Annotated in this window: 46 protein-coding genes and 5 pseudogenes; 22 read left to right on the plus strand and 29 right to left on the minus strand. The window is 39.3% G+C overall.

Annotated elements, in window-relative coordinates; translation table 11 throughout:
- Nucleotides 1–193: 193 nt before the first annotated feature.
- Both V7K56_RS24220 and V7K56_RS24225 read right to left on the minus strand, forming a co-directional pair.
- Complete coding sequence (locus tag V7K56_RS24220) at nucleotides 194–1498, minus strand: Tudor-knot domain-containing protein (RefSeq protein WP_334914372.1); 1305 nt, start codon at nucleotides 1496–1498, stop codon at nucleotides 194–196.
- A 234-nt stretch (nucleotides 1499–1732) separates the two neighbouring features.
- Nucleotides 1733–1873, minus strand: coding sequence for a hypothetical protein (locus V7K56_RS24225; protein WP_334914374.1), 141 nt, complete (start codon nucleotides 1871–1873; stop codon nucleotides 1733–1735).
- A gap of 544 nt (nucleotides 1874–2417) precedes the next feature.
- On the opposite strand from V7K56_RS24225, the gene V7K56_RS24230 reads away from it, so the two are divergent.
- Both V7K56_RS24230 and cls read left to right on the plus strand, forming a co-directional pair.
- Complete coding sequence (locus V7K56_RS24230; protein WP_334914376.1) at nucleotides 2418–3263, plus strand: endonuclease/exonuclease/phosphatase family protein; 846 nt, start codon at nucleotides 2418–2420, stop codon at nucleotides 3261–3263.
- A 1-nt stretch (nucleotide 3264) separates the two neighbouring features.
- A complete protein-coding gene (gene cls, locus V7K56_RS24235; protein ID WP_334914378.1) occupies nucleotides 3265–4707 on the plus strand; it encodes a cardiolipin synthase in 1443 nt (480 codons plus the stop codon).
- A 61-nt stretch (nucleotides 4708–4768) separates the two neighbouring features.
- Here the strand turns inward: cls and V7K56_RS24240 are convergent, their stop codons facing one another.
- The 4 genes from V7K56_RS24240 to purS form a co-directional block, all read right to left on the minus strand.
- Nucleotides 4769–5323 (minus strand): pyridoxamine 5'-phosphate oxidase family protein, encoded by a 555-nt coding sequence (locus V7K56_RS24240; RefSeq protein ID WP_334914380.1) that lies wholly within the window; start codon nucleotides 5321–5323, stop codon nucleotides 4769–4771.
- A 237-nt stretch (nucleotides 5324–5560) separates the two neighbouring features.
- On the minus strand, nucleotides 5561–6085 hold the full coding sequence (locus tag V7K56_RS24245; protein WP_334914382.1) for a DUF937 domain-containing protein: 525 nt from the start codon (nucleotides 6083–6085) through the stop codon (nucleotides 5561–5563).
- Between the two features lie 543 nt (nucleotides 6086–6628).
- Nucleotides 6629–7303, minus strand: coding sequence for a phosphoribosylformylglycinamidine synthase subunit PurQ (gene purQ / locus V7K56_RS24250; RefSeq protein WP_334914384.1), 675 nt, complete (start codon nucleotides 7301–7303; stop codon nucleotides 6629–6631).
- A 180-nt stretch (nucleotides 7304–7483) separates the two neighbouring features.
- Complete coding sequence (purS, locus tag V7K56_RS24255) at nucleotides 7484–7762, minus strand: phosphoribosylformylglycinamidine synthase subunit PurS (RefSeq protein WP_104908105.1); 279 nt, start codon at nucleotides 7760–7762, stop codon at nucleotides 7484–7486.
- Nucleotides 7763–7906: 144 nt separating this feature from the next.
- Here purS and V7K56_RS24260 point away from each other — a divergent pair, with 144 nt between their 5' ends.
- On the plus strand, nucleotides 7907–8311 hold the full coding sequence (locus V7K56_RS24260; RefSeq protein ID WP_334914386.1) for a Fur family transcriptional regulator: 405 nt from the start codon (nucleotides 7907–7909) through the stop codon (nucleotides 8309–8311).
- Between the two features lie 522 nt (nucleotides 8312–8833).
- Here V7K56_RS24260 and V7K56_RS24265 read toward each other — a convergent pair.
- The 6 genes from V7K56_RS24265 to V7K56_RS24285 all read right to left on the minus strand — a co-directional run bounded on the left by V7K56_RS24265 (nucleotide 8834) and on the right by V7K56_RS24285 (nucleotide 12669).
- Entirely contained in the window at nucleotides 8834–9259 is a 426-nt protein-coding gene (locus V7K56_RS24265; protein ID WP_334914388.1) for an XdhC family protein, read from the minus strand.
- A gap of 546 nt (nucleotides 9260–9805) precedes the next feature.
- Nucleotides 9806–10777: an IS630 family transposase gene (locus V7K56_RS24270; protein WP_334914448.1), complete on the minus strand. Its 972-nt coding sequence runs from the start codon at nucleotides 10775–10777 to the stop codon at nucleotides 9806–9808.
- A gap of 65 nt (nucleotides 10778–10842) precedes the next feature.
- Nucleotides 10843–11475 carry a molybdopterin cofactor-binding domain-containing protein gene (locus V7K56_RS24275; RefSeq protein ID WP_334914450.1) on the minus strand — a complete coding sequence of 211 codons (633 nt, stop codon included), beginning with the start codon at nucleotides 11473–11475 and terminating at the stop codon, nucleotides 10843–10845.
- Complete coding sequence (locus V7K56_RS37220) at nucleotides 11421–11660, minus strand: twin-arginine translocation signal domain-containing protein (RefSeq protein ID WP_442940160.1); 240 nt, start codon at nucleotides 11658–11660, stop codon at nucleotides 11421–11423. The genes V7K56_RS24275 and V7K56_RS37220 overlap by 55 nt, the downstream gene beginning before the upstream one ends.
- Before the next feature lie 14 nt (nucleotides 11661–11674).
- Nucleotides 11675–12145: a (2Fe-2S)-binding protein gene (locus V7K56_RS24280; protein ID WP_334914390.1), complete on the minus strand. Its 471-nt coding sequence runs from the start codon at nucleotides 12143–12145 to the stop codon at nucleotides 11675–11677.
- A 98-nt stretch (nucleotides 12146–12243) separates the two neighbouring features.
- Nucleotides 12244–12669 (minus strand): hypothetical protein, encoded by a 426-nt coding sequence (locus V7K56_RS24285; RefSeq protein WP_334914392.1) that lies wholly within the window; start codon nucleotides 12667–12669, stop codon nucleotides 12244–12246.
- 478 nt (nucleotides 12670–13147) lie between these two features.
- Here V7K56_RS24285 and V7K56_RS24290 point away from each other — a divergent pair.
- Nucleotides 13148–13780: pseudogene (locus V7K56_RS24290) on the plus strand (Rpn family recombination-promoting nuclease/putative transposase); the annotation flags it as partial.
- A 181-nt stretch (nucleotides 13781–13961) separates the two neighbouring features.
- On the opposite strand, the pseudogene V7K56_RS24295 reads toward V7K56_RS24290, so the two are convergent.
- The 4 genes and pseudogenes from V7K56_RS24295 to V7K56_RS24310 form a co-directional block, all read right to left on the minus strand.
- A pseudogene (locus V7K56_RS24295) lies at nucleotides 13962–14605 on the minus strand (IS6 family transposase); the annotation flags it as partial.
- A gap of 15 nt (nucleotides 14606–14620) precedes the next feature.
- Nucleotides 14621–15517 (minus strand): annotated as a pseudogene (locus V7K56_RS24300) (IS630 family transposase).
- Between the two features lie 1097 nt (nucleotides 15518–16614).
- Nucleotides 16615–17247, minus strand: a complete 633-nt coding sequence (locus V7K56_RS24305; RefSeq protein ID WP_334914394.1) for a hypothetical protein — start codon at nucleotides 17245–17247, stop codon at nucleotides 16615–16617.
- 336 nt (nucleotides 17248–17583) lie between these two features.
- Nucleotides 17584–17910 carry a YbjQ family protein gene (locus V7K56_RS24310; RefSeq protein ID WP_292867781.1) on the minus strand — a complete coding sequence of 109 codons (327 nt, stop codon included), beginning with the start codon at nucleotides 17908–17910 and terminating at the stop codon, nucleotides 17584–17586.
- Nucleotides 17911–18566: 656 nt separating this feature from the next.
- Between V7K56_RS24310 and V7K56_RS24315 the strand changes: the two genes are divergently transcribed.
- Entirely contained in the window at nucleotides 18567–19247 is a 681-nt protein-coding gene (locus V7K56_RS24315) for a tetratricopeptide repeat protein (protein ID WP_334914397.1), read from the plus strand.
- 2 nt (nucleotides 19248–19249) lie between these two features.
- Here V7K56_RS24315 and V7K56_RS24320 read toward each other — a convergent pair whose 3' ends face one another.
- Nucleotides 19250–20152: an ABC transporter ATP-binding protein gene (locus V7K56_RS24320; RefSeq protein ID WP_334914399.1), complete on the minus strand. Its 903-nt coding sequence runs from the start codon at nucleotides 20150–20152 to the stop codon at nucleotides 19250–19252.
- A gap of 167 nt (nucleotides 20153–20319) precedes the next feature.
- On the opposite strand from V7K56_RS24320, the pseudogene V7K56_RS24325 reads away from it, so the two are divergent.
- The 3 genes and pseudogenes from V7K56_RS24325 to V7K56_RS24335 form a co-directional block, all read left to right on the plus strand.
- Nucleotides 20320–20850: pseudogene (locus V7K56_RS24325) on the plus strand (PhoD-like phosphatase N-terminal domain-containing protein); the annotation flags it as partial.
- A gap of 61 nt (nucleotides 20851–20911) precedes the next feature.
- Nucleotides 20912–22198, plus strand: a complete 1287-nt coding sequence (locus V7K56_RS24330) for an AAA family ATPase (RefSeq protein WP_334914401.1) — start codon at nucleotides 20912–20914, stop codon at nucleotides 22196–22198.
- A gap of 8 nt (nucleotides 22199–22206) precedes the next feature.
- Entirely contained in the window at nucleotides 22207–22731 is a 525-nt protein-coding gene (locus tag V7K56_RS24335) for a hypothetical protein (protein WP_334914403.1), read from the plus strand.
- A 165-nt stretch (nucleotides 22732–22896) separates the two neighbouring features.
- Here V7K56_RS24335 and V7K56_RS24340 read toward each other — a convergent pair whose 3' ends face one another.
- Nucleotides 22897–23496 (minus strand): hypothetical protein, encoded by a 600-nt coding sequence (locus tag V7K56_RS24340; RefSeq protein WP_334914404.1) that lies wholly within the window; start codon nucleotides 23494–23496, stop codon nucleotides 22897–22899.
- Between the two features lie 213 nt (nucleotides 23497–23709).
- On the opposite strand from V7K56_RS24340, the gene dacB reads away from it, so the two are divergent.
- A complete protein-coding gene (dacB, locus tag V7K56_RS24345; RefSeq protein WP_334914406.1) occupies nucleotides 23710–25179 on the plus strand; it encodes a D-alanyl-D-alanine carboxypeptidase/D-alanyl-D-alanine endopeptidase in 1470 nt (489 codons plus the stop codon).
- A gap of 29 nt (nucleotides 25180–25208) precedes the next feature.
- Nucleotides 25209–26123 (plus strand): S66 peptidase family protein, encoded by a 915-nt coding sequence (locus tag V7K56_RS24350; protein WP_334914408.1) that lies wholly within the window; start codon nucleotides 25209–25211, stop codon nucleotides 26121–26123.
- Between the two features lie 293 nt (nucleotides 26124–26416).
- On the opposite strand, the gene V7K56_RS24355 is transcribed toward V7K56_RS24350, so the two are convergent.
- On the minus strand, nucleotides 26417–27463 hold the full coding sequence (locus V7K56_RS24355; protein ID WP_334914410.1) for a glycosyltransferase family 4 protein: 1047 nt from the start codon (nucleotides 27461–27463) through the stop codon (nucleotides 26417–26419).
- Nucleotides 27464–27583: 120 nt separating this feature from the next.
- Nucleotides 27584–27844, minus strand: a pseudogene (locus tag V7K56_RS24360) (SAM-dependent methyltransferase); the annotation flags it as partial.
- Nucleotides 27845–28298: 454 nt separating this feature from the next.
- On the opposite strand from V7K56_RS24360, the gene V7K56_RS24365 reads away from it, so the two are divergent.
- A complete protein-coding gene (locus V7K56_RS24365) occupies nucleotides 28299–29618 on the plus strand; it encodes an ABC transporter substrate-binding protein (protein ID WP_334914412.1) in 1320 nt (439 codons plus the stop codon).
- Nucleotides 29619–29693: 75 nt separating this feature from the next.
- Here the strand turns inward: V7K56_RS24365 and V7K56_RS24370 are convergent, their stop codons facing one another.
- Complete coding sequence (locus tag V7K56_RS24370) at nucleotides 29694–30317, minus strand: hypothetical protein (RefSeq protein WP_334914414.1); 624 nt, start codon at nucleotides 30315–30317, stop codon at nucleotides 29694–29696.
- 33 nt (nucleotides 30318–30350) lie between these two features.
- Complete coding sequence (locus tag V7K56_RS24375; protein ID WP_334914416.1) at nucleotides 30351–31088, minus strand: hypothetical protein; 738 nt, start codon at nucleotides 31086–31088, stop codon at nucleotides 30351–30353.
- 656 nt (nucleotides 31089–31744) lie between these two features.
- Between V7K56_RS24375 and V7K56_RS24380 the strand changes: the two genes are divergently transcribed.
- The 5 genes from V7K56_RS24380 to V7K56_RS24400 all read left to right on the plus strand — a co-directional run bounded on the left by V7K56_RS24380 (nucleotide 31745) and on the right by V7K56_RS24400 (nucleotide 38476).
- Nucleotides 31745–32431 (plus strand): Npun_F0296 family exosortase-dependent surface protein, encoded by a 687-nt coding sequence (locus V7K56_RS24380; protein ID WP_334914418.1) that lies wholly within the window; start codon nucleotides 31745–31747, stop codon nucleotides 32429–32431.
- 354 nt (nucleotides 32432–32785) lie between these two features.
- Entirely contained in the window at nucleotides 32786–33847 is a 1062-nt protein-coding gene (gene hemE / locus V7K56_RS24385; RefSeq protein WP_334914420.1) for a uroporphyrinogen decarboxylase, read from the plus strand.
- A gap of 172 nt (nucleotides 33848–34019) precedes the next feature.
- Nucleotides 34020–34979 (plus strand): NAD-dependent epimerase/dehydratase family protein, encoded by a 960-nt coding sequence (locus V7K56_RS24390; RefSeq protein ID WP_334914422.1) that lies wholly within the window; start codon nucleotides 34020–34022, stop codon nucleotides 34977–34979.
- 269 nt (nucleotides 34980–35248) lie between these two features.
- Nucleotides 35249–36847: a B12-binding domain-containing radical SAM protein gene (locus tag V7K56_RS24395; protein ID WP_334914424.1), complete on the plus strand. Its 1599-nt coding sequence runs from the start codon at nucleotides 35249–35251 to the stop codon at nucleotides 36845–36847.
- 669 nt (nucleotides 36848–37516) lie between these two features.
- Nucleotides 37517–38476 (plus strand): NAD-dependent epimerase/dehydratase family protein, encoded by a 960-nt coding sequence (locus V7K56_RS24400; RefSeq protein WP_334914426.1) that lies wholly within the window; start codon nucleotides 37517–37519, stop codon nucleotides 38474–38476.
- 242 nt (nucleotides 38477–38718) lie between these two features.
- Here V7K56_RS24400 and V7K56_RS24405 read toward each other — a convergent pair whose 3' ends face one another.
- Nucleotides 38719–42657 carry a DUF2157 domain-containing protein gene (locus V7K56_RS24405; protein ID WP_334914428.1) on the minus strand — a complete coding sequence of 1313 codons (3939 nt, stop codon included), beginning with the start codon at nucleotides 42655–42657 and terminating at the stop codon, nucleotides 38719–38721.
- A 320-nt stretch (nucleotides 42658–42977) separates the two neighbouring features.
- Complete coding sequence (locus V7K56_RS24410; protein WP_334914430.1) at nucleotides 42978–44570, minus strand: glycosyltransferase family 39 protein; 1593 nt, start codon at nucleotides 44568–44570, stop codon at nucleotides 42978–42980.
- Nucleotides 44571–45169: 599 nt separating this feature from the next.
- Here V7K56_RS24410 and V7K56_RS24415 point away from each other — a divergent pair.
- Nucleotides 45170–46138: a TauD/TfdA dioxygenase family protein gene (locus tag V7K56_RS24415; RefSeq protein ID WP_334914432.1), complete on the plus strand. Its 969-nt coding sequence runs from the start codon at nucleotides 45170–45172 to the stop codon at nucleotides 46136–46138.
- A gap of 206 nt (nucleotides 46139–46344) precedes the next feature.
- Here the strand turns inward: V7K56_RS24415 and V7K56_RS24420 are convergent, their stop codons facing one another.
- Nucleotides 46345–46788: a TOBE domain-containing protein gene (locus V7K56_RS24420; protein WP_334849178.1), complete on the minus strand. Its 444-nt coding sequence runs from the start codon at nucleotides 46786–46788 to the stop codon at nucleotides 46345–46347.
- Between the two features lie 96 nt (nucleotides 46789–46884).
- On the opposite strand from V7K56_RS24420, the gene modA reads away from it, so the two are divergent.
- Complete coding sequence (gene modA, locus V7K56_RS24425) at nucleotides 46885–47679, plus strand: molybdate ABC transporter substrate-binding protein (RefSeq protein ID WP_334914434.1); 795 nt, start codon at nucleotides 46885–46887, stop codon at nucleotides 47677–47679.
- 38 nt (nucleotides 47680–47717) lie between these two features.
- On the opposite strand, the gene V7K56_RS24430 is transcribed toward modA, so the two are convergent.
- The 3 genes from V7K56_RS24430 to V7K56_RS24440 all read right to left on the minus strand — a co-directional run bounded on the left by V7K56_RS24430 (nucleotide 47718) and on the right by V7K56_RS24440 (nucleotide 49322).
- Nucleotides 47718–48275: a peroxiredoxin gene (locus V7K56_RS24430; RefSeq protein WP_334914436.1), complete on the minus strand. Its 558-nt coding sequence runs from the start codon at nucleotides 48273–48275 to the stop codon at nucleotides 47718–47720.
- Nucleotides 48276–48332: 57 nt separating this feature from the next.
- Nucleotides 48333–48575 carry a regulatory protein SipA gene (gene sipA, locus V7K56_RS24435; RefSeq protein WP_334914438.1) on the minus strand — a complete coding sequence of 81 codons (243 nt, stop codon included), beginning with the start codon at nucleotides 48573–48575 and terminating at the stop codon, nucleotides 48333–48335.
- Between the two features lie 246 nt (nucleotides 48576–48821).
- Nucleotides 48822–49322, minus strand: a complete 501-nt coding sequence (locus V7K56_RS24440; protein WP_334914452.1) for a Spy/CpxP family protein refolding chaperone — start codon at nucleotides 49320–49322, stop codon at nucleotides 48822–48824.
- Between the two features lie 337 nt (nucleotides 49323–49659).
- Here V7K56_RS24440 and V7K56_RS24445 point away from each other — a divergent pair, with 337 nt between their 5' ends.
- From V7K56_RS24445 to V7K56_RS24455, 3 genes are all read left to right on the plus strand, one after another.
- Entirely contained in the window at nucleotides 49660–50925 is a 1266-nt protein-coding gene (locus V7K56_RS24445) for a sensor histidine kinase (protein WP_334914440.1), read from the plus strand.
- Nucleotides 50925–51587, plus strand: a complete 663-nt coding sequence (locus V7K56_RS24450; RefSeq protein ID WP_334914442.1) for a response regulator transcription factor — start codon at nucleotides 50925–50927, stop codon at nucleotides 51585–51587. The genes V7K56_RS24445 and V7K56_RS24450 overlap by 1 nt, the downstream gene beginning before the upstream one ends.
- 212 nt (nucleotides 51588–51799) lie before the next feature.
- The gene (locus V7K56_RS24455) at nucleotides 51800–52297 is read left to right on the plus strand and encodes a macro domain-containing protein (RefSeq protein WP_334914454.1); all 498 of its coding nucleotides are present in this window, start codon (nucleotides 51800–51802) and stop codon (nucleotides 52295–52297) included.
- Nucleotides 52298–52369: 72 nt separating this feature from the next.
- On the opposite strand, the gene V7K56_RS24460 is transcribed toward V7K56_RS24455, so the two are convergent.
- Nucleotides 52370–52795 (minus strand): nucleoside deaminase, encoded by a 426-nt coding sequence (locus V7K56_RS24460; RefSeq protein ID WP_334914444.1) that lies wholly within the window; start codon nucleotides 52793–52795, stop codon nucleotides 52370–52372.
- Between the two features lie 88 nt (nucleotides 52796–52883).
- Between V7K56_RS24460 and V7K56_RS24465 the strand changes: the two genes are divergently transcribed.
- A complete protein-coding gene (locus tag V7K56_RS24465; RefSeq protein ID WP_334914446.1) occupies nucleotides 52884–53675 on the plus strand; it encodes an ion transporter in 792 nt (263 codons plus the stop codon).
- Nucleotides 53676–54479: the final 804 nt, after the last annotated feature.

Genomic DNA, 54479 nt, shown 5'->3' on the forward strand with positions numbered 1-54479 from the left:
AAACGTCCGAATGTTCCTATGTTTATTATCTAGTTGTTTGGCACTCGGTGCGGCACAGCCGCACCGTCGCTTGTGACAGTTGCGTAAGTCCTGATCAATTAGGAATTTTTAAAAGTATATACATTGGCACAGGGCGCATAGACGTACCCCATCGGAGATATTGCTATCGTCTGGGCCCCGTGCTATTCAACAGTTAGCAAATCTCATCGCTATCAACCCACTCGTCATAAGATGAGTCATAACCAACGTAGTGAAGATAGTATTGCTGGCCTTGGATTTGCTCAATCGTTGCGGAATACCAAGCTTCTTGGTCATCATCCCAACACTTTACCTTTTGACCTACTGCATATCCATTTTCATCACTGGAGCGAAGATCGCGAGTCCGAATGTCATCTTCGCCTACCCACTCGCCATAAGATGAACCGTAACCAAGGTAATGAACAAAGAACTGGTCATCTTGGATTTTCTCAATAGTTCCTTGATACCAATCCTCGTCATCATTATCCCAGACTTCTACTGTTTTGCTGACTTCATACTGATTATTATCTGATATAACCGCAGATGAGACATCTTGAATCGGCTTTTGTTCCTCTTGTTTAATTTCCTCTTTTACTAGAGTGTATGCTTGCAAAATCAAATTGCGAGCGACAGTTTGAATTCCTGTATGCTCGTAGTAATTGGTAGTTTGATCTAGGAATGCTGCAACTAAATCTAAATTATCATCAGCAATCTGAATAAAATTACCTAAATTCCTAGAAATTGATTGCGGGGTTATGCCTGTTTTGGATACTAAATTATTCATCCAGCCTTGCACGGAGTTGAAACCCTGACTGAGAAAACCAACTTTATCATCAGGATTACTGCCTGGAAGAAAGTTATTAACGGCTAAGAAAACGGGATTTTGAGTTATTGCGCCAGCATCAGTGCCACTAATAACTCCCTGAATTTTGCTGAGAAAGTCAGGGCCCAAGGGCAGAATTCCATCTAGACAAACTAGAGCTACCATCCGCATTAGGGATGCATTTTGATAGTTGTTAGTCAAGGAATTAGCAAACTCTTGAGGATTAGGTTGAGGAATACCATTTAGTTTGCAAAAGGCGATGATTTCAACTGCAATTTTCAATACCAAGTCAATGGATTGAGTGACATCAGCTTTAGGAGTAATTTTGCCTAAAAAAGAGAGAAAACCGATTTTCTCACTAACTTTATTCGCTAAAGCTGCCGTTGCCATAGCTGTGTCTGCCTTATCAATTGTTTGATAAAGTCTGATTGCAAACTGGTAGCCTTGTTGAGGATCTTCGTATAAAGTGACGGCGCGATCGCGAATTTTCTGAACTACCTTAGCATCGGTTTCTCCAGTAATGGCGCGGATATTATTGTCAAACCCCGTTAAATTGCTCCATTCACTTGGTGCTACATAATCAAGAGCCTTTAAAACTTTGACAGTAATATTGTCAGTCGGTAATTCGTCAACCAACTGAATAATAGATTTATCCATCAGCCGATCCTCAAAACTCCAGATATCGTTAAAATACGGTTCAGAGCAGCCCACATCCAGCGCTGGGCAATTACTGAACCGTATTTATAGAATTCCCCAACCTGACCAAGAAATAACGATGTTAGTAACAGACGCTACACCTAAAGATACTGCACAGGCGATCGCATCCCAAATAAAAAACTAAATTAACAGCTTAAGTCTGCGATCAATGCGATCGCGTATAATCGCACCTACTTACTTCGACAAAACCACGTTTTGACGCACAGTACGCTTGCGATCGCTTTTACGAATACCTCCAGCCATCTGATACTCATGGCTATTATTACCATATTTATAAGCAATACCACGCAATATTTTCTCAGAATAGTCTGCCAAATCTTGTTCATTTTCAACGATCTGGGTTAGTAAGACATCAATAGTAGAGAGGGTGGTATTGTATGCTTCCAGAGATTGTCGGAGGTTTTCAATTTTTTCAGTATAATCTTTGACTGTTAAACTTTCTCCGACATCGAGAGTTGGACTAATAGATTTAATGCTTGCTAGACGTAGTTCAGCTTTGCTCGTCCTTTGTACGAAAGTCTTTAACTTGTCGCAGTTGTTTAATTAGAGAAGCACCCATAATTTTTTATCCCTTCAGCACTTGTAATTTTACGCCTTTTAGGGAATGAAACAGCCCTGCCAATACATCGGGGGGATTAAGGGGGGTGATTAAAATCACAGCTAACTACTTTTCAAACAACCTCTTAGTAAACTGTAAGGTCTATCAAGGAAAATCACCCGATCCATTTCGACACTGTTCAACGGCTTTAAAATCTGTAGTGCTTATGGAACATTAGCTTATAGCTTTACAAACGTGCTATTTTTCTATAACGACTGTTTAATAGCGTTAAGCTAGAATAAATCCATTTTAATATTAGTAATGCCTAATATTCAAGAACACGTAAACACTCTCTTTACAAAATTTATTCCGGGTTATAGATTTAGTCGTTTACAAGAACTCACAATTGATAAAAATAATTCACTGCAAACAAAAATTAATAGTAAATCAATTAAAGTTCTCAGTTGGAATATTGCTAAACAAAACTATAAAAACACTTGGGTAAAAGATTTTTCAAAAATAATTGAAATTTATCAGCCAAATCTCATATTTCTACAAGAATTTTCTTTAAAGTCAGAGGCAGAAGAATGGGCAAAATGGTTGAAAATGAATTGGAGCTTTGCTCCTAATTTTGTAGACATTCATCATCAAACTTATTCAGGAATTTTTACAGCCTCGACGATCAACCCAATTACCAAAAAAGTAATAACTACTAAACATTATGAACCGATTGTTAAAACTCCTAAAATATCTTTAATTACTGAGTATCTGCTATCTGAACAAAATACAACTCTCCTAACAGTCAATACTCACCTGATAAATTTTGTAGATTTAAATAAGTTTAAAATCCAGCTAAAAGAATTAGAACAAGCCTTATCTACACATCGGGGGCCACTAATATTTTCAGGAGATTTCAATACTTGGAGTCGAAAAAGAGCAGTTATCCTCAATCAAGTAACAACACAATTAGGATTAACGCCTGTAATTTTCGCACCCGATGAGAAGGAGAAAATTAAACGCTTCCTGTTATCACCCCCTTTAGATCATATCTTCTATCGAAATATCAGTGCGAAAAAAGCCAGTGCTAAAGTGCTAGACCAAATTTGTTCATCCGATCATAAGCCATTGCTGGCAGAATTTACTTATACCAATACTCAAAAAAATTAAGATGCTTGTAGATGCTGGTGTTCTAGCTATTTTTAGCACAGCTACAGTTGTTGTTCATATAGTGGGAGTTGCACATGCAGCCCATGCAGTGATGAATGTGCGTTCTTCTCAAGGGGCAATTGCCTGGAGCATTTCTCTAATTACCTTTCCCTGGCTAGCGATTCCGTTGTATTGGATTTTAGGAAGAACTAAATTTCATGGATATGCTGAAACACTGCGCTCAGTCTATGCAGAACACTACAAGCTTATTCAGCCGATTTATAGTGAAGTTATTAAATTTCAGGTTGCACCACCAGATAATCTAGCCCCGTTGCAACCATTAGCGGAGGCTTTTACAGAAATTTCTTTCACATCAGGCAATGCTGCTGAATTATTGATTAATGGTCAGCAAACCTATGAAGCGATGCTGAAAAAGATTGCATCGGCGAGAAATTACATTTTGTTTCAATTCTATACTGTTAATGATGACCAATCAGGCAATGAGTTTAAAGAAGCGTTGATTGCTAAAGCTAAGCAAGGAATAAGCATCTACTTTCTCTACGATGAAATTGGTTCAAAAAAATTATCTCGTCCTTATATCCAGTCTCTACAACAGCATGGAATTGCAGTAAGTGCATTTAACACTACCCAAGGTCAGGGTAATCGGTTCCAATTTAATTTTCGCAATCATCGGAAAATTTTGGTGGTGGATGGAGAAATCGCATTTATCGGTGGACTGAATATCGGTGATGAATATTTAGGAAAAAATCCTCGCTTAAGTCCCTGGCGCGACACTCATATCATGCTTGAAGGGCCAAGTGTACAAAGCCTACAAAACTCCTTTGTGCGAGATTGGTATTGGGCAACTCGAAAACTTCTCGAAGTTAACTGGCAGGTAAAAATTAATCAGGAAACTAATCAAACTGTATTCATACTTCCTACAGGCCCCGCAGATCGGCTACCAGCTTGTAAGCTTTTTTTCGTCGAACTAATTAATCAAGCTCAAACTCACCTCTGGATTGCTAGTCCATACTTTGTACCGGATGAGGCAACATTGTCAGCCTTAAAACTGGCAGCAATGCGAGGTGTCGATGTGCGAATTCTCTTACCAAATCGACCCGATCACTTATTTGTTTATTTATGTTCCTTCTCTTACTACACCGAAATGGAAAGAATTGGTATCAAGTTATATCGTTACAAAAATGGGTTTATGCACCAGAAAATTATAGTCGTTGATGAGAATTTAGCAGGGGTAGGAACTGTTAACTTAGATAATCGCTCTTTTTCCCTCAACTTTGAAGTTATGGGTTTTGTTACTGAGCCTGGGTTTGTCCAAAGTGTGAAAAAGATGTTAGAGGATGATTTAGCTGTCGGTGTTGCTGTCGATCTTAATGAGTACGATAAAAAACCTTTTTGGTTCAAGTTAGCTGTAAGAGTCTCTCGATTGCTGACTCCTTTACTTTAATCACTAATAATTGCCCCTACATCTAAATATATAGATGAATAGAATAATCCATCAGGTAAAGTTAGGGTAATTTACTCAGTGGTGTTTCTAAACCGTCAATGCTGACGAGATTTTTCCGTTGTTGATATTCTCGAACTCCCTCTTCGCCTTTTTTAGTAGCCCAGTTTACTAGAGTCTGGCGTTGACCTTTATATTCATAGAGTGGTACACCAAAACCACAGGAAGTCTGGATTTTTTCAATGTCAGCGACGATAATTTGACGAGTTCCAGGTATCGGCAAAAACAGAGAATACAACGAGTCCCACTCTGGAGAACTCGGTAAAATCGTGGTTCCTTGACCGTAAAGACGCAAGATACACGCAGGTTCTTGAAAGGCACAAAACATGAAGGTTATCCGCCCATTTTCTTGCAAATGGGCGGATGTTTCGTTACCACTACCTGTGAGGTCTACATAACCTACTCGGTTGGGAGAGAGGACGCGAAAGCAATCTTGACCTTTAGGAGACAGATTAACATGACCTGTAGGACTCAAAGGTGCAGAGCCAACAAAGAATAGGTGTTGGGCAGCAATAAAGTTTTGCAGTTCCTCAGTAATACATTCAAAAAATTTAGACATAGATTGTCTGATTTATATTTGCAATTTACAGCAGTTTGCAAGTAAATGAAGTACAAATGCAGAATTTATAAAAAGTTTCTACCTCCTGCCGTAAGCTCGAACTGCCTCAAAACCCGTAGTTTTGTACTTTATGCAAAAGAAAACTGCTGTATGTTCTCAGCCTATGTCTTAGCTAAAAATCTAGCAAGGTATTAATTACTAATGTCTGGTTTATCAAAAAAGAAATAGGAAAAAGTATTACCGTCTCATGTATCGGCTAGCCATTTGGATCGCATCAGCGATATCGACATCACCATCACCATCAGCATCCAAGAAGGAATTTAGTACAGGATTTCCGCCAGTTTGGGGATTTTGAGCATTGGCGCCTGATTGCAAAAAGTTTAGCACCAAAGGTACTGCCAAAGGCAGCAATTGTTGAACGATACCAGCATCCAACCCAGTGCGCTGGGCAGCAATTTCAGCTACTTGCTGTTGAATCTGAGGAGAAAACAACGAATTGACGGCTTGAGGGTTGGGAGAAGTACCAGCATATTGACTAACTAAATTTTGTGTAGCTTCATTCCCATCTGTGGCTTGTTTGTCTTGTAAAGCAGAACGCACTTGACCACCCACAATAGACAAAACGGATTGGATAGTAGAAGGATCTGTGCCTGTGCGATCGCTCAACTGCTGTACAGTATTAACAATATTTCCTATTTGACCTAAACTCCCCTGTTGATTGGGATTAGCGACTGCACCAAGAATTTGATCGAAAAGTCCCATAAGTTTGTTTCTCTCTTTGTTCTCAAAAACTTGCCAAAACTGGCTTAAAGTTTTTTGTGTACGCGGACTTTTGTAAGTCTACTAAAAGATTAAAACACGCTAGTACCGCAAGGCGGAAGTCAAAAATCAAAAGTCAAAAGTCAAAAGTTTTATGGAATAAGCTCTAAGAGGTTGTTTGAAAAGTATTTCACTATAGATTTTAGGCACTCTTAGATCCCTTCTAACCCACGCCAGTCGCTCATGGGGGAAACCCCCTTGGCGCTAGCCTCTCCTTTTGGGAGAAGACCGCACTGGCTCCCCTTAAAAAGGTGGGAACCGGAATCAAAGTCCCTCTTATATAAGGCAATACGCTTGGGTTAAGGGAGACAGAGGTTGGTGGGGGAGACTTGGGAGAAATTTCTTCTTGTCCCCTTGTCCCCTTGTCCCCTTATCCCGTACTAATGCGTCGTTCGTAAAAAATAAATCGCCATCTGTAGAAGAATGTTCATTTATCTTTCAGACAGCGATCGCAAAACATCCAACTTACTTTGCCCGATATTTGCTCTACGCTAATGCCGCTACTTTCTCTAGCAAGCCTTGAAACAACCTCAAGCCATCACTACCCCCTAGCATTGCGTCTGATGCCCTTTCTGGGTGCGGCATCATTCCCAACACATTGCCCCGACGATTGCAAATCCCGGCAATGTTGTTTAGTGAACCGTTGGGATTTTCCCCTTCATAGCGAAATATGACTTGCCCGTTATCTTCAATTTCTGCAAGAGTGGCTGCGTCAGCGTAGAATCTCCCCTCTCCGTGGGCAATAGGCAAAGTGATGACTTCACTACTGGTATAAGCTTGTGTCCATAAGAGATTAGTACGCTCAACTTTCAAGAGGATGCGATCGCAAATAAAATGCAAATCTCGATTTCTGGTTAATACCCCTGGCAAAAGTCCAGCTTCAGTTAATACCTGAAAGCCGTTGCAAATACCGAGGACAAACTTACCCTTTTGGGCGTGTTCTACAACCTGCTGCATCACGGGTGAAAAACGTGCGATCGCACCACAGCGTAGATAATCCCCGTAACTAAAGCCACCAGGAATAATAACGACATCCAAATCAGCAATATCTGTTTCTTGATGCCAAACCATGCGAGTTGGTTGTAAGAGTAAATCTCTGGTTACATAAGCAACATCGCGATCGCAATTAGAACCGGGAAAAACAATAACACCAAATTTCATGATTAGTTAGGGGAGTGGGGAGTGGGGAGCAGGGGGGGCAGAGGAGGTAGGGGAGGCAGGGGGGACAAGGGGACAAGGGACAAGGGGGAATTATTGAAACTCTCTCTTTTGTCTCCCCCTTCTTCCTTGTCTCCTTTGTCTCTTCTCAATGCCCCATGCCCAATGCCCTATACCCAATCCCTAAAATACCCCAGTTTGAGTTTCGACCTCAATTAATTCAAAGCGGTAATTTTCAATTACGGGATTTGATAGCATTTGGTCACAAATGTTATCAAGGTCTTGACGCGCTTTCTTCTCTTCAGTTGAGGTGATGGTAAGTTCAATGTACTTGCCAATCCGCACCTGGTCAACGTTATCGTATCCCAGTTGCTTAAGACCGGATTGTACTGCCACACCAGCGGGGTCTAAAACTGAAGGACGAAGGGTAACAAAAATTTTGGCTAGATACTTGGTTTGCACGGCTTTTGCTGAATGCTGCGATAGCTATACTATAACTTTCTGTTCCAACTGAGTGAAAATAAGATTACGAAGCCGTTAAAGTTAATCGATCGATTAGCTCATCTAACAGCTTCAAACTACAGTGGCATACTTAAATAATTGTCTATGAGAGCCATACGCACCCGCAGTCAAGAGCGTATTTTCAATCTACTGAAAAATATCAAAAAAGGCATTTCCGCCCAAGATATTTACGTAGAACTACGTAATACCAATCAGAGCATGGGTTTAGCAACAGTTTACCGTTCTCTAGAAGCTTTAAAACTAGAAGGCATGGTACAAGTGCGAAATTTGGCTAATGGTGAAGCCCTCTATAGCCTAGCACAGCAAGATAAACACCACCTTACTTGCTTGCAATGTGGTGTTTCAATCGCGATTAATCAATGCCCAGTTCATGACTTAGAAAACCAGTTAGAATCTAGCCATAAGTTTAAAGTTTTTTATCATACCCTAGAGTTTTTTGGGTTGTGTACTCAATGTCAAGTGAATCAAACTACTGAGATTAGTCAATAGTCATATAAATCTTCTATGGTGTTGCACTTTATTCTCTTACAAACTAAAGCCCGTGGCTACCAGAACCTAGTACCGCAAGGCGGAAGTCAAAAGGAGCCAGTGCGTTGGGCGGGTTCCCCGACTTGAAGCAACTGGTGTTCAAAAGTCAAAAGTCAAAATAATTGTATTCCAAGCTCTTGCGCCATTTGAAATGGTATATTTATTTACGCCAAGCTGTACTAAAAGCAAATTGGCTTTTTGCAGGGTAGCCTGCTGAGACGGGCTAATGATATGAATTTTCATAAAGAAATGGTGTGAGCAGGAATTTTCTATGTTCTTCAAGCTTAACTAAAGGAGTTATAAAGTGTTGAGAATTAGTGTTGAAGAAGCAGCTATGAATTTAAAATCTCTTTTGGAACGAGTAGCTAGGGGAGAAGAAGTAATTTTGCTAGAGTTAAGATAAAGCTGTCGCTCGTTTAGTTCCTCCGCTACAAAAAGAAGAACGATTAGCAAGTATGAAACAATTTCGTGATTCTCTTGCAATTAAGGGTGAGTCACTTTAAAAACGGTAGCCATTACCCCCGACTGCTGCCCATGCAGACATTCAGTAATAAAATCCAACTGACCTTTGGCTAATTGGTTAGAAAGCGGTTCCACGAGTACCTCAACTACACCATTACAACCAAGACCAAATCCCCAAACAATGTCATCGCTGGCAGTAGTATCATAATTTACAACAACCGGAACTCCATCAGCAAACATTAGGGCTTGGGCTTTTTCAAACACATCAGTTTCTAAGCAACCACCACTCACACAGCCAATCATTTGCCCTGCTTCAGTCAGCAGCATACTAGCACCGGGGCGACGATAGACAGAGCCACTAGTATTGACAACGGTGGCTAAGGCAGTGAGTTCACCTTTATTTTGAGTTTCCTCAAAAGCTGCAAGTATGTTTTGAAGTTCTTTCATCTATAGTGTAGAAGATAGGAGATGAGGCAATACTTTTCGGTTAAGGGCAAAAGGGAAATGGCGCGAAGAAAAGGTGAAACTTCGTCAGGGTAGGGTGTAGTGTTTTAAGAAAATTTAATTTTAGTGCCTCATGCAGCACAACATCTTCTTACACCACACTTACCTATACTTAACCAAGCCGCGTTGGGGCTATTTCTTGTCGGGGGTAGGGTGTGGGGTTACAGGTTATATCAAGTCCGGTTAATCACTTATAATTACCGCATCTGTGCAAAAATCCCAAAAGCCTCTTTCCCCCTGCCCCCTGCGGTCTAAATGATAAGTCTTTACCCGGACATGATATTAGAGGCAGCCCCAACAACCCCTATGTGGTACAAGCCCCTTTTTTCAAAACGATTGCATTGGTCGGGGTTCCAAGCCCCATCCAAGCTTATCGAGCGGAGTCGAGATATGCCGTGATCTCTACACCCTACACCCGAAACCTGCAACCCTTCTTCGTGACATCGGTTTTCAATTTAAATAAATTTTCTGCGTTCAGATGGTAAGTAACTAAACAAAATTAATTACATATTTTTTACCAAATTCTCGGAGAATATTTTCCACAGATGCTACAAAAGTTTGCCAATTTTTGTAAGCATTAATTTCAATCCATTGATACTTAATGAACCGCCACAAAATTTCAATTAAATTTAACTCAGGTGAATAGGCAGGTAATTGAAAAATGGTAATACCACGTTCTGACCATTCTTCAATTTTATCAAGAATCATATCACTGGTATGAATAGATGATTGCTCGACAACAATCACCGTCGGTTTATCTACCTGAGGAAAGAAAGCATCAATACAAGCAATAATTACATCTGAATTAATGCTTTGAGATGAAATATAAGCTTCAAGGTGATGATTTCGATTCCTAATTCCTAAAACATTTAAGCGCGAACTACGCCGACTAGGAATAGTTAAATACTCTCCGATATCTTGCCATCCATAAGGAACAGAAGGAATCAGACAAAATCCGGTTTCATCTAAGTAATACAAATTAATTTTACCTTCGTCTTCTAATTGTTGAAAATCTGTTAAGTGTGCTGATTTTTCCTGATATTCTATAGGGTCCGGCTTTCCTCCAACATCTCGTTGCATTCGATGCCAACTCATATAAAACTTTTTCAATATTCTTTTAATAGTTTCAGTGCTAACTTCAATATCCCATTCTGATTTAATCTTTTGTAGCGTCTTTTTTAATTGTCTTGGCTCAAGTTTTGCCCAATCTCTAATTTGTGCTTCTTGTTCTGGTTTAAATATTCGTTTTCGCCCTCTTCCTGGTTTATTATAAAGTCCTACCATCCCTTCTGATTCCCAGCGATTTATCCAGTTATAGATGGTCTTATAACTAACCTGAAAAATTCTCATTAATTCTTCTAACTCTACTCCCTGAGCAGCTAAAATTAAGAAATGCGCTCTTTGACGCACCTGATGATATCGACTTTGGCGATAGATGCGCTCCAGTAGTTTTAATGACAGGGATTAATTTCTCTCAAAAAAATCATTTAAACCCTAATTATTATCTAGATAAACCCTGGATTGTATTATATATTGATTTGTGTAATTAATTTTGTTTGATTACTTACTACATACTTCACACCCGCAACGGCTTTGGCTGCCTCAGCCTCAAAATGCTTCAAGCGACTGCCAAACACTGGCAGACGCGCAATCAGTGCTATCAGCATTCCGGGGACTTGAACATCGATCCCGAATACTGCTTTACCGTTAACCTTGTCAGCAGTGTCCAAGCGCTTTATTGGTTTACCAATGAGTTTGAATTCAGTTGGTTTTTTGAGTGTAACGTTCTCTGGCACTGGTATTTGGGCTGCACGATCGGCTAATTCCCCAAAAGATAAACGGCGATCGCTAGCTGGATGTAAAATATAACTTTTTTCAGCAATACAACTCTCTGGTGATACATCCCACGTTATGGCAGCCGCAGCGATCAACATTTCTCGTGCTGTAGCGCCAGCTAGTCGCAGTTGCTCCCAAGTCGAGCTAATGCTAGTGCTAGCACTAGTACCTTGATAATTTTTCCAAACTGTATGGTCATAGTTGGGATGCACTGGGGCAGACTCAATGCGAATTTTATCCCAATCGGCTTCGAGTTCTTCAACGAGTATCATCGGTAAAGAAGTATAAACCCCTTGCCCCATTTCAGCTTTATGTACAATAATCGTGTATTATCCGGTAGGATACGGATAAACGCGTTCGGCTTTGACAGGGGCTTTGTTTGATTAACTGGAGAGGTGGCAGCCTGCACGCGGCTGGACGGTGGCAGATAAAACCAAAGAAACAAACCTGCTCCCAGTGCGCCAGATGCCTTGAGAAAACTGCGCCGCGTAGTTGTATTGTTTTCCATCCTGGCGAACCTCCTTAACTTTGCTGGCTTAACAACTCGGAAGCTCTATGGATGGCAGCTCGTATGCTTTGATAAGTACCGCAACGACAAATATTCCCAGACATCGCAGCATCAATATCGTCATCCGTAGGTTGTGGATTTTCAGAAAGCAGCGCCGCAGCAGCGAGCATCTGCCCCGACTGACAATATCCACATTGCGGTACATCAAGTTCTGTCCAAGCTCGTTGAACTAAGCGATCGCTGCTTTCAAAGAGTCCTTCTATAGTTAATATCTGTTGATTTATAGTTGCCGAAAGTGGTGTTACACACGAACGTATAGGAATACCATTGAGATGTACAGTACAAGCTCCACATTGTGCCATACCACACCCAAATTTAGTACCATTTAGCCCAAGATGATCCCGAAGCACCCATAGAAGTGGAGTGTCGTCTGTAACATTAACCTCTCTATCTTCTCCGTTTACCTTTAGATTTATAGTTCCCATGTTAATCATTAACTTTTCTTTAACAGCTTCTGGAATATTGGTAATTTGATTGCAGCAATTATCAAAACTGTGAACTATGAATATGCTTTTTTAAACTGTCATTTGTCAAGGTTAGCTTTTTGGAAAAGTGGCGTGTCACAAGAGCCAATAGGACGCATTCTCAACCCAGTTTCAATCAGTGCAAACATGCTTTTTGGTGAATTTATTGCGGTTGACTCAGAATTATCTTGAAAACGAGTGATCGCATCCGGCAGTCCAAGTTCTGGACTAAACAACATATCCATTTTGCCTATTCTATCGAATGCAGATAATGTATACGCCATCACCATATAACTAGAGCCATAATTACTTTTGAGATAATGGTCTGAACCGAATATTTGTACTGCACTATTTGAGAATATTGACCAGATAGATGGATGAAGTAAATCGGGGCATCCTAACTGACAAGCCAGATGAATTAAGTAAGTGCATCGTAAATAACTATCAACTCGAAAGACATCTGTTGATTGTATATATGCTTCCATACATTTATAAAAAAATGTAATTAGATCGGGTACATAAGTATTAAGTACTCCGAGATTATCTAATGCATAGATAAAAAATGTTATTTGTGAAGCCTGTGAAGCAGGCAAGAGCGCATTATAAAGCAATACAGCTTGTTTTACCCAGTCCCTTTTATAAGTTAAATAATCAGGACAATCTAACACAGCAATTGCATTGAGTATCAGCGAAAGTGAAAATAAATAGTAATCTGCTCCCTCATGAACTCCATCTGAATCTCGTGTTAATGAATTACTTAACTCGGAATCAAAAATATCTAAAAGAGTGTGAAGATGATTTTGCTGTCCAGTACATACTTGCTCTTTGCAACCGATGATGCAAAATCGTCGGAAAATTACTATAAGTAAGGTTGACTCTTACCTTTTAAGAATGTCGGAAGCTGGATGCTGTCAAAGCAGCACGTCCAGATTTAACAGAGAGGTGCGGAGGATAATACCTCCCATCGACTCTACAACTCTCCCCAAATCTAATCCGCCGATTCCTTTACGGGTATTAGACTATTACGTGAGATTGAAACGGCAATATAACACACCAGTAACCCAAGTCGTGATCTTCTTGCAACAAAGCAGTGACCCTATTGCATTTACTGAAGAATACACGGATGAGTTTACAAATCACCGTTATCAAGTTATACGGTTATGAGAACAAGATTCAGCTTTGTTTCTGGATAATCCAGCACTATTGCCTCTTGCGCCTTTAACTCGAACTGATTCCCCAGCAACTTTATTATCCCAAGTAGCTCAAAGTATCGCTAGAATTCTAGATAGGGATGAAAGGCAGAATATTGCTGGATGTACAGAGATATTTGCAGGGTTAAGGTTTGAAAAAGATTTAATTCGCCAATTTTTACGGGAGGATATTATGCAGGAGTCTGTTATCTATCAGGATATTTTGCAGAAAAGGGAATTCAAATTTTTTTATCGCCAGCTAAATCGCCGTTTTGGAGAAATTGATATATTAATAATTGAACGAGTTCGAGAATTATCTACAGAGCAATTAGAGGCATTAGGAGAAGCATTTTTATATTTTTCATCAGTTGAAGACTTAGTAGCTTGGTTAGACCAATTGGGGTAAAAAGGATAAGAGCGGAGGAAATCGGATTAAAACCTCTGCTTTCGGGTTTACTATTTCTCTGTCTTTACTATTCCATACTCTACAGATAATTAAAGACTTGAGTAAATCTGTAACTGCTAAAAAATAAGGTTGTGTTGCAAAAACTAATTTAGGACAAAAAACTCCTTTGCAAGGAGATGGATTATGCTATCACTCCAAAAATTTCAGATATAAATTTGATCCGTTCTTTGACGGCTCTTTTGTTGACTGTTTCAATTTGCCCTTTCTTGAACATGTGCATAATTTTGTAACTCTTTATCGTTCGTCTTGCTGTGTTAAATGATTTAAACCCCATTCCTGGTTTGGCTAACCATTTGATAAATCTGTGGTCCTGCTCGATTCTCTGATTGAGAGACTTATTCTGCCGCAGTTCCACTTTCAGTAACAGTTCTTTTTTAGCTTTGAGTGCATCTATCGCTTTCGGATATGCGGCATTTTTATCGACATTAATCACTCGAGGTTCAGTAGTGTGGAAAGCCTTCAAAACTTTGCACAAAAATCGTTCTGCCGCTGCGGTATCCCGTCTAGCTGTAAGCAAAAAGTCCAAAGTATTGCCATTTGAATCGACGGCTCGATACAAATACTTCCACTCACCTTTGCTTCCATATAGGTTTCGTCCACCCGCCATCAGTCATTGGTTGGGCGTAAGTGTCGGCGGCATCGCTTCTCCAATTCTGGTCCATATTGCTGTACCCATCGAGAAATCGTTGTGTGATCGATTACCCACCCTCGCTCACTCACCATTTCCGCCACTTGCCGATATGACAACGGGTAAGTCAAGTATAGCAATCGCCATTATGGTTAGGACGCTAGATGTAAGATATACTCCATCGCATCTCGTAGACACTCATATTGGTCAAGTTGCTTGCGAATGCGACTTTTGAGCCAAGACCAGCATCGCTCAATCTTGTTGAGATCCGGTGAATAGGGAGGTAAGTACAATAGTTTACAACCTGCTTGCTGAATCAGTTGCTCAATACGACCACCTTTATGGAACGTAGCATTATCGATGACTACCACCTGTCCTGGTTCCAACAGAGGGATTAAACAAGTTTCTAACCAAATTTCAAATACAATTCGGTTGAAGGAACCAACAATAGTAAAAGGAGCCATCAGTTGGTGGTTACACAAGGCCGCAATCATATTGACACAGGCGTTGCCGCCGTCCTGACTTCAGCGCATGAAACCGTTGTCCTTTCTCATTCCATCCATAACCATAGTCTTCTCGATTGTCCATACCTGCTTGATCAACATAAACAATCGTTTCATCTGCCTGGGTTGTCAACTGTGCTATAAATGCTTGCCGTTTGACCTCATCCCGCTCTCGATAACCATAGGTCTTTTTTTTCGCGTGAACCCAATTTTCTTCAATGCTCGTGAAATTGTGCGTTAGCGTAGCTCGCCGAAGGCATCGCTGATGTCGCCCTCCCACAATTGAGCCATCTCCACCTGAGTTTTATCGCCATAAGTTTTGGCAAACGCCCGAAACCGCTCCCAATCTGTGATTTTATGGTTGTTGCCACGAGGGCGGTTGGGCAATGCCTTCACATCTCCGGTTTGGGCTTTGCGCTGCAACCATAGGTTGATTGTGTTGCGGCTGATGTTGAAAAGTTCACTGGCTTCGCTTTTCTTGAGTCCATCTAACTCGATCGCTTGGATCACTTTTTGACGAAAGTCGTAACTGTAGGGTTTAGGCATAGCAGAGTAAACGATAGCAGATTACGATAATACCTTGATTCTACGTCCTAATGCTCTTGGCGGTTGCTATAACACCAGGCATACAGCAACCCGGATTTCGGGTTGGTAGTGACGCCACTTGAAAGGATTCGATTTGAACATGCGGACGGAAGATGACAGACACGAGTTCTCACTTTCTCATCTACCGTTCCTCTTTTTGCAACACAACCCTTAATTTTGCCAGCCCAATTCATTCTCAATAGTTAGGAATAAGAATAAAATGTGTTTTCTGTTCTTCAGGATAATTAAATCTCTATACTGATTTGCGTTTGTCGATGAAATAGTTGATATATAAGCTTTGTCAAGGATGAAATTAGACATGAAGATTTAGAGCTAGAAAAATATCTCATAATTATTATGGCAGCTTAATAGAATAAATTCTTATTTAGCTTCTGAGAATACATCTTTTTTTGTAGTTTTTCTGTACTATATTTTCTGTGTTATGTCACGTGTGACAGTTAGGGTGCGGAATGTGGGTTACAAGGACAAGATGGTAAAGTTTACAGTGTTGTTCTACCTCGAAACGTACTTAATCAAGTTCCTAATGCACCACCATTACAAGGACTAAAGCTTAAGACTATTGAAGTAAGAAATGCACAAAGAGATCAAATAGGAGGAACAATTGAATTACAAGTTACAAAACCTGAGCAATTAAGAATATTGTAAATAGATAGACTATCTCTTAATAAAATTTACTGGATATCGCCTGTGAGTATCAATGGTAGTGCTAGATGAAGCGTATAATTAGTGGGTTAGCCTATGAAACGATAATGAGCATCATTAGCACTACAAGTCAAAAAGCACAACTGGTACATAGCAGACTCTAGGAGTGGACAACTTCTCTGTTATTTTCAACGCTTTTGCCTACTTTTAAAACACGCCCTAGAGGATGAGAAATCTTGCAATAATCATCGTCACAACAAGCGTTAGATAAAAGGGATAGACTGCGAATGAGCTACTCACTTCAAATAATGACTACTTAAATAATAAACAAAAAACACCTTGAAAAAGGTGCTTTTATCTAAAAATAAATAACATTTGATTTTTCAAGCAATTATTTAAGCATTGTAAGTGTTAGTCCGAGGACTACGAGTGCCAATTACGGCTCCAATCATTGAGGCTATTAAACCCAACAAAGAACCAAACACAAACCACCACAAGCCCGAACGTATATTAGCTGCTGCATCACGAGCTTGTTGGGCACTTATGTTTGTTTGTGGTACATTAACACCACCTTGCTGTTGTACCTGGTTTATGACTTCTCCGGCGTTAGAAGCAGCAACACCAAAAGCACCAGAGACTCCACTTGCTAAAAGCCATGAGCTAACTGCTAAAGTCGTTGCCCAGAGAATTGCGCCGTTAAGAAGAGCTGTATTGCGGTTCATCGGCCCACAAGCACGGGCTGTAACCCAACCACCAGTAAACAGGGAAATTAATAAAGCGATAGTTGACCAAAGCCCCGCACTACCCGCAGCGTTAGGGGCAATTGTTCTAGGTGCAGCTGAGCCTGCAACTGTGCCTGCCGCAATCGCAGCAATGATAGAACTCAAAATTAATTGTGTAGCTAAAGAAACCAACAAACCAGCAATAATTGGGCCCCAGCGAACGCGATCGTGATATTCAGCTACTCGACCTGCTACCACAGTATCAGTAGATATAACGTCATTGCCTGTTCGATTTACGTATGACATCGCTTATGTTCTCCAGTGCTGTTTCAGCAAAGTTCCTGCTTGGGTATATTCATCTTTATGCTTCAAATTAAATAACTAAATGTTCTGTTTTAATCTCTATCAATAGAAAGATTTAATAGGTCTATCTTTAGCCAGAAAAAACAAATTTTATTTAATAATTTTTAATATAGTTTAGTATTTATTTATATCTTATTTTTTAAATTTTCCATATAAAAATTTTTAAATTAAAATACAACTATTAGCTAGCTATCAAAAAGTAGCTTTAACTATGTATGGAATTAGACTGAATCTAATTAAAACTTTATAACGATTGTCAAAAGTAAAAATCATCAAAAACTAACGCATCCTCACAGCAGTGCCTGTGGCAGTAATCAGCAAAAGCACTCCTGACTGGTCAATATTTATTGTGCCAGTATCAATTTCAATCCCAATTACAGCATTTGCTCCTAAACGTTGTGCGCGTTGTTCTAATTCTTCTAGTGCCTTGCGTTGACCCTGCTCAAATAGACGCTCATAGCTTGCAGTGCGTCCGCCGATAATATCTCGAATACCAGCCAAAAAATCCCGCAAGAAATTGCTGCCGTAGACTACTTCTGCTGTCACAATCCCTAAATATGATTCAATCACGGCTCCTTGAATTACATCAGTGGTAGTTATAATCATAAATTAACCTCTTATCTTATATGGAATATATCTTGATATTTATTATAAAAGTATTTTGAGCAATATTTTTATAATTGTAACTATTATTACAAAATTCAGCTTTGACAAACATCCTTTACACAATTTTAGATTACGCTTTGGGCTTTAGTTTGTCCTAAACAGATTAATGGAACATTTTACAATTTAGATTTATCTTACCTTTGAATGACCAAAAAAAGATGTAAATGCCTGGATGATAACTTTTCAAAGGGTAGTATAAAGGATTAAAAATGTCAGAAAAAATTAGATGCATAGTCAGCAAATTATGCAATGAAATAAAAATAGGAATAAATGTCAAAGCCTATAAGCTTGCTGCATCCTAATCTAGGATTAAGGTCAGATACCTGTTGAGTATTTCAGAGTAACACGTATAACTACTGATTAAAAAAGGTGTCTTTTGCTATGGTACTGGTTTATATGTAGGGTACTTTCACCTGCTCCGCAATCGCTTACACTTCATTCTTCAGTAAAAACTCTGTTATGTAGTGCTAAATGTAAACGAAAGGAGAATGAACTATTAACATCTTAATCAATACGAAGAAATACAGTTTTCAAAGGTCCATATTTTTGTTTTAATGTACAAGAAAAAAGTCCTCTAAAATTTCAGGAAATTTACTGTGTACAAGCCAACATCATTCGTGTTTAGTGTGGTGTTACTAGGATGTTTTACTTTCACCATACCTTCAGTAGCTCAGGCTCAGGTATTAGTGGCACAAGCCAAAAACCCAGAGTTAAAGCAATTGCTGGAGGAAGGACGGAGATTAGTGAATGCCGGTGATTATGGTGGTGCGATCGCTGTTTATCAGCAAGCAGCTAGTATAGATCGCAAAAATGCTAAAATTCATTCAGGTATTGGGTATTTATACGCTCAACAGGGAAATTATCAGGCAGCATTAACAGCTTATCGTCGGGCGATCGCTATCAATCCTAACAATAGTGATTTTTACTACGCTGTGGGTTACATCAAAGCTAATTTGGGCGACACACGTGGGGCAAAGGAAGGTTATCGTCGTGCGATACAGCTGAACCGTAATAACGTCAACGCCTATTTAGGATTGGCTGTGACGCAATCGCGTATGGGAGACTATAATGCTGCTACTTGGGCATACCAACAAGCAATCGACTTGGATAAAAACAATGCCCAGACTTATGAGTTGATGGGTTCGATGTATAAACAACGACGACAAGCTAAACAAGCAAACAGCTTGCTTCAGAAAGCGCGTGACTTGTACAAGCGCCGCAATGACTCAAATGGCGTAGAAAGGGTAGAAGCCATGCTGCGGCAGTTAGGAGGATGAGGTTAATCTAACTGGCGTCCCGTTAATTCCACAAAAATATCTTCCAGATTAGAGGGACGCACCATCATTCCGGTTTTATCCGGCTGTTCATTCAAGTAGATATTTGCTGCTTCCAAGGATGGGAAAAACAGATATTCCCAATTACGAACGTTATCGCTTCCGACATTAGACACACCTAATTGTTTCATCACCAAACCTTCACCGTGAGCAGAACGCAGCTGTTGTAAAGTTCCCAAAGAAATCAGCTTACCGCTATCCATAATACCGATGCGTCCTGGCTTGGTAGAGCCAAAGGCATTGCACAAAAATTCGACCTCATCCATATAATGGGTCGTAAGTAGCATCGTCATCCCTTGTTTATTCAAATCCCGAATGATTTCCCAGAGGCGTCGCCTAGTTTGGGGGTCTAGTCCTACCGTTGGTTCATCCAGAAACAAAATTTGCGGTTGATGCAATAAAGCTCTCGCAATCTGCAACCGTCGTTTCATGCCCCCAGACAGGGTTTTTACCAAATCATCACGTTTTTGTGCTAGCTCAACATACTCTAGCCATTGATTTATCAATTTTTGTCGCTGCGGGTTACTAATGTGATGTAGTCTCCCGTGCAGTTCCATATTTTCCCAAACGGTTAAATCGTTATCCACACTGATTTGTTGTAAGACTACACCAATACTCTGCTTTGCCAACATTGCTTGGCTCATCACATTATATCCACCTACTTCTATGCGTCCTTGGGACGGTTTCGTAAGTGTAGTCAGCATCCGAATTGTAGTTGATTTACCCGCACCGTTTGGGCCAAGTAGAGCAAATATCTCTCCCGCTTCAATTTGAAATGACAGGTCATTGACTACAGGTACATTATTGTAAAACTTGTAGACGTTTTCTAAAAAGACAGCAGTCGTCATGGATAAATTTGCTCACATTAGTTCCTAATCAACACTACCATTCTGATTACATCAAACTAAATATATTTTATTAAGCCTTGGAGGACTCAATCTTTACTTATTGCGATAGCAAGGTATGGTAAACACTTATCCTGTAATACTTTAGTTTAAGGTTGCTATTATTTAGCATGGAATCTCATCATCCATTGAAGCTAAACCGTCGCCAGTTTTTGCTACGTTCAGCTATTACTGCTGGTGGAATTATTTCCACAAATTTTGTAGCTAAATCACCAGTTTTTGGCAAAGCACCTACAATCATCACCTCTGATAAAATGCATCCTAGCATACCTTATGGTGTAGCTAGCGGTAATATATCTAACGATAGCATTGTCATCTGGAGTCGGAGCGATCGCCCCACCAAAATGATCGTAGAATATTCTACTAGCGAATTTTTTCACAATGTGCAGCGCGTTGTGGGGTCTAATGCTTCAAAGAATAGCGACTTTACAGCATGACTTTATCTAAAGAATCTACCACCAGACCAACAATTATTTTATCGGGTGATTTTCCAATATTTAGATTATCAACGCACTTACAGCGCTCCTTTTTATAGTACTTTCCGAACTCCCCCCAAATCTGGACGAGATATATTCTTTGTTTGGGGTGGCGAGACCGCCGGTCAAGGATGGGGAATTAATTCCAATTTTGGTGAGATGAAAAACTTGTGCGATCGCTATTGTTAGGAGCTAAATTGAAGTAGGTAAAGTTTTGGAGTTGGTCATGCTTAAGCAACTCATCTTAGAAAATTGGAAAAGTTTCCGTTATGCAGAGCTTCCACTTGACCCATTGACTGTTCTGATTGGTACAAATGCAAGTGGTAAATCTAATGTAGTTGAAGCTTTAGAATTTTTACAAAGAATAGCTAGAGGTGAGAATGTTGAAGCAGCTTTAGCAGGAGATAAAACGCTTACTTCTATTCGCGGTGGTGTAGAATGGGCTGTAAGAAAATCAGAAAATAAGGAAACTGAGTTTACATTAAAGATATTAGTTCAGGGTGAGGATGAACAAACAGATTATTTGTATGTGATTAATATAAGCACATTACATATAGTCCAAGTTAGAGAAGAATATATTGAATTTCAATCACTTAGTGAAACTAGCATCTCTAATTATATCAATAAAATTTTTACTAAAAGTTATATTTCCTCTAATAAAAGTGGATTAAAACAAATAGACTCTCGTATTGATATAGATGAATTTTGGCAATTTAATAACTTTTTAAATAAAGATAAAATTTTTTCAGTATTAAAAGAAATTAATAGTGAAGAAATTGAAGAGTTTTACAACAAATATCTACCAATAAGACAGCAGTTCAAAGATTGTATAATACACCATCTAGAAAATATTCTAATCTTTAATCCCATTCCTTCTAAAATGCGTGATTATTCACGTCTTTCTGAAACTCTAGAGAGTGATGGTTCAAATATTGCTGGTATATTAGCAGCATTGGATAGTAAACAAAAAACCAAAGTTGAATCAGCTTTATCAGCATATATTAAAGATTTACCAGAGGGCGATATTAAAAAAGTATTTGCAGAACCAGTTGGAAGACTTAAAACTGATGCGATGCTTTACTGTGAAGAAGAATGGAAACCTGGGGAAATAATACTAATAGATGCTAAAACTATGTCTGATGGAACCTTACGTTTTATAGCAATTATTACAGCCCTGCTTACCCGACCAGAAGGTAGTCAACTAGTAATTGAAGAAATAGATAATGGTCTTCATCCATCGCGTGCAGAATTACTGGTAAGAATACTGCGAGAAATTGGCAGCAAAAGAAAAATAGATATTTTATTAACTAACCATAACCCAGCTTTACTTGATGCTTTAGGCCCAGAGATAGTCCCATTTGTGGTTGTCGCACACCGTGATTCTGAAACTGGAGAAAGCAAACTTACACTTGTAGAAGATATTGAGAATCTTCCTCTTTTGTTAGCATCGGGCACTTTAGGTAAACTAGCAACTAAAGGTGCAATTGAAAAGAGCCTTTCTGATAATAAGTAAAGTTAAATATGAGAAAGGTTTTGATTATTGATACATCAATAATCTGTGTCTACTTAGGTGTACCTGGTAAAGAGACTTGTGGTTATGATAATGATAAATGGGATAAAAAAAGAGTTGAAGTCCGTTTTCAGGAAGAAGAAAAACAAGGTGCAAAGTTTATACTACCAATAGCAACAATTATAGAAACTGGTAATCACATTGCACAAGCTAACTTTAAGCGATATGAAATTGCTCAAGCTTTCGGTAATATTTTAGTCAAAGTAGCAGATGGAGTTATACCTTGGGGAGTTTTTGAAACTCAAGTGGGTGAACTTTGGAACTCAGAGCAATTAAAACAGTTGGCTATTGAATGGCCGACTCTAGCATCTAGAAAGATTTCCATTGGAGATGCCACAATTAAAACTGTGGCTGAATATTACGCTAAAACCAGTAGCACATTCCAAGTAGAAATTTTTACGGGCGATGGGGGACTGAAGGCTTATGAACCAGCTACCCCAGCACCTACGCGTCGAAGCAGCCGAACAAAAAAGTAAAAGAGAAAGTAATTAAAAAGGGTTTTGAAAATTTGGTTATCTTTCAGACCACTGCTTGCAGTTGCAGACTACTGTTTAGAGAACTAAAGCATTATCATTGTATAATCAACGACTAATCATTACTGGCTCCCCTTAATGGGGAGTTATTTGATATCAGTTAGCTAGCTAAAAGGAAATTGGTACATTTTTAAATGCGGCTGTATCTGGCACAAAAATGTCCAAATTGTTAATACCATCGGGAACTCTTAGCCAGATATAAGCATCTGCGGAGGCTTGTGGACGTACTGGGAACAAAGAAACGCTTCCTGTTGAGCGATTAAGAGCAACTCCTTTGTAGGTTACGCTAGTGTCAGGATTGCGGGCTGTTGTACTAGCAACCGATATAATATCACTACCAACAACTCCGTCTGTGGCAAGGCGACGAATACGCATTTGTACATTTACCACATCACGGTTTCCAGTTTCTGGGTCTTTAATGCGTTTTGCTGAAAGTAACTCAACTTCTGCCTTTTTGCCAAAAGCGGGCTGCACAAATTGACCAGGGCTAATTGCTGAAGTTGTTGCACTGGCTGGAGATGGTGAGACTGTTGCTTGTGGAGAAGTTGTAGCTGTAGGACTTGGCACTTGAGTAGGAATGCTGTTACTGACTGTATTAGTAGCATTTAGTGTCTCCCGTAACGTGAAAACTTCATAAGCTACATAGCCGCTACATCCCAAAGCCAAAGTAGAGAGTAATACAGCTACACCAGATAAAAATGTACTCACACCGTTGCCTCGATTTCGTGTTTTTGTATATGCAGATTGACTTACGTTTCTATTTTGTAATCCCATAAATTATGTTTGTGCGATCGCCTATATATGAAACATGTGAACATCTTCCTTATACTAATTAAGTAACTTTACTGAGCCAATTCTTCTCTCTCCGGAAAGAAATTGTTCGCAAGGTAAAAATATCTGTCTTTAGGATAAGGAAAATTGGTGAGACTTAAGACTTTCAATCAACCACTAGGTGTTTTGTTAATATTTTTGACTAGCCAAATAGGATTTAGTTCTATTGCAAAAGCACAAACCCCAGTTGCACCAACAACTACCACAAAATCAATTTGCTCTAGCCAACTGGGAACAGCTATAGATGCTGTAATCAATCGTCCCTTATTTAGTCGAGGGCGCTGGGGAATTTTGATACAACCTCTGTCAACTGGACAAACTCTTTACAGTCGAGATGCTCAAAAATATTTTATTCCTGCGTCTAACCTCAAATTGCTAACAACAGCAGCTGCGTTGCAGGAATTGGGTGCTAATTTTCGGATTCGCACCTCTATTTATCAAAATGGTAATGGTGTTTTACGTGTTGTCGGCAGAGGAGATCCTAGCTTAAGTGATACTGAACTACAAAAATTGGCACAACAGTTAAAACAGAAAGGTATTAGCCAAATTCAGCAGTTGACTGTTGATGATAGTTATATTCAAGGTGATATTGTTAATCCCACCTGGCAATGGGAAGATGTGCAGTCAAGTGATGGCGTACCAGTCAGCAGCTTTATTTTGAATCAAAATATTTTTAGCTTCAAACTTGTACCACAAGCTGTAGGTAAATCTTTGCAAGTGTTGTGGCTCGATCCTGATGAAGCGAAACAGTGGCGGATAATTAATCAGTCAGTAACCGTTCCCCAAAATCAACCAAGCTATGTTAATGTTACCCGCAAATTGTCAGGAACAGTATTACAAATTCAAGGACAACTGACAACGAATTCTGAACCCTCTTTAATAGATTTGCCCGTAGTCGATCCTAATTATTACTTCTTACGACGCTTCCGTACTGCTTTAGCAACAGAAAAAATTAGTTTGGGACAAACATTAGTAGCAAATGGTGGTGTGAATCAAGGGGAAATAGCATTTGTAAAGTCGCCACCTTTAGCTGAATTATTAGCAGAAACTCTTCAGAATAGTAATAATCTTTATGCTGAAGCATTGCTGAGAGCATTAGCTGTGAAAAAAATCAGACTGAAAAATCAGACTAGTGCTGATGTCGGTTTGGAAGTTGTCAAAGCAAGTTTAACTAAATTGGGAGTCGATCCAGCAAATTATATTTTAGTGGATGGTTCCGGTTTATCACGGCGTAACTTAGTGACACCAGAAGCTTTTGTCCAAACTCTGCGGGGAATGGCAAAAACCCCAACAGCATATATATATCGCGCATCTTTACCCGTGGCTGGTAAAAGTGGAACTCTGAGAGGCCGCTTTCAAGATACACCTGCTGAGGGCATTGTGCAAGCAAAAACAGGTACGTTAACAGGTGTAGTTTCTCTATCTGGATATATGAATGCGCCGAAATATGAGCCGCTAGTTTTTAGTATTATCGTCAATCAGTCGAATCAGTCTGCAACAGTTATACGGCAGGCAATTGATGAGGTTGTTGTGTTGTTAACACAGTTGCAGCATTGTTAATATGATACTTTTCACTCCTAACTTGTTTCATGCCAGCCAAAATCTTACCACCGCCCCTAAAACCTGGAGACTTACTACGAGTAATTGCCCCTAGTGGTGCTTTGCGAGAATTTGAAGAATTTAAACGGAGTCTAGAAATTTGGCGATCGCGTGGTTATCACTTACAAGTCAGTCCTCAGATAGATGACAAATATGGTTATTTAGCTGGAACAGACGAAACCCGCCGTCACCAGCTAGCAGCAGCATGGCAAGATCCTAATTGTCGTGGTATTCTCTGTGCCAGAGGTGGTTTTGGCAGCACCCGCATTTTAGAAGATTGGAATTGGTCAACCTCAGCGCTTCCCAAGTGGCTCATAGGCTTTTCTGATATTACAGTTTTATTATGGAGCCTTTATACAGCAGGAATTTCCGGCGTTCACGGCCCTGTAATGACAACTCTGGCAGATGAGCCAGATTGGTCAATTAAGCGATTATTCGATTGGGTAGAAGGTAGTTCTTTCACCCCTCTCAAAGGTTGCGGTTGGGGTGGTGGTGTGGTAAAGGGTACTTTGTTACCAGGGAATCTCACGGTGGCTACTCACCTTTTGGGTACACCAATCCTGCCACATTTAGATGGTGTAATTCTGGCGTTAGAAGATGTTACCGAAGCACCTTATCGAATTGACAGGATGCTCACGCAGTGGCGTTTGAGCGGTGCTTTGTCTCAAGTCTGCGGTATTGCTTTAGGGGGTTTTACTCGCTGTGAAGCGCCACCAACGATATCTAGTTTTAGTGTAGAAGAAGTATTGCGCGATCGCTTAGGTGATTTGGGTATTCCCATTGTTTCTGATTTGCCTTTTGGTCATGATAATCCCAATGCAGCCTTACCAGTGGGTGTAGAGGTAACTTTAGATGGGGATGCAGGAATATTAGCGATGCCTACGGCGGCAAGCTACGCACCATAGTTTCCCGCAAATATTGTAACTTTAGGTTATCATCTAGATTAGTCTCAAAGAGTAATTTACTTCTGCATTAAAACTAAATAATTTCTACCCAAATAAAAGTTTTTTCCATTCAAACTGGACTTTTTAATCACCCTCATTTATACTTTTTCTATTAAGAACTTAATTGTTGATAGTGAAGTGGGATAATACAATATTTCACCAGATGGATTAATAACTCCTCTTAGTTTGATCACAAAAAGTTTTAATAGTACATAAAATCAAATAATATCCAAATTAAAGGATGTTACTACTATTCATTTTTTTAGGATTTTTTGAAACCATTGTTCTACGCGATCGCCCATAGCTTTTAAAGAGTATAAAGTTTCTGCTTGCTGGCGACAAGCTTGGCGGTCAATTTCATCCAAATGCTTAATCGCTTCTACTAAACCTTGAACACTATCAGGTTCCACCAAAAAACCAGTTTTGCCTTCTTGGACAATTTCTGTTAAACCACCCCGACGGTAAGCAATTAAAGGCACTCCACAAGCAAGTGCCTCTATTGCTACATTTCCAAATGCTTCTATCCAACGAGGAGTTACTAAAAGTGCTCGACATTGACCTAACTTTTTTTGTAGCTCAACCGTTGGTAAAAATCCTACATATTCTATGGGAGCATCAGGATATTGTTGACAAATCTTCTCCCAGTAAGATACATCCTGTTTTAAACCAAATATTTTCAGTGTAATTCCGATTATTTCTGCTGCTGCTACCGCATCTTCTAGTCCTTTTTCAGGAGCTATCCTACCTACCCAGGCCAAGCTCTGAGTTGGTTTGGGACAAAATTGATAAATAGATAAATCTAAACCATTAAGCAGACAATAACATTGTTCTGCACATGAAAAGGTGACCGCCTGTGATTGAGTGTAAACACCAATAGTATTCGGAAACTCAATTGCCACACTTTCAATAATCTGATCCATTGTATCTGTCAAAGAACCCATACTGATAAAATGGGCGATGGGAGTGTTAAAAAAGGGTGTTAAATACAATGGCAGCCAATCATAAGCAAAATTCACAATCACATCATAATCTGCCTGCACTTGGCGAGCATAATTCCACATATTCGCTAAAACAGAATTTTTATGCAGCAAAATCGGATCACTACGACTCTGATTTTGGGCTGGTATCTGTATTAGTTCTCCAGAGATTTCTTTAATAAGTAATGAATTACTGACAGAACCCTGTGGTGCAACAATTTCTAATTGATGTCCTCGCCGCACCATCTCTGTAGCAAGATTAGATAAGGTCAACTCAACTCCGCCTCCCAATCCTGAACCTAACGCACCCATTGGTGTAGACATAAATAATAACTTATGGTACATTTTCGTCGTTAATGTATTTTTATAAAGATCATTTTTTCACCAAAAAAACGTACTTATTGGGTTTGGCTATGGCTCCACCCAAAAGACATGAAATTAAATTCAACTCTGCTTACGGTAACAGCGGGTTGTAATCAGGTAAGAATAAAAAACTTCTAAAAAGTGACTCTGAAGTGTATGGAAAAATGTTTCTACTACTTTAGGATCATCTAAATGAAAAGGGTATTCTTGATTAAAACCTTTAAAGAAATACCAATTCACTATTATCTTACCATCAGAGTTCAAAGCTTGATAAAATCGTAATAACTGCTGGCTAGGATCTAACAAATGTTCCAAATGTTCTAAAACATCAAAGCACAAAAGTTATGTTACAAGAAAATTAACATATTATATTATACAAGAAATATTTATCAGTTTCTCGAAAAAATTGAATAAGAATCATTCGCCAGAATACATTTGTCAGAATCACTCTCGTGGGGGATTGGGACCCGCCACTCATTGTAGACCACCAAAAATTCTAGTTTTGTGTGGTGTTTCACCATTTATTCATCCGCTCGCGGACTCGCTCTAAGCGAACGCGAGTGCGTCTCGTAGAGAAGCTATGCCGTAGGCTTTACGCTGCGCTATCCGCTCTTTCGTTCAGAATACCTTTCCTGTATTCTGGCGACTGACGCCAATATTGCTGTTTGATAAATTTAGGGGTGTGACTACCCTATATGCTGAGTGCAATTAATTTTACTTTTTACTCAGCACTCTAACTGGGCACTCAGCACTATTTTGGTGAAGTGATAGATGCCCAACAAATCTAAAAATTGACATGAAAGTTACCCTTTTCCAATCCCTAATTCCGAATTTTTCCCGCCAGTTGATCAATTCTATTTGGCGGCTTTCGCTGATGGGAATTATTCTGAGTATATTTTTGATATTTTTATATGGTTGTCAGGGGGCAGTTGAGAAAAATGAGGGAGTAATTCATCTGAGTCTATGGCAATCAATCAATCCCCCTACTAATCGGGATGTGTTTAGCAAATTAGTAGATAAATTTAATCAGACTCATACTGATGTTAAAGTGGAATCTATCTTCATAGGTCAACCCCAATTGCCAAAAATATTAACAGCAGTTGTGGGCAATGCGCCTCCAGATATTCTGTCATTCGACCCTCAATTGACAGGTCAGTTTATCGAACTAGGGGCAATTCGGCCTTTAGAAAAATGGCTGGATAAATTGCCATTGAAGTCGGAAATTAGCCCCAACCTATGGGAAGAATTAAAATTAGACGGTCATCTTTGGTCAATTCCCCTCTACACGAGCAATTTAGGCATTTTTTACCGACCTAAACTTTTCCAAGCTGCGGGAATTACGCAAATTCCTAAAACTTGGGAAGAGTTGAGGGAAGTTGCCAAAAAATTGACCATAGACAGCAATGGCGACAATCGACCTGAACAGTACGGAATATTACTGCCTTTAGGAAAGGAAGAATGGACTGTCTTTAGTTGGTTCCCCTTTTTATTGAGCGCTGGCGGAGAAGTTGTTACCAATAACCGTCCGAATTTGAGGAATGCAGGAGCGATCGCAGCATTACAATTTTGGCAAGACCTATTAAAAGATGGTTCAGCAACACTTTCTTCCCCAGAGCGAGGTTATGAAGAAGACGCTTTTATTGCAGGTCGCGTTGCTATGCAGATCACAGGTCCTTGGACTTATATAATAAAATCCAATGTTGACTTTAACGTATTTCCTATACCTACAAATATGAAACCTGCTACGGTGACAGCTACTGGAAATATGTATTTGATGAAGACCACACCAACAAGAGAGCAAGCTGCACTCAAATTTTTAGAGTATGTTTTGAGTGAAGAATTCCAAAAAGAGTGGAGTATGGGAACCGGTTTTTTACCAGTTAATTTTAAAGCTACTAAAAGTGAAGCTTATCAGCAATTTATCAACCAAAAACTTTGGTTAAAAGTATTTATGGAACAAATTCCTCTAGCTGGCGCTCGACCGATTATTGCTGGATATAGCCGTCTTTCTGACAGTCTTGGTCGAGCTATAGAAGCTACATTGCTGGGTGAGTCTGCGGAAAAAGCGCTCAAGATATCACAAGAGCGTTTAGAGCTGATTTGGGATGACAAATAAATTGGACTAGGTATTGGGTACTAAGGATTGGGGAACTGGTTGTATCCTCTGGGGTACAGTGACTTGAGTACATAATTAACTACTAGCATTGGTAAGAATTCCTACAAGTACTCGCACCAATTCTTCCAAACCTTCGGGAACGCGATAAAGTTTGATATCTTGCATAACCCGTTTATCTTGTCGATAAAATATTCCAAATCGCCAATCTTCTCCATTTGTTACAGCACCATACAAAGTTGGTGTTTGCGAATCTGTCCATTGGTCGAGTGCGATCAATTCAATTGCAAGTTGAGTAAACCCCCGGCTTAAATCGGATTGCTTGGCTTCAACGACTAACAGTGAATTGGAAGATGAAATATAGTAATCAAAACTTCCTTTGAGTTGTTCGCTAACATTAATCGGGTACTCAATGTTTAGTTGAGTTTGCGTTTGGTCACAAATTTCTAACAAAATAGGAGCAATTAAAACTTCACGTTTTGCAGCTTCACTGATAGGATTTACGCGCATGATATTGCGCCGTAAGTAACGCTGTAAAAATTCCAAATATTCAATTATACCTGAATATTGTGGTAGTTGTAGTGATCCGCGTTCGTAACTACATCCCAGTTCCGCCAAGATATCTGCTGGGGCATAAGGTAATTCAAAATACTTACTAAATGTATAACTTTGACCGAGTTGGAGAATGCGCGGGCGAGTCATAAATATTAAGGTTATGGAATATATCGATAAAAGTTAGGAAGAAACTCCAGTTTTAGGATGTAAATTTCTTTTCAATGTACACAAACCAATTGCTGGTATGACTCCCAAAATAACTGCTGTCAATCCTTGTCCACTCCAATATAGTATGGGAGTACGGTAAGTTTCTGGAATCAAATTTTGCATAATAAAAAGCAACCAAACCAAAATAGTGATCCAGAAGAAAGAAATTGAGGGTAAAAAATTCCACCACCAAATGTCTGCTGTATATCGCCTCAATACCAGCCATTGGCAAATCCCTAGCCAAATTCCAGAGATTATATATGCGATCGCAGACAAAAATCCAAAAATCAAAGTATCTTCAGAAGATGATGAGGCAATAGTAGAAATATAGTCAATCCAAGCTGTAGAAACACCATTGGCAATCAGCCAACCTACACTAGTAGCAAATAGCCACTGCCAACCCGGTAAATATCTGTAAAGGGCAAGGCTCTGGTCAGCGGCGAAAATCACGGCAAATACAACATTACTAAGACTTCTTACCAAAATACTCCATATTTGTGGTTGGATAGCAACGCTAGGTGAGAGACTTTGGAGAACTATTTTCTCTAAAGCGATACTAGCAACACCACCCACAACCCATCCGATCAGGGTCATTAAGGTAAACTGAATAAAGAACCTCTGTCGCTGCGATCGCGGAATCAAATATTTTCCTGGGTTAGGCTTATTATTAGCAGATGCAAGATGATCGGGATTGTTAGAGTCAGTTTGCATAAGAAGTTAGGGGAGTGAGGGAATAGGAGATCAGGGAAATTACGGAGCACGGGGAGAATAACTAATGCCCAATGCCCAATCTTCAATTAAATATTGATTCTTGTTTTACCCTATTTCTCAATCACCAGTCCTTATTTTCCATTCCCCACTTGCCACTCGCCACTTGCCCAAGGCGAGGAGACTATGTCAATAATAGCAGTCTATTCTCAATAGAGCCGGAATTAATCTCATTAATTTATCTTTATTCTTAAAGATTTAGAGGTAGTCCATCGTAGACATCGCTTTGAGTCTTGGAAACTAAACCAAACCAGAAGTGGTGATTTTTTTGTTAGTTCTTAATCTTGGTTGCGATCAAGAGTAATTTAGATATGTTTGTTCCGCCCACTATAATTGCACAATAACCTTCATTTAATCTTTAAAAACATTTTAGTATATACACCGTATCTTTTATGACTTATAAAAGTCAAAATAGGATTACAAAGTATTAAGAAAAAATTATATCTTTGAACTCGTGATATCCAACAACAGTCATATAGAAAAATAATTTTTGTAATTTTTTCTAGGTTTTTGGAATAATGAAACCAGTTTTTCATAGCTAGTTTTAAAGAAAATTTCAATCTTAATTATTTTTGTGTTCTTCAATATTTATTACTAGAATGCTGCAAAAATTATCATTGGCTTTAATCGGAACAATTATTGCAATTGTAAGTGCAAATCCAGCTAGTGCTGTGACTCTGCAAGTCAACAGTGGCCCGTTTTCTAGCTACGCTGATGCCAAAACTGTCACCTTTGACGATGGCACAGCAAACGATCCTAATGGATTTGTTACTTACTCTAATATTACTTCTAACATTGTTCAAGGTAGTGTATCTGGTCAATACGCCTCACCTTATGGGGATAATACCAAATTTCTAACAATTTCTCCCTCAGGTAGTAATGTTGCAGGCGACAGTGGTTTTGTCAATATTGCCTTCAAACAAGCTGTTAATTACTTCGGTTTTTATGCAGGTTCATTGGATGATTACAACTATGTTGATATTTACAAAGGTAATCAGTTGTTAAAGAGTTTTAATGGTACAAACGTACCAAATGCTACAGCAGACGGGAACCAGACTAGCACTCAATCTAATCTCTTTATCAATCTTGTAGCTGATACAGGAGAAACATTTGACCGAGTTGTGATGCGCTCAAATGGTATTGCCTTTGAAACAGATAACCACGCCTATAGACTAGCCAAGAGTGTTCCCGAATCTAATGCGATGTTAGGTGTGTTAGCAATAGGTGCTTGTGGTCTGACTTCACTTTTCAAACGCTCACAACATAAAGCGACAGTGAAAGGATAAATTTATCTAGATCCCTGTTGAAAAACCTTAAGGATGTGTCTCTATGCCATGCGTAGAGACACATTTTTTATGCATTTTTCCTTATGCGTTCCTTTGATGCAGAAGTGAGAGGTGTATTTTTAGGTGGAACTTAAAGCAATAATTTCATGAGATAAGCCAAAAAAAACAATAAATTGTAGTGCTTGCTGGTATTAATACTGTAGTCAAGCCAACTGAACGCTTATACCCAATAATCAAAATTTTATAAAATATTACTATTATGCCCTGCTATTCACCTTTTCCTGAAAACCTGCTGGAAAAGCGTAATCCCAGAATGATAAGCTAAACAGTGGCATAAATAGGATGAAGTAATAAATGGGTGTTTATTCAACGACTCCTCATCTCTTACGGGCTGCTCGTGGTGAAGTAGTAGATCGTCCCCCTGTATGGATGATGCGACAAGCGGGACGATATATGAAAGCATATCGAGACTTAAGAGAGAAGTATCCTTCGTTTCGCGATCGCTCGGAAATTCCAGAAGTAGCAATTGAAGTTTCCTTGCAACCCTGGAGAGCTTTCCAACCAGACGGAGTAATTTTATTTTCTGATATTGTCACCCCATTACCTGGTTTGGGCATTGACATGGATATTGCCGAAGGTAAAGGGCCAATTATTCATTCACCCCTCCGCACTCAAAAACAAATTGATAGTTTACATCCTTTAGAACCAGAAGCAGCCCTACCATTTATCAAAACAATTTTGCAAGCGCTGCGTTCGGAAGTAGGCGATAAATCAACGGTGTTAGGCTTTGTGGGTGCGCCGTGGACGTTAGCAGCTTATGCAGTGGAAGGAAAAGGTTCTAAAACCTACTCCATCATCAAAAACATGGCATTTTCAGATCCGACGATATTGCATCAACTTTTAGCTAAACTAGCAGATGCGATCGCCATTTATGCCCGCTACCAAATTGACTCTGGCGCTCAAGTAGTGCAAATGTTCGATTCTTGGGCGGGTCAACTGAGTCCTCAAGATTATGATACCTTTGCTCTCCCCTATCAGCAGAGAGTTTTCCAGCAAGTCAAGCAAACCCATCCCGATACACCTTTGATTTTGCTAGTTAGTGGTAGTGCGGGTGTGTTGGAAAGAATGGGACAATCTGGCGCTGATATTGTCAGTGTAGACTGGGCTGTAGATATGGCAGACGCACGAGCTAGATTGGGTAAAAAAGTTAAAGTTCAAGGAAATCTCGACCCAGGCGTGTTATTCGGCTCTAAACAGTTTATCCGCGATCGCATTCTTGATACCGTTCGCAAAGCTGGTAATTGGGGTCACATTCTCAATCTCGGTCACGGTGTCCTCCCAGAAACTCCCGAAGAAAATGTCGCTTTCTTCTTTGAAACCGCAAAGGAACTGAATCTTGCAGGAGTTAAGGGTTAGGAGTCATGCAATTTTAGATTTTAGATTTTAGATTTTAGATTTTTCCTTCAATCCAAAATCCAAAATTCAAAATCTAAAATTTCCAGAGTTATAAGTTATCAGTTGTGATTCGGAACTTTTAACTTGATTCTTAACTCTTTAGTTTTAACTCCTAAATTTTGAAAAATTCTCTATGAGCCAGAAACGGATTTTAGTGACTGGTGCAAGTGGTTGTATAGGTCATTATTTAACAGAAGCCTTAATTAAAGAAACAGATCACGAACTGTATCTACTAGTTAGGAACCCAAGCAAACTGCAAGTTGATACCAAGGTACGTTCAGGCATCAACGTTTTGCAAGGTGATATGCAAAATATTCACCAGTTTGCCGATTTGCTATCCACAATTGATACAGCAATACTCACAGCTACAGCTTGGGGTGGTAATGAGACATTTGATATTAATGTCGTCAAGACTATAGAGTTACTCGAACTGCTAGATCCAGGACGTTGCCAACAGGTGATTTATTTTTCGACAGCTAGCGTTTTGGATCGCTACAATCAACCATTAAAAGAAGCCGGGGAAATTGGGACAGATTACATCCGTTCTAAATATGAGTGCTTAGAGAAAAAAGAAAAATTAGCGATCGCATCCAAAATTACCACAGTATTTCCCACTTTAGTATTGGGCGGTGATGCCAATAAACCCTATTCCCATGCAACCTCTGGCATTCCAGAAATTACGAAATATATTAATTTGATTCGCTTTTTGGAAGCAGATGGCAGTTTTCACTTTATCCACGGACGAGATATTGCCACTGTCGTGCGATATTTGATTGATCATCCTCCCGAAAGCGATCAACCACGTCGGCTTGTTTTAGGTCAAGCACCATTAACTGCTAATCAAGCAGTGAAAGAAGTTTGTGCTTATCTGGGCAAAAAGATTTACTTTCGCATTCCTATATCTATAGCATTAGCTAATTTGATTATTGTTCTGTTCCGCATTCGGATGGCCGCTTGGGATCGGTTTTGCATGAACTATCGGCATTTTACATACGAAAAATTCATCAATCCCGATAGTTTCGGCTTGTCAAATTATTGTGCAACCATGAGTGATGTTTTGAAAATTAGCGGTGTTGAAAAGGCTAAAAATTGATTATAATCTGTGGCTTTTGACAACCTTTGAAAAATATTAGCAGAAAATTATCATAATTTCGTAGAGAACCTCTGGGTTTTCTCCATTAGCGACTGGCGTCATTGAGTATGAGTGAAGAATGGAAAATTATCTCTTTCCTCTCTGCTCCCCAGTCCCTCGATTTGAGTTAAAAATATCAATGGTAAAATAAAACAACTTTAATAAAAAGTCAATAACTATTTATTTTCGTTAAAGTGGGATAACAATCAAAGTGTGAGGATTAATACTAGATGCGAATACTGTTAGTGTATCCAATATTTCCCAAAACCTTTTGGTCTTATGAAAAAATCTTGGAGTTAGTTGATCGCAAGGTTTTATTACCACCTCTGGGTTTAGTAACAGTAGCCGCGATTTTGCCTCAAGAATGGGAATTCAAACTGGTCGATCGCAACATCCGCCCCGCAACAGAAGCAGAATGGGCGTGGGCAGATGTGGTAATCCTCTCTGCGATGATTGTCCAAAAACAAGATTTACTTGAGCAAATTCAGGAAGCAAAAAAACGTGGCAAGTTAGTCGCAGTTGGTGGCCCTTACCCCACCTCTGTACCTCATGAAGTTGAAAATGTTGGCGCAGATTTTCTGATTCTGGATGAAGGGGAAATCACGCTACCCATGTTTATTGAGGCAATAAAAAGGGGACACACATCTGGCACTTTCCGCGCCACAGAAAAACCTGATGTCACAACCACACCAATACCCCGCTTTGATTTATTAGAATTGAATGCTTATGACATGATGTCAGTGCAGTTTTCGCGTGGGTGTCCCTTCCAGTGCGAATTTTGCGACATTATTGTTCTCTACGGGCGCAAACCGCGCACCAAAACCCCAGCCCAACTTTTAGCAGAGTTAGATTATCTCTATGAATTGGGTTGGCGGCGGGGTGTGTTCATGGTAGATGACAACTTTATTGGCAACAAGCGAAATGTGAAATTGTTGCTCAAAGAGTTAAAAGTCTGGATGGCAGAACATAAGTATCCCTTCCGATTTGACACGGAAGCTTCAATTGACTTGGCACAAGATGCAGAAATGTTGGAGTTGATGGTTGAGTGTGGTTTCTCGGCGGTGTTTTTGGGAATCGAAACTCCGGATGAGGATAGTTTGCAAATGACCAAAAAGTTTCAAAATACTCGCAGTTCCCTAACTGAGGCAGTGCAAACTATCATTAAAGCGGGATTGCGCCCAATGGCTGGGTTTATTATTGGGTTTGATGGCGAAAAAGCAGGTGCAGGCGATCGCATTGTCCGCTTTGTTGAACAAGCAGCAATTCCTTCAACGACTTTTGCAATGTTACAAGCGTTACCTAATACTGCGCTTTGGCATCGCCTGAAAAAGGAAGGACGATTACGAGAAAATCAAGATGGCAACATCAACCAAACAACATTGATGAACTTCCTGCCCACCCGTCCTCTCGAAGAACTTGCCAGAGAGTATATTGAAGCATTCTGTACTTTATACGACCCAAAACAGTACTTAGACCGTACCTATCGCTGTTTTTTGATGATGGGCATGCCGAGTTGGAAAGCCCCAGCAAAAATGCCAGAGTGGGTAGTTGTTAAAGCATTGCTGATTGTGATTTGGCGACAAGGAATCAAACGGGAAACCCGCTGGAAATTCTGGCATCATTTTTTCAGTATTTTCAAGCGTAACCCTGGAGTTCTTGAACATTACATTTCTGCTTGCGCTCACAACGAGCATTTTCTGGAGTATCGCCAAATTGTCCGCGATCAAATTGAAAGTCAGCTAGCTGAGTATTTAGCACAAGGTGCAGAAAAGCCTTATGTCCTAGTGAAAGAAAAAGCTGAGGAAAAAGCTGAAGCGGTGGTTAGTTAAGGTTGGTAATGGGTAATAGTAAATAAATTACTTATTACCCGTTCTCAATTAAAATTATACAAATCCAATATTTGAGTTTAAATTACTTTACAACCATACACTTAAAATAGTACTCTTCTAGCTTGATTAGCAGAGGGAAAAGTGGTGTCACTACAGAAAGCAAGTATTGACGGAAAGTTGTAACATCAAAAGGCCATACAGAAAAATCATTAGTCAATGTGTAGATAGAATGCAATTCTTGAAGTTTAGCAGCTTCTTTCTTCAAAATTTCTCCATCACTCAGGTGAGTAAACTATTTCAGACTTGTGTATATACCATAAACCTGAGGGGAGGGTAGACTTTGATGTAAGTCAAAGGCGACGTAGAGTTTTTTTATTTATGCATCACTTTAATTATTTTATCTACTGAAATATTTTAGCCATTAAATTCTAACTGCATTTATTTCAAAAATTAAATGTCCCTAATTAGTAGAGGGTTAATTTTTATTGTTAACAACTACTAAATCAAATTAATACCATATTTTTAGCACAAGTGTATTAGTTTAATTATCTTTACTGCTAATATAACTAAAATAATCTATGAAGAAATCCTCAATTAATCACCATTTTTTGATTATAATTATTAACTTGTGAATATAGCGGTTAATCAGGATATAAAAAAATCGGCAACATGGCTAAAATTATCGTTACTGGAGTTGCAGGCTTTATTGGTTCTCATCTTGCAGAAAGATTGCTACAACAAGGAAACAAAGTGATCGGAATTGATGAATTCAATGATTATTACGATCCTATGTTAAAGCGAAACAATATTGCACACTTGTATCGTTTACCTGGTTTTGCATTAATTGAAGGAGATATGCAGTTTTTAGATTGGCAGAAACTCCTAAAAGATGTTGATGTAGTTTACCATCAAGCGGCACAAGCAGGGGTTAGAGCAAGTTGGGGTAAAGCTTTTCGAGGCTATACAGAACGAAATGTTAACGCCACACAAGTTTTGCTGGAAGCAGCTAAAGATGCTAAACACCTAAAAAGATTAGTGTTTGCCTCTTCATCTAGTGTATATGGTGATGCAGAAACATTACCTACCCATGAGAGAATTTGTCCTCAACCGGTTTCTCCTTACGGTATTACGAAGCTAGCGGCAGAGTTTTTGTGTGAACTGTATTACAAGAACTTTGGTGTGCCCTGTGTAACATTGCGCTATTTCACAGTTTATGGCCCTAAACAGCGCCCAGATATGGCATTTCATAAGTTTTTTCAATCCATTTTGCACGATGAGGCGATTCCTATTTACGGCGATGGCCAGCAAACGCGGGAGTTTACATTTGTTAGTGATATTGTCGCCGCTAATTTAGCTGCCGCTACCGCACCCCAAGCAGTGGGAGAAATCTTTAATATTGGTGGTGGTAGCAGGGTAGTTTTAGCAGAAGTCTTAAATACGATTGAAGAAATTGTCGGGAAGCCAATCAAGAGAAACCACATAGAAAAAGCGATGGGAGACGCCCGCCATACGGCTGCTGATGTATCTAAAGCACAGAAAATTCTCGGATATCAGCCGCAAGTCTTTCTAAAAGAGGGTTTGACGCAGGAATGGGAGTGGGTGAAATCTTTGTATTCCCTATCTTCCTAATTTTCCTCATTCTCTTTCTCTTTTTAACTGTTGTGTAAACCGTATTGATAAAAGTTTTGCCCTTAGCTGGTAGTCAAAACAACACCTTGTTGTACAGCACGCTTGCGATAGCTTTTACGAGTACTCCCAGCCATTTGATACTCATAGCTATTTTTCATAACCGCAGTAGTTTCACAAGGAGAAGCTACGGCGGTTATGAAAAATTTGGATGTATGAGATTGGTTTCATCGAAGGCATCAGCTCTATTCCCATGATTGAAATTCCTCAATGACGCTACGAATTAAAGAAGTTATTTGAGCGCGACGGGTTTCAAAGTTGGCGGCGATATAAATCAGTAAAATGCCAACTAACAAGCCAACAACCCATTTTAAAAAGGAGTACTGCAAGCTGAAAATTACTGATTGATAGATTGTAGTAATTAAAAAAGTGGCTGTACCAATGTAGAGAAAAGCCCTTACTCGCAAAGCTAATCCAGCAAAAATGGCAATGAGACTGAAAATTCCCGGAATCCAAGCTGTATTTTGATGAAATAAAATTACCCACCCACAAATTAAACCACTCCCTAGTACTCTCAGAAGATGACGAGATGTCTTGTACTCTGGTAGCTTCAGTTGGGTATCTACTTGAGCAATATAAAGCAGTGAGAATCCAATTAGCGTTACATACCACAAAGTATCAGTCAAGTGTAAGGAATCAAACCAGCGATAAAGTGCCCAATCAATCAACGCCACACTTATATAGGTAAAACGGATGTTTTCACCCACTCTTGCAAGGAAGATGTAGAATCCAGCTGCGATTATCAAGGTAATCGGGTAAGTTTGCAGTCTGGTTTCCCATAAAATTATCAGAGGTATGATGTATGCAGCTTGTTGCCAAGGTCTTTTAGACCAACCCCAATTTTCCCAAGGTAGGATGTACAGAAAGTAGGCTACCACACAAGCGATCGCACCATTCCAAGGAACTAATGGCCCAGCCCAAAATCGCCCTACTGCTGTCTCCCGCCAATAAACCCTCATCCCAGCTACCTCTAATAAGCCAAAGTAAACCCACATTTCGGCGATTGTGATTCCTCCAAAGAGGCTGGGGGAAGTGCGCGAATTTCGTCCCTGAAAGATGGCATAGCGAATTAAAAATACTCCAGCTCCCAATCCCAGCAAACGGTTAACTCCAATGGGAAGAGGAATAGCAGCCATTAATAAACAGCTACTCCAAGCCCAATGAATATGAGCAATTCTTTTCAGTTCTTGGGGAGTTAGGCGTAAGTAGCTGACAAGCCAAGGCGACAGAATGCGGTAAGCATACATGATACTAGTGCCAAGGGCAGACATGGCAATTAATCCATCACCTAATGCTCCTCCTGAAGCTTGTGACATTTGATAAAACAAAAGTTCATAAGCAGAAATTGATACGCCAATAATTCCTAAGTACAGCAAGGGTTTGAAGCTCTCGCGCCGTCGCCCCACGCCAATAACAATTAAAGCTACACCCAAGGAATATAAACCTGTCCATTCGGTGAAGGTGTTCAAACGCAGCAATACACTGAATGCACCATAAATTAAAGGCAAAATGTGCAGGCTGCTAGGAAACCTTTCTAATTGATGTCGTCGTCGCCACCACTCGCCGACAAGTTGAGTAATTAAACCCAAGGCGATGTTTGCGATTGCAATTTTAATAATTGAGCGTTCCCCAAACCCTAACACCTGAGAAATCAACAATTCCAAACACCAACCAATTCCATAAAATGCCCAATTTGTCGGTTCTCGCCAACTGCGATAAACAATGGCTGCCAAGGCGATCGCAGTGGTAATTAAGAATAAAAATCCTGAAGTAGTAAACCCTTGGTAAATCAGCACTGAGTGCAGTGTCAAACCTAACAATTCAAAACCACATAAGGCGATCGCCCATTTATCACTAGCGGCTGCATAGATAACTGCTAATTCGTTACTGCGTCGGCTTAGAACAGTGCGCGCTAACCATAGACTGAGAGTTGCGATCGCTCCGGCGACAAACCAACCTGCTACCGCTAGGCGAGGTAAACCAGGTACACCCGTCCACAGCAGCGCCCCAATGAAACTTAAAACAAATCCTTCTGTAATTACCGCAGATACTTGGTTTCGCAAATAGCGCGTATTTGCAAACATCAATCCAGCACCTACAGCTAAACCAATTAATCTGATTCCTGGTAGCTGTAAAGTCACTAGCTGGGCAATTATCACAGCCAAGACACTCAAGTAACGGCTAATAATCTGCCGCTCGATAATTGTGGCATTGGCAACACCCGTCAGAGCTAAAGGCGTAACTAGCCATAAAACTCCCCAATCAGATCGGTTATCAGCGATGCCATACCAAGATGATTCTGCATTCATCCACAAGAGGAAAAAACTTGCTGCGGCTAATCCTAAACCGATATCCCATGCACTACGTTGCCATAGTCCTTCCTCCAAGCTGAATCGCCATTCTGCAACCATCAGAGCCAATAAAATACTTGCCCAGCCTTGTTGAGTCAGGCTGGGGAATAACCAATTAATCGTAAAGCAAAACGTCAGCACCCCCATGATGTGAGTTAGGTATACCAGGGCAAGAGATGACGGGGAGCGGCGCTGAGTAACGAATGCGAGAGTGGCGGTAGAAAATAGCAGATTTAGCGATCGCAATGTGGGATTTACTAGAGCGATGGTTGTTAAAAGAGTTCCAAATAACAGGGTAAGTAGTTCGCCAAATTTAGCTAATTCTCGCTTTTGGCTGCGATAAAAGCTATCTGTAAGCGCCACCATCAAAATTACGTAGGGAAATAAAGCTATACCCAGTAGCGCCCAAGGTTCATTTTGAGAATTGGTGAGTTGAGTACTAGTTGCGATCGCTAATTTCTGTAAGTTATCAGGTACTAATCGCCAACCTAGCCAAATCGTCTCTAAACCGATGACGAAAACCGCTGTAAAGTCTCGCTTTAAACTGTATCGCCACAAGCGACTCCCCACAAACCACAAACCCAAACCACTGACAGTTATTGCTTGCCAAGGATAATTAACTACCGATACCAGCCAACCCAGAAAGAGTAAAACGCCCCCAAGTCTTTCCCAGAGTAAGAGAGATGGGGGGGACAAGGAAGATGAGGAGGATATTAATGTTACTTCCCCTGCTCCCCTGCTCCCCTGCCCCCCTGCCCTGCTCTTTCCCTGCTGTACTAACCAAGTCATCAACCAGCCGCAAATGCCAATAGCTAACCCCAACAGTGTGACATCTACCTTAGTAACAAAAATTGCTCGCACCAACAATACTATTAAAGAATAAATAATTACAGCAGTTGGTAAGCTAATACTTAACCTACGGCGATCGTCGCTGACAGTATAAGGCTGTTGGAAAAGATTGTGATAAACGGTAATGATAGTTGTGCCGATGATTGCCAGATAAACAGCAATTAAGGGAAATCCTCTTAATTGCCAACCCCAATGTAGATAACTCAGCCCCAGAATATTTACCAGAGGTAATTTGCCAGTATATAAATTGGTAAAAATAGTCCGATTTTTGGAGAGTAAAACAGTTATAGCAGTCAGGGTAGGAAAGGTGATCGCAACTACAATCCAATCCAGAGGATTTTGCCACAACCGAAAGCTATCCATTGCCCAAAAATTCACTGGCACTAACAAAAGAGTAGCAATCAGCAATGTCTGAGCCGTCAATCTGAGGTTATTTTGCCTAATTGCCCAAAAGCTTAATCCCCAAAAACTCAAAGTATAAGCAAATAAAACCCCGTATTGCCCAGAAGCAGGAAACCTCGCCCATTGACTAGCAGCCAGTACCGCAGAAGATACCACTACCAAGAAAACCCCCAGAAAAAGTAGCCAACGCACACTCAGTTCTGCCCCCAAGGACTGCAACATTGTGCTGATGAAGTTGGGTTTAGCTAGTTTTTGTTGTGGTTGTTTACCGCTACTAGCTTGTAAAGCTGCTATGGGCAACTGCTGCACAAGGTCGGAAGTTGCAAATACTACCTTTGTTTGAGCTTCAGCTTGGGGTTGCAACACCACTGCACACACCAGAAACTCTCGACATAACTGCCTGACTTGGACATCAGATATTAGACCTAAACGCAGCCATATATCTAGTCCTTCTAATAATTGAGGATGGGAAGATGGTAGTCTGATTTCAATTTTTAGCGGGCGCTCAAGGGGCGATGACATAAGCGGCAGCAGTACAAGTATATACTTAAATTATTTGTTGAATTAAAGTATATTTTTACTATAACTGTGCCACTTATAAGGCTAATTGATATTAATTTTTAACCCAATACAGTTTAGATAACCCCAAAACCTTAATGTACAGACGCGATAAATCGCGTCTTTTTGATTTATCGCGTCTTGAAAAACCAATTATCTACACCAATAACCCTTAACCCAAGCATATTGATTTTTAACCTACAAGCGATATTCAAATGCCAACTATCTGCTTTTATTTTCCACTTTGCAGTCTCCCAACCCTTAGATATGCCCGTATCTTTAGTTTAATTAGGTTTTGTTATTTTCCAGAGATAGTCGTCTACCTGCTGTAACTTTGAGTTATAAACTTTTTCAACTCCATCTTTTAAGAAATCAGACGGCTCGAACAAAAACAAAAATATGTCAGTAAAGCCATTAGTAATCTCTGGTAACTGGTTTTTTCCTACAATTTGAAATTGCACTTTTTGGTCGATTAATTTACTCAGTACTTGTAGCGGTGGAAAAAGATTATCTTCATCACTAATTAAAAGCGGTTTTTTCCCTTGATTAATAATATTAGCAATTTTAGGATATTCTTGGTATTTTTCAGGAAATTGGTTCCACCAAATCTGCGCTTGAGAGTGAACCATACAAGACACAACTCCGCCCATAATTACCATAAACGCTACAAGTGACCAAAACTTTTTTTGCCAAGCTTTAGTATAAATAGACGTGATCTTAGTGGTAAATAGGTAAGCAACAGCTAACTGTATACCTAAAACTGAAGGAAGTGTATATCGACTAGTAGCAAATCGCTTTTGAAAGACGAAATCTGTTATCAGTAAAGGAAGCCCTAAAGATCCAATCAAAGTTAAGACAAATAACCAAACTTTTCTAGAGGTTTTTCGACATACAAAATAAATGGAGTAGCTGATTAAAGCTAAAATAATTAAAATAAAAGGAATTAAGACAAACTTAAGTTTTCCTGGTTCGTTAGGACTAATACCTAAATCAAGAAACGCACGACTAAAGATACCAGCCCACCTTGTAGCTGACATCAATAATGTTTGTTTAGTATCCGCCCAAGTAACTGCTTCTGGCTGAGGATTGGTAATAATAATCCAAATCCAAGGTAGAAAAGTTATAAATCCTGCAAGCAATGATATAACGTAGTAAATTAATATTTTACTCAATCGGAAACCTTCGATTGTAACTACATAAATTCCCTGTGCAAAAGCAACCAAGGTAAAAAGTAGATGAGTATATAACCCTATTGATAATGTTACTACATAAATACACCAACTAACATTTGTTTGAAGGCGCATGGCTCGCAGCAGTGCTACGCTCGATGTTAATATGGCTACTATCGCTAAACTATACGATCGTGCTTCTTGTGCATACACGATGTGAATAGGGGAAATAGCTACTAACCCGACAGCTATCCACCCTACTAGTGAAGATTCAAATAATTCTTGACATAGCCAATAAAGACAAGGAAAGGTAAGCAGACTAATAAATGCTGAAAAACTTCTGATCGCTGCTATAGAATTGCCAAAGCACTCTACCCAAAACTGGGTAATCAAGATATATAGTGGCAAAATTTGCGAGTCTTCTAAAATAAGCCCTTTAATTGTATCAATTACATTTTTTTCCAGATTAGGATGCTGGTATTTATGTAAATCTTCTATGCCAATCAAACGACCATTACCTAATTGCGTTTTCATTTCTGACTGCGTATAGCCAGATATGCGTAATGATGAAAAAGCTTCATCACCCCAATAAATTTTTTTGTCAATATTGACGAAGCGAAAAAATACGCCTATTCCTAATAGGATTATAATTATAAGCCGTAACCAATATTTAGAAATAGTCCATTTCTGTGATAGTTGCTTTCTCATGTAGTTTTTAGTTTCCTCAAAGCCTTAATCAATGTTATAAAAAGACAAGTCATAATTTGTTACTAGCCTGGTGCTAATGAAAAAATCAAATTAGTATTTTGAAAAATGAAAAAATAAATAAAAGGTATTATTTTCTTTTTAAGCAGTATTTATTTTGCAGCTTTTGGCAAAAATATACTTATAGTTGTTTCTTTGTCATCTTCTAGTATAAATTAATCAATTAAATACTGATGTGACAAATAAAAATATTTTATAAGTTTTATATAAAAGTATTATAAATACATCTTTGAGTAGCGAATAATACATAGAGACTATTGTGGAATCGTTGTAAGTTCCAAAAAAAGCACTTGCAGCAAAAATTTAGTGCTTGCTTTATACACATTTAATTAGGTAGCTTGCTTTTTTACCTCCGGTAAGAAGCTTCTTAATCTGTGTTGCGAATTTTAACTTGCCCTTGCTTAGACTAAATTGACCATTTTTTCAGCAGTCTAAAATACTATGAACAAATACTACGGTAAATCGATCAGTTTATAGTATGATAATTTAAATTGCGATCGCTTGGGAACACCACCCTATCAATCAAATTATGGAGAATTGACATGAGCAATAAACACATTGAAGTCAAACAGGTAGCAGGTTTCATCGGTGCCGAAATCAGCGGCGTAGACCTGTCACGTCCTTTGCACGATGATGCAGTCAAAGAAATTCGTCAAGCACTATTGAAGTGGAAAGTCGTCTTCTTTCGTGGTCAAAACATCGATCATGCGGCACAGATTGCATTCACGGCTCGTTTCGGCGAAGTGACTTACGCACATCCCCACGAAGATGAGCCGATTGAAGGCTTCTCAGAAATCCTGCCCATTGACCGCAGTCGTTACGAGCGGCGCAATGGTCTGCGCCGTTCCAGCTACGAGAGCCGTTGGCACACCGATGTCACAGCAGTTGTTAACCCACCTGCGGCGTCAATTTTGCGTGCGGTTAACGTTCCTAGCTTCGGTGGTGACACACAATGGACAAATCTAGTCGCAGCCTATGAGGGTCTGTCAGCACCCCTGCGGTCCTTGGCAGACACATTAAAGGCCGAACATCGCTTCAATGCGCGTTTGAATTTCCCCAGCAACAGCAAGATTGCCCAGCGCATCGCAGCCAATCCCCTGGTTTCAATCCATCCAGTAGTAAGGGTTCATCCAGAGACTGGTGAACGCGCATTGTACGTCAACCCTGGCTTCACCTCGCACATTATCGACGTATCACGACAAGAGAGCGATCTGCTGCTTGAGTTATTTTTCAACCAGATTGCCAAGCCCGCCTACACCACCCGCTTCCGCTGGAATAACGGTGACATTGCATTCTGGGACAACCGCGCCACCTCCCATTTGGCCCCTCAAGACTTGGATCATCTGGAAGTCGAGCGCGTCCTTTATCGCACCACCATCACGGGCGATGTTCCAGTTGGTCCCAATGGTTTCCGATCGCAAGTAGTTGAAGGTGAGGCGTTCAATAGCGAACTACCAACCGTATTGAAGAACAAAGCTGAGAAATTAGAAGCAGTACCAGCGCTTTCATAAGCTACAGAGTGGTAAACATGGGCTGCGCTGTTCGTAGCCCAGTTTACTTACTGAAGTATTTAGCAAAATATAAATTTATTTGTGTAGCATTAAGTAATTTTTACAGCAACTTTGAATGATTCATCAGAACATTTCGATTGTTTCTTTTGAGTGAATAGTGATGTCTACGCCTACCCCAAGCAATAGTTCAGAGACATCACCACAGCCTATTCCCTGGCGATAACTATATCGTTGGACTTAATAACAGCATAAGCTTCTTTCCCCTCAGACAAATCCAACTCTTCTACCGATACTCTGGTGATGATTGAAGTTAACTCAACTTTGTGAACAATCTCTAGCGTTACTTCACTATTAACGGCTCCAGTAACAACTCGCTTAACAACACCCTTGAGAATATTGCGAGAGCTAACTTTGAGTGGTTTCTTTTGAAGACTAATTTCTATCTCAGGTATTTGAGTGTATATATCTTCCTCATCTGCATTTATGGTTGATAGCAAGTTTGATGGTGAAGAGTGTTGATTAAGACCACGTACCAGTTCTCGGAGAATCTCGGTCTTAGTTCGCTGAGACTGGCCACAAAACTCTTCCAAAATTTTTCGTTCCTCTTCTGAGGTTTGGAATGTGACCCACCCTTGTTCTTTTCTAGGCATATTTACTACCGATTGAGTTGGTTAAATGTTGGTAATTTTTGGTACTATTTTACCTAACATCAATTTTATGGAAGAAACCCTTCAAACGCCTTTTCTATGAAAAGAAGACAAATTTTTGGCTTTTTGGGTATAGCGATCGCTGGCTTGCTGCTAGCAATTGGTTTACCGTTGGTTCCTCTTTCTCCAGTAATAGCACAGTCGAACACCAGCATACTCGTATCCGCAGCTGCCAGCTTAAAAGATGCACTGGAAGAAATTAAGCCTTTGTACCAACAAAGTAAATCAAATATCAATATTAGTTATAATTTTGGGGCTTCTGGTGCCTTGCAGCAACAGATTGAGCAAGGTGCGCCAGCGGATATCTTTATTTCTGCTGGCAAAAAGCAAGTGGATGCTTTGGAAGAAAAAGGACTGTTGCTACCAGGTAGCCGTATTAACCTAGCAAATAACCGTCTAGTCTTGATTGTGGCTCAGGATGTTGTTGGCATTAGTAGCTTCTACAATTTAACAGATAGTAAGATTAAAAAAATTGCGATCGGTGAACCCAGAAGCGTACCCGCCGGTCAATATGGCGAGCAAGTCTTAAAGAAATTGAAACTTTACGATCGCCTCAAGTCGAAATTTGTCTTTGCTAACAATGTGCGTCAAGTCTTAGCAGCAGTAGAAAGTGGTAATGCTGAAGCAGGTTTAGTTTATGCCACTGATGCCAAAATTTCCAACAAGGTAAAAGTCGTAGTTGCTGCTGATGATAAATTCCACTCACCGATTGTCTATCCGGTAGCAATAATTAAAAGCAGTAAAAATCCTTCTGCTGCCAAAGAATTTGTCCAGTTTTTATCTGGCAGTCAAGTTAAAACTGTACTCAGAAAATATGGGTTTATTGTGAGTTAAAATAAGGGGCTTAAGCCCCTTGTCTTGTTAATTGAGATTTAAGAAGCTGTGGACTGTAATTTTTCTAGTCGTGCCAGCACTTCTGAACTGTGAATAGTTGGGTTGACTTTGACAAAAGTCTCGCGCAAGACGCCTTGAGGATCGATTATAAAACTGTGGCGCATAGATAAAAAGCCGAGCCACGAACCGTAAGCCTTACTCACTGAACCATCTGTGTCAGCCAACAAAGGGTATTTTAGTCCCTCTGAATCACAAAATTTGGCGTGAGAATCAATGTCATCAGCACTAACGCCAATAATCTGAGCGTTTTTTTCGAGATATTGGGGTAAGTCTTGCTGAAAACGACGAGCCTCTATAGTACAACCAGAGGTGAAGTCTTTAGGATAAAAGTACAAGACTAGCCATTTACCGCGCAAGTCAGAGAGGGAAATTTTGCCATCACCTGTGTTGGTTGGCAAAGTAAACTCTGGTGCGGGTTGATTAATTGCCGGAAGTTTACCACCAAGAGCACTAGCAATAGGGGTAAAATTCAGCCAGATGATGACAGAAATACAGCTGACAAATAATATGCTTAAAAAAATGTAGCGGGAAATCATGGTGAAAACCAGAATCACAACTTTACATAAGTTTACAATTTTTTGTTACGAGAAATCTTATTCTAAATGAGATTCGGGAGGGGTATCTGTGCTTTCGATATATTGACTATCTAGGAGAAAGACCCCTCTAGCAAAGCGAATACCCCAATATCCACCGGGTCTGCGGTCAATGACTATACCTTCTTCGCCCATCTGAATTACATTAGGGGGGCGTAGCATGGGCATAGGTTCAGCAGTTTTGACATAAGCTGGTAGCGCCACAACACGGACTTTACTACCAATTGCGAATTCTTTTAACATTTTAATCAAGCGGAGTTTTGATTAACTCATAACTCAAAACTAGCTTGAAAGTCTACTAAATTGAGCAGGGAAATAAATAGGGAAAGGGAAAGGGGATGAAGTTTTTCCCCTTTCCGCATCTTCTGCAAGAAGTCTATTAATTTTTAACTTTGCATCATAATCTATTTTGGGATTGAGATGGGCAGCACTGCCCACCCCAGAATTCTTATTTTTTGGAAGATAAGATGATTGTTGGGGATTGCCTTGTTAACGGCGTGAAGGAGCATTTTGACGGAATTGCTCTAACTTTTGACGTTGTTCCGGGGTGAAGACTGCTTGAATCTGTTGTTTTTCAGACTCGCGGATTTGTCGGATTTGGCCTTTCTGTATTTCACTGAGATTTAAGTCAGCAAAATCACCTTTTTTGCGACCATGATGCTGTCCTGGTTGCCGTTGACCTGTTTGCCCCTGCGCCTTACGCGCTTGCCACTCAGCCCGACGTGCTTGTTTTGCCGCCTCTAATTTTGCTTTTTGTTCTGGGGTAAAAACTGCTTCAATTTTGGTGCGGCTATCGCGGCGAATTGTCTGAATTTGGGCTTTTTGGGCATCTGTTAGACCCAAATCTTTCCAAGGGCCTCTTTGTTTGTATGGAGTTTGTGCAAGTAACATGTGTGAAGGAGAGGCTGTTTGAGCGTGAACAGCAAAGGAAGTTGCAGTTAAAGTGAGAGCGATAGCGGAAGCAACTAGCGATAATGCTTTGAGTTTCATTACTTGTCTGGTGGGTTTTTCCTGGTTGGATGCCACCATCATAAGAACTTATCTTCAGCAGTTACATGAGGAGAAAGTCATGGTTCTATCCATGACTTTAGTCATGATTAAATTTTGACAAACATGATTGACAATAAATAGTTAGAAGTTATAAATTATGGAATTTTTGATTATGATGAGTTTATAATTCATTATTTAGCTGATTAAATAACTGTTTTGTTCTTAAAATTTACTTTTGATTTCTCACTCAGCGAAAAATTTAAGCGTGAAATATTTGCTCAATTCTTCAGAATTATTAACTTCTAATTTATAAATTAGAACTGGAGCAATGCGACTAATGAATCGTCCAATTGAAATTAAGAAACATCCTTTTCCATCTCTACTTTATCTGGAGTGGATATTACTAGCGATCACGGCATTGACAGCTATGATACCACCTCCGTTACGGCGATTTCGTCCCAAGCCTCTAGAACTATCAATTTGTGGTGCATTTCCAGACTTGTCAGTTTGTAGCATATTACCAGATCTATCAATTTATAGTTTGATTGTTTTTGCGGTAATGGGCTTAAGATTACCCAGAAATAACCAGAAAACTAAGGTAATATACACAGCTATCGAAATTTTATTGATTTTAATAATTGGACTTTTTGGGGAGAGATTTGCTCGGCTCTTCCCCTTTTTATACATAATTTTAGTAACTCGCAGTTGTCTAATTTTTCAGTTAAATGGACGTTTATTAGTTACAGCTTTGTCATTTGCCTTATATTTAGTTACTACACAACTAAAATATCAGTTATTCAATTTTCAAGCATCGCTGCAGGCACAAGAGCGATATCGATTTTTGATTTTGAATTCGTCACTAGTATTTGGCTTAAGTTTGGTTTTTGTGTTGTTGTTGATGAATGCAGTTTTGTCTGAACGGCAAAGTCGAGAAAAGTTAGCTCTTGCTAACGAAAAACTCCGTCAATATGCTATGCAAATAGAAAATCAAGCTACCTTAGAAGAACGTAACCGTATTGCTCGTGAAATTCATGATTCATTAGGACACTCTCTGACTGCTTTAAATTTACAACTAGAAACTGCTTTAAAACTATGGCAATCTAACCCAGGTAAAGCTGAAACATTTCTCACAACTGCAAAGGAATTAGGTTCAAAGGCGCTAAAAGATGTTCGTCAATCTGTTTCTACTATGCGTTCTAATCCTTTACAAGAACAATCTTTAGAAGATGCGATCGCTAGTCTTTCAGAAAATTTTCATCGCTTTAATGGAATATTACCAAATTATCAAATAAACCTGGAATATTCTCTACCACCTGAAATCAATACTGCTATTTACCGGATTACTCAAGAATCTTTAACTAATATATCTAAATATGCGGATGCCACAGAGGTAAAATGGGAACTCACTACGATTAAAAGCAATTTACGATTAATAATTCAGGATAATGGTAAAGGTTTTGATGTAGAGCAAAATACTACTGGTTTTGGACTTCAGAGTATGCGCGATCGCACTTTAGCACTTGGGGGTAAGTTTAATATTAATAGCACTCTTGGCTCTGGTTGCAAAATTACAGTTAATATTCCATTAACAAGGCTAACATAATGATTAAAGTATTACTAGTAGATGACCAAAGCTTAATTCGTCAAGGATTAAAAGCGTTATTGGAACTAGAACCAGATTTAGAGATAGTTGGAGAAGCAGAAAACGGCGAACAGGCGATTAATTTTGTTGCAAAATTTCAGCCAGATGTAATATTGCTAGATATCAGAATGCCGATTATGGATGGAGTTGCAGCCACGCAGGAAATTCAAAAGCGTTTTGGCAAAACTAAGATTTTAGTACTAACGACTTTTGATGATGATGAATATGTATCAGCAGCTTTAAAAAATGGGGCAATGGGTTATTTATTAAAAGATACACCATCAGAAGAATTAGCTGTTGCTATTCGTGCCGTTTATAAAGGATATACTCACTTAGGCCCAGGTATAGTTAAAAAGCTGTTGACTAAGTTTTCTCATATTGCATCAACCCAGTTACCGCCTGTACCATCTAGTTTAACTGAACTTACTCCTAGAGAAAAAGAGGTTTTGCGGTTAATTGCTACAGGCGCTAGTAACCGGGAAATTGCTCAGGAACTCTATATTTCTGAAGGGACAGTAAAAAATCATGTTACGAATATTTTAAACAGATTAAATTTGCGCGATCGCACTCAAGCTGCGATTTGGGCAAATACATATTTATCCTATTTGAATGAACCAAATTAAATAATTCGTAATTCTTCAAAAATGAAAAAATCATAACTTAATTATTGACAAAATCGATAAAAAATGTATTAAATACATCGGGAAAAAGCAGGCGATCACTCATCACCTTAAGCAGACCGATCGTTAAGCTTGAAGCTCAAACTGTATATTATTTTATACTACAATTGTAGTATTTAGATTAGTCTTGATTACACTTACATTGTTTTATGGAAGTGATTTTGGGTGATATCACAAAGTTAGAAGTCGATGCTATCGTCAATGCTGCAAATACTGGTCTGCTTGGTGGTAGTGGCGTAGATGGAGCAATACACAAGGCATCTGGCTCGAACCTAGTTGATGAGTGTAGGTCACTTGGAGGATGTAAGATTGGCGATGCTAAATTAACCAAAGGATATCGCTTACCTGCAAGTTTCATCATTCATACCGTAGGCCCAGTATGGCGAGGAGGTAATCACAGAGAACCCGAACTTATTGCTCAGTTTTACTATAAATGTATGCAAATTGCCGCAGATAAAGAGTTTAAGAGTTTGGCATTTCCTTGCATTAGTACTGGCATTTATAAATATCCTAAAACTTTAGCAGCTGAGGTGGCAGTGAAAATATGCGATGAACAGCTACAAAAAAATGGTCGTCCCCAAAGAATAACTTTTTGCTGCTATGACCCAGAAAATTATGGAATATATACAAATATTTTAGGACTTACGCATTAGACCAAAGACAAAGAACAAGATTTTTCGAGTTACTTTGGAAGAACTACTCCTAAAAATAAGTTTTTTAGTAACTTATTTAAATAATTCTAAACATTCATTTTTTAAAACATCTTTTGTAACTTTGATTTCTCTAAATGACTTATCGATCACCTCTTCACAAGATATACTAATTTGTGATTGATTTACATTAATTAAATCTTGAATTGAAGCACCATATACAATTTCTGATAAACCACTCCAAACACAAGCAGTTGCACACATCGGACAAGGTTCGCCAGTTGTATATATGCTATAACCTTCTAAAGAAGGGTTTTTAAGTTTAGCTGTTAAACTACGAATAGCATTGATTTCTGCATGGGCTGATGGATCGTTGTTTCTCATCACAGTATTATGAGCTACGGCAACAACTTCGTTATCTTTAACAATCACTGCACCGTAGGGTGCATCGCCTTCTTTTGCTTCTGCCAATGCTAAACGCATAAAATCTTCTGGATTCATATAAGCTGAGGTTAACATAAGGATAATGATTAATAATATCGTATTTCTAATGTTATAACTGGGAATTAAGATGTATTAATGGTCGAATATGTTACTGAGCCGACAGGAAACAGAATTTTACTTAGAAGACCTAGAAACACCAATAGGTAAAGCGATTAATTTAACACTTGCCTCTTTGGTGCTAATATCATCAGGAATTTTTGTGGCAGAAACATATAATATTCCTGATGATATGCGGTTTCAGTTAAATGTAGCTGATACTGCGATCGTCATCATCTTCGCTGTGGAATATTTACTCCGCCTGTGGAGTGCGGAAAACAAAATTAAGTATATTTTTAGCTTTTATTCGATTATTGACTTAATGGCGATTATGCCATTTTTTCTAGGTATGGTGGATATTAGCTTTATCCGCCTATTACGATGGTTTCGGATTTTACGATTAATTAGATTTATAGATAGAAAGTTTTTATTCGCTAGTATCAGTAGTGAAGATGGGATGATTTTTGCGCGAATATTATTTACGTTATTTGCAATTGTTTTTATTTACTCTGGTTTAATTTATCAAGTGGAGCATCCGGTTAATCCTGAAAATTACGGTACATTTTTGGATGCATTTTACTTTTCTGTTGTCACAATGACAACTGTAGGATTTGGCGATGTTATTCCAATTTCGGAATTAGGACGCTTGCTAACAGTATTGATGATTTTTACCGGAATTGCATTGATTCCTTGGCAAGTGGGAGATTTAATTAAGCAAGTGGTGAAAACTGCTAATCAAGTAGAAATAGTTTGTTCGGATTGTGGTTTAGCTTTCCATGATGTAAATGCTGGGTTTTGTCAGAGGTGCGGGACTAAGTTACCTAGTCGCAGGATTGATTAGACATCTGGTGAAATTAAATATGCGTTATCTACAATCATTGGGAAAATATAGTACTGTAAAGTTTCTACATCCTTTTTCACTCCTATAGGATATCTCTCTTGAGGAAAACCCAGGTTCAATAACAATTACAGTTAGTGCTATTGAAGTAGAATAATTTACAGAGGAAGAATAAATAATCGTCTCCAGCAAAAATTGCCTATTCTTCGTAAAATGTAAATCGCAAAACAAAAAACCTTTCTATTTTTATGACTGTAAAACATCAGACCGAAAAAGACTCTCTTACAGCAAGCACCAGTATAAAGATAAATCAAGAAATAGAAAACGAAAAAGTTCTATGTTCTCATTGTCAGCGTACTGCTACGAATAATATTAAATGTAAAGGAATTTGTGTGGCTGACAATGACTATTGATGTAATGTAAAAAAATTATATTCATATTCCATTATTCCCTCTTAGCACTGTAACCCAAATGGGTGAGCGACATTTCCAAGTCCAAGGACTCTCCATCAATAAGGATAATCTCTAACTCAGAGACAAGGGTGGGCGTTGAGGTATATTTATGCAATGATAAGCAATAATCTCGCCAGAACGTTGCTCTTTTAGGATTGAAGATGAGTATACTAACCAAGTTTATTGATAAAGCTTTGAAAGCTAAAAAATAGTGACACCATTACTTAGACAACAAATTCAAGATTTTAATTATACGATTTCAGGACTTACGCAACTGGCACAGGGTGATCGCAATATTATAGTACCTAAGTACTATATAAAAGTTGTATACTTAGAGAGCATAGCTGAAATTAGT

This window comes from Nostoc sp. (assembly GCF_036917535.1).
Taxonomy (GTDB): domain Bacteria; phylum Cyanobacteriota; class Cyanobacteriia; order Cyanobacteriales; family Nostocaceae; genus Nostoc.

Excerpts from the sequence above, each read along its gene's own strand:
- V7K56_RS24355 (WP_334914410.1), bottom strand. The coding sequence starts at position 27,463 with ATGTCTACACCAATGGGTGCGTTAGGTTCAGGATTGGGAGGCGGAGTT.
- V7K56_RS24220 (WP_334914372.1), bottom strand. The coding sequence starts at position 1,498 with ATGGATAAATCTATTATTCAGTTGGTTGACGAATTACCGACTGACAAT.
- V7K56_RS37220 (WP_442940160.1), bottom strand. The coding sequence starts at position 11,660 with ATGGAAAACAATACAACTACGCGGCGCAGTTTTCTCAAGGCATCTGGC.
- V7K56_RS24320 (WP_334914399.1), bottom strand. The coding sequence starts at position 20,152 with ATGACGACTGCTGTCTTTTTAGAAAACGTCTACAAGTTTTACAATAAT.
- V7K56_RS24265 (WP_334914388.1), bottom strand. The coding sequence starts at position 9,259 with ATGAAAGAACTTCAAAACATACTTGCAGCTTTTGAGGAAACTCAAAAT.
- V7K56_RS24430 (WP_334914436.1), bottom strand. The coding sequence starts at position 48,275 with ATGATTTCCCGCTACATTTTTTTAAGCATATTATTTGTCAGCTGTATT.
- V7K56_RS24350 (WP_334914408.1), top strand. The coding sequence starts at position 25,209 with ATGCCAGCCAAAATCTTACCACCGCCCCTAAAACCTGGAGACTTACTA.
- V7K56_RS24415 (WP_334914432.1), top strand. The coding sequence starts at position 45,170 with ATGAGCAATAAACACATTGAAGTCAAACAGGTAGCAGGTTTCATCGGT.
- V7K56_RS24380 (WP_334914418.1), top strand. The coding sequence starts at position 31,745 with ATGCTGCAAAAATTATCATTGGCTTTAATCGGAACAATTATTGCAATT.
- purQ (WP_334914384.1), bottom strand. The coding sequence starts at position 7,303 with ATGAAATTTGGTGTTATTGTTTTTCCCGGTTCTAATTGCGATCGCGAT.
- V7K56_RS24400 (WP_334914426.1), top strand. The coding sequence starts at position 37,517 with ATGGCTAAAATTATCGTTACTGGAGTTGCAGGCTTTATTGGTTCTCAT.
- V7K56_RS24305 (WP_334914394.1), bottom strand. The coding sequence starts at position 17,247 with ATGTCATACGTAAATCGAACAGGCAATGACGTTATATCTACTGATACT.
- V7K56_RS24230 (WP_334914376.1), top strand. The coding sequence starts at position 2,418 with ATGCCTAATATTCAAGAACACGTAAACACTCTCTTTACAAAATTTATT.
- hemE (WP_334914420.1), top strand. The coding sequence starts at position 32,786 with ATGGGTGTTTATTCAACGACTCCTCATCTCTTACGGGCTGCTCGTGGT.
- sipA (WP_334914438.1), bottom strand. The coding sequence starts at position 48,575 with ATGTTAAAAGAATTCGCAATTGGTAGTAAAGTCCGTGTTGTGGCGCTA.
- V7K56_RS24450 (WP_334914442.1), top strand. The coding sequence starts at position 50,925 with ATGATTAAAGTATTACTAGTAGATGACCAAAGCTTAATTCGTCAAGGA.
- V7K56_RS24365 (WP_334914412.1), top strand. The coding sequence starts at position 28,299 with ATGAAAGTTACCCTTTTCCAATCCCTAATTCCGAATTTTTCCCGCCAG.
- V7K56_RS24410 (WP_334914430.1), bottom strand. The coding sequence starts at position 44,570 with ATGAGAAAGCAACTATCACAGAAATGGACTATTTCTAAATATTGGTTA.
- V7K56_RS24285 (WP_334914392.1), bottom strand. The coding sequence starts at position 12,669 with ATGGAAGCATATATACAATCAACAGATGTCTTTCGAGTTGATAGTTAT.
- V7K56_RS24240 (WP_334914380.1), bottom strand. The coding sequence starts at position 5,323 with ATGTCTAAATTTTTTGAATGTATTACTGAGGAACTGCAAAACTTTATT.
- V7K56_RS24420 (WP_334849178.1), bottom strand. The coding sequence starts at position 46,788 with ATGCCTAGAAAAGAACAAGGGTGGGTCACATTCCAAACCTCAGAAGAG.
- V7K56_RS24395 (WP_334914424.1), top strand. The coding sequence starts at position 35,249 with ATGCGAATACTGTTAGTGTATCCAATATTTCCCAAAACCTTTTGGTCT.
- V7K56_RS24460 (WP_334914444.1), bottom strand. The coding sequence starts at position 52,795 with ATGAATCCAGAAGATTTTATGCGTTTAGCATTGGCAGAAGCAAAAGAA.
- V7K56_RS24440 (WP_334914452.1), bottom strand. The coding sequence starts at position 49,322 with ATGAAACTCAAAGCATTATCGCTAGTTGCTTCCGCTATCGCTCTCACT.
- V7K56_RS24465 (WP_334914446.1), top strand. The coding sequence starts at position 52,884 with ATGTTACTGAGCCGACAGGAAACAGAATTTTACTTAGAAGACCTAGAA.
- V7K56_RS24260 (WP_334914386.1), top strand. The coding sequence starts at position 7,907 with ATGAGAGCCATACGCACCCGCAGTCAAGAGCGTATTTTCAATCTACTG.
- V7K56_RS24375 (WP_334914416.1), bottom strand. The coding sequence starts at position 31,088 with ATGCAAACTGACTCTAACAATCCCGATCATCTTGCATCTGCTAATAAT.
- V7K56_RS24390 (WP_334914422.1), top strand. The coding sequence starts at position 34,020 with ATGAGCCAGAAACGGATTTTAGTGACTGGTGCAAGTGGTTGTATAGGT.
- V7K56_RS24445 (WP_334914440.1), top strand. The coding sequence starts at position 49,660 with ATGAATCGTCCAATTGAAATTAAGAAACATCCTTTTCCATCTCTACTT.
- V7K56_RS24330 (WP_334914401.1), top strand. The coding sequence starts at position 20,912 with ATGCTTAAGCAACTCATCTTAGAAAATTGGAAAAGTTTCCGTTATGCA.
- cls (WP_334914378.1), top strand. The coding sequence starts at position 3,265 with ATGCTTGTAGATGCTGGTGTTCTAGCTATTTTTAGCACAGCTACAGTT.
- V7K56_RS24280 (WP_334914390.1), bottom strand. The coding sequence starts at position 12,145 with ATGGGAACTATAAATCTAAAGGTAAACGGAGAAGATAGAGAGGTTAAT.
- V7K56_RS24370 (WP_334914414.1), bottom strand. The coding sequence starts at position 30,317 with ATGACTCGCCCGCGCATTCTCCAACTCGGTCAAAGTTATACATTTAGT.
- V7K56_RS24245 (WP_334914382.1), bottom strand. The coding sequence starts at position 6,085 with ATGGGACTTTTCGATCAAATTCTTGGTGCAGTCGCTAATCCCAATCAA.
- modA (WP_334914434.1), top strand. The coding sequence starts at position 46,885 with ATGAAAAGAAGACAAATTTTTGGCTTTTTGGGTATAGCGATCGCTGGC.
- V7K56_RS24405 (WP_334914428.1), bottom strand. The coding sequence starts at position 42,657 with ATGTCATCGCCCCTTGAGCGCCCGCTAAAAATTGAAATCAGACTACCA.
- V7K56_RS24310 (WP_292867781.1), bottom strand. The coding sequence starts at position 17,910 with ATGATTATAACTACCACTGATGTAATTCAAGGAGCCGTGATTGAATCA.
- V7K56_RS24335 (WP_334914403.1), top strand. The coding sequence starts at position 22,207 with ATGAGAAAGGTTTTGATTATTGATACATCAATAATCTGTGTCTACTTA.